Raw genomic sequence first — 57671 nt, forward strand, 5'->3', positions numbered from 1 at the left:
GTTTATTATAACTGGGAAAGACCACACCAGGGAATTAATGGTAAAAAACCGGCGGAAATGGCAAATATAAATAACAAAAAATAACTCTAGTTCATTACCGAATTACTAAACCTTTACAGCAATGACGGACCCGTTATTTTAGATCTCACAAGTTTTAAAAACCTGCGAGGTCTGAAATTTATCTATTGAATATTTACTTTCTGTTTCTCTACATTCCAGCCGTAAACTTCAACAGCTAAATTGCTTTGTTTACCCGTATATTCTACCATTACTGTTTTACTCTCGCCCGGTAAGATGCTAACGTAATTATCATCATAAAAGCTAGGTAATACCCGCTCGTTGGTATTGCCATTTATTAAAGCTACGCGGTTAAAAAATGCAACAGGGTTTCCGGCAGCATTACTTAAAGTTACCGCTACTTTTCCGTTTTTCTGATCAACAGCAGCAACTTTTAAAGGCGTCTTTTTGATATTTTTCAAGCCAGAATATTCGCCGTCTTTTCCGGCCAGCCAGTAGATATTCTCACTTAAAATATTTTGTTTCTGGTCTAAAATCCTTAAAGCTACAAACACACCTTCTTTTTTATCGAGTTTGGTCAAAAACTCGTTCATAGGAAAAAGCCTTCTAACTGATGATGGGCCAACTGAATTAAAGGCCTGCGAATAGAAATAATCTTTGCCATCCATATCATAAGCCTTTGCCTGCACCATTAAATTGTTCCTGGTGGTAAATCCGTTGTTTACAATCGTAACCATGCTATCTAAAGGATTCATCATCACATGCAGCGGCTCACTACCTTTCCTTAAACCATACAAACAGGCATTAGGATCGAGGTAATAATCGTACATCTGTCCACGCATGGCCGTCCATGGGTTTTGGGTTTTCCAGATGATGGAACCGGTGTACCAATCCCACATTTTGTTAGAAAAACCCTCCATTAAGGCCCTATATTGATCGTAATTGGCCAATTGAGCTTTCATGGCAAAATCCTCAGCACTTTTTGGCTTGCCATAAGGATTTAGGTATTGCTCGTACGAAATGTATTTATGATAATCCCATACCGAATCGGGTTTGGCTTTATACTGCGGTGCAACCAGGTTTTCTTTCGGGATAAAACGAAGCAGCGAAGCATAATCGCCTACTCCTACCGAGCCAACTTCCGAATTGTAGGGAAAGGTTCTGGTGCCCCAAAAAGTTTTGATATCCTGTATCCCGTAAGGCCCGTCGCCATTGCCACCAATAGAATTGAACGACATTTCATCACTGTTAGAGAAGTCGAAAAGCTTTCTGGTGCCATCCAAACGTGGAAGGATCTCATTTTTTAAGGGTTCCAAAATATCTTCTGGAGGCGTAATTTCGTTTCCACCACACCAGAATGCCAGTGAAGCATGGTTTCTGATCATTTTGATCTGATCTTCGATAGCTGTTAACGTTAAATTATGGTCATCAGGATAATTCCTTCTTATCCACTGATCTTCTTTTTTCATCGGATCTACCCAACGTCCGTTACAATCGCCACTGAACCAGAAATCCTGAAAAACCAACAATCCATATTTATCACAGGCATTGTAAAACTCAGGTCTTTCGAGGATCGCTCCACCCCAGATCCTGATCAGATTGAGGTTCATATCCTTGTGGTAACGGATTTCGGCATCATAGCGGGCATCACTAAAACGCAGCATTGCATCAGAAATGATCCAGTTTCCACCTTTAATGAAAATCTTTTGTCCGTTTACAAAGGCGCCCATACTTTTGGTGTGCTCATTCCAGATGTTATCGATCTGGCGTACACCCACTTTCAACTGCTCCTGATCCAATACCTGGTTGGCTGCCAAAAATTCGATTTTTACATCATATAAATTTTGTGCACCGTAGCCGCTTGGCCACCATAATTTTGGATTTTCGAGTAATAAATCAGGCAGTTTAACGGTTGTGGTTTTATTTGCCGCAATGGTTGCTGGCTGTTTAACCAACTTACCTGCAATCTGATATTGTAAAATACCAGAAACGGGCTGATTGGTAGGATTTTCTACTTCAACTGAAACTTTAACCGTAGCCGGATTTTGTTTGCCTTCTGGTAAACGTTTGCCTGGCACCAAAGTAATTACCTGAGGATTCTGGATATTGATGCTTTTTGTTTTCTCGATGGTTACTTTATCCCAGATTCCGGTGTTGCGATCGCGGGTGGGTTGAATCCAATCCCAACCTGCAGTATATTGTGTGGTTAAGCCTTTCGCAATGGTTCCGTCGCCCCCCTGGCCACCATTTGGATTACCCGGAAAATCTGGTGGATAAACGACAACAGCAAGCCTGTTTTTACCGCTGGCAGCTAATAGTTTTGTAATATTATATTGAGCCCGAAGGTGCATGCCCACCTGGGTTTTCGGATTTACTTTTTTCCCGTTCAGGTAAATCTCGGCTTTGTAATTTATTCCCCTAAACTGCAGCCAAACCTGTTCGTTACCTATCGCCCGTTCTTCAAAATCTTTTACAAACCAATAGGTGTAATAATCGTTGCCGGTTTTATATACATCAGGAATTTTTTCATTATTCATCCCATAAAATGGATCGGGTACTTTTTTATTGTTCAATAAAGTAGTTAAAACCGTTCCAGGCACTGTTGCAGGCATCCAGTTATTGGTAGAAAAACCTGCTTTTGAGATTTCTAAGCCCGAAGCATTGGCATTTTTGATATTGGTGCATACCCAGCCCGAGTTTAATTCGTAACGCTGTTGTGCATTTACGAAAAGGGTAGAACAAAGTAAAAGGAATAGAAATGTTTTCTTCATATATTATTGAATGGGAGAAGGATTGAATTATTGATTGAATGAATGATTAAATGACTGAATTATTGAATTACTTTTTGTCGTACATCTTACCATTCAATCATTTTTACATTCTATCATTATTTATTGGATACCGGTCTGTCTTCTGGTTTTACACCCCAGGTTTCGGATGGTTTATTGCCCATGTAAATCTGAATATTTCCGCCAGCTACAATGGTTTTGTGGAGGATATATGATTTAGTGTAAGGTTTCCCGTTCAGAACAATTTTTTGGATGTATTTATTCTCTGCACTGTTACCGGTTACTTTAATGTTGAATTTTTTATTCCTGGCCAGGGTAATGGTTGCATCGTTGAGCAAAGGCGTTCCGAAAACGTAAGCGCCGTTTGCCGGATTAACGGGATAAAAACCCATGGCTGTGAAAACGTACCAGGCACTCATCTGGCCTACATCTTCGTTACCACATAAGCCATCGGGTTTTGAAGAATAAAAATCGTGGTCGATTTTACGGATCAGATCGGCTGTTTTCCATGGCTGACCGGCATAAGTATACAAATAAGTAATATGGTGACCAGGCTCATTTCCCTGTGCATAATTTCCGATCAAACCGGAAATATCAGGAGAACTGTTTTCGCCCAGCTCAGCTTTTACCGAAAATAAAGAATCCAGTTTATTTACGAATGGTTTGTCGCCACCAAATAATCTGATCAGTCCTTCCACATCCTGTGGCACCAGCCAGGTATATTGCCATGCATTTCCTTCGGTATAATCATCTTCGCGGTGTTTAGAAGCTACCGGACTAAAAGGCGTTCTCCAGGTACCATCAGCTAATTTTCCCCTCATAAACTGCACATCTTTATCGAAGTACTCTTTGTATAGCTGTGCTCTTTTGCTGAAATACTGATAATCTTTGGTTTTATTTAATGCTTTGGCAAACATGGCAATGCAATAATCATCAATGGCATATTCTAAAGCCTTGGCAACAGATTCATTCACTTTATCTGCCGGAATATATTTAAGCTGCTGGATATAATCGATACCATCAGTTTTTTGCATGGCTGATTGTTTTACAGCTTCGAAAGCCAGGTTTACATCAAAACCCCTGTACCCTTTCAAATAAGCATCAACAATAACGGGAACGGCATGATAACCCACCATGGTATTGGTTTCGCTGCCCATTAAATGCCAAACAGGTAATTTTCCCTGTTGTTTATAAATGGCCAGCATGGTATTAACCACATCGCTCACTTTATCCTGGTGTAAAATGGTGTATAATGGGTTGGCAGCACGATAAGTATCCCATAGCGAAAAAGTAGTGAGGTTATTAAAGTTTGCTTTTTTATATACTTTTTTGTCTGTTCCGCGATAATCTTTGTTCACATCGTTAAACAATGACGGAGCAATCATGGTATGGTATAATGCGGTGTAAAATACCTTTTTGGTGGTATTGGATGCGCTGATATTAACTTTCGACAGTTCTTTTTCCCATTTAGCATCGCTATTTTTAACGGTAGCGGCAAAATCCCAGCCTGGCAGCTCCGTTTTTAAGTTCAAAATCGCATTTTCGGTACTTACCGGAGATAAAGCTACTTTAATCTGCAATTTTTCATTGTTAATGGCATTGAAATTCACCACCGCCTTTAACTTTTTGCCTGATAATTCGTTACCGTTTTTCACCACCGTACTATCATATAATACGAGATTCTTAATAGGCTGAGATAATTTGATTACGAAATAAAGGCGCTGATCGGTAGACCAGCCTTTCGAATTCCGGTGCCCCATGATGGTGGTCGCGTCTAGTTGTTTTAATGATGCTGAAACCGGTGCATCCCAGCCAATGCCTTCGATTAAATCGATAATAATATGTGGATTTTCAGCACCTTTTTTAAAGGTATATTGGTGAAAACCTACCCTTTCGGTAGCGGTTAACTCTGCTTTAATATCGTATTTATCGAGCAACACGCTATAGTAACCTGCTTTTGCTACTTCATTTTTATGCGAAAATTTAGACAAGTAGCCGTTTTCATCATCGGCAGTTTTACCTTTTTCTAACAACAATTTACCTGTTGCGGGCATGATTGAAATATCGCCCAGATCTCCGATACCTGTACCACTTAAATGGGTATGTGCAAAACCGGTGATGGTATTACTCACATAATTATAGCCACTGCACCAGTCCCAGCCCTCAAAAATGTTGTTTGGCCCGAGTTGTACCGCCCCAAAAGGAACATTGGCACCCACAAAAACGTGCCCGTGTTTTGCCGACCCGATTATGGGATCTACATATTGGGTAAGTTTGGTTTTCTGCTGCGTAAAGGCATTAAATGTAAATAGAGAGGTTAGAAATAGAATCGATGAGGTTTTTCTGAACTGCATGTGTGCTTATAATTTCCTGCTATAGATTTAAAAATCTAAAAGTAAAACGTTTTACGTTTATTTTCTCATAAAAGAAAGAAAGATTGTATAGAAATTAAGTAAAAACAGGGATTTAGCTAGCTATCGGGAGATAATGGATTGTTGAACGCGGGAGATCGTCATTGCGAGAAGGCTTTTTTCAGCCGACGAAGCAATCTTAATGCGCACGCTGTTAGCGATAGTTGTAAGATTGCTTCGTGCCTCGCAATGACGACTCTTTTATTGAAATTCGAAAGATCCTTCGCTATGGCCAGGATGACAATATAAAGAATTCCTTACCCAATCTCCAAAACAATTACCTGATCGGGTTCGGTAGGATTTGCTGCTGCAGTAATGGTTAACTTCGATTTTTTGAGCGTAAAGTTTACCGCACTTTTATCTTTTAACAAATATGCTTTTTTAATCGTCTTCAACGGAACGTTTTCTAAATCAAGCGTAGTGGTTTTTCCATCTAAAATGTGGATATAAACTTTCTTGTCGCTTTGGGTAATGCTTCCCCAGGCCTGAGGTTTAATAAATCCGGCTTTTGTACTATAAATACTTTCGCCATATACTTTAAGCCAATCGCCCAAACCCGCCAGGCGGTCCTGAAACTCGGGCTGGATTTTTCCACTCGGCATCGGCCCGATGTTCAATAAAAGATTAGAACCTAAACTTGCGGCTTTAACCAGCATGTGCACCAGTTCTTTATTCGATTTATAATAGGTATCACTTAAGTTATATCCCCATGAATTTGAAATCGTTTCGCAGGTTTCGAGCGGCAATTGTTCTGATGCTTTCTGAAAACTTAGGCCTGATTTATTTTCGCCTGGCAGATCGCGTTCAAACATCTGGAAATCTTCGCCTGCAAATGGGGTTAAGTGGTGGTTGTTCCCGATCATGCACTGCGGCTGCAATTTGTGGATTAAACCATAAATTTCATTGTATTTCCAGTCGATACGCGAGGTTCTGTCTTTTGATCCTTCCGGCTCGGTCTGGTCCCAATGGCCGTCAAACCAAATCCCTCCTATTTCGCCATAATTGGTCAATAATTCGGTTAGCTGGTTTTTCATAAACTGTAAGTAACTGGCGTAATCGCCTTTGCCTGTGCGACCAGAGCTTTGCCCTGTACGACCGGTTTCGTGCGGATAATCTTCCCTGCGCCAGTCTAAAAGCGAATAATATAGGTATAACTGTATGCCTTGCTTGTGGCATTCGTCGGCCATCATTTTTACAATATCCTTTTTGTAAGGCGTATTCATGATGTTGAAATCAGAATATTTGGTATCCCACATGCTAAAACCATCGTGGTGCCTGGTGATGAGCGTAATGTATTTCATACCAGCATTTTTGGCCATGCTTACCCATTGTGCTGCATTAAACTCAACAGGATTGAAAAAATCTTTAAGATTGGTATAATTATGAACAGTGAGTTTCCGCTCATTCATTACCCATTCACCACTTCCGGGGATGCTGAAAGGCCCCCAATGAATAAACAAGCCAAACCGGGCATCGGCAAACCAGACGCGTTGCTTTAAATTTGATGCAGCGGGTACATAATCCTGCGCTTTTAATTGCATGCTAAACAACAGGACTAAGCCTATTATCACTATTTTTTTCATAAGGTAAGTGGTATATTTGGTTAGGTGTTCTTAATCTATCGAGGCTGTGGCTTTTGTGGGTTTACCGATCACTTTGTAATTCCCATCGCCTTTTAAAATGGCCAGAATCTGCGATTGATTGGTAAACAGGTTTTTCGCCGCAGCCAGTTCTTTATCATATTGGAAACTCTGCTCAATTCTTCCTTTTTCGTAAAAATAACGGCTTACGATCTGTGTTTCCAAAACCCTTTTAATTTCGGCTTTATGGCTTACCAGATCCGTTTTTTTAGAAGAGGTGAGTTTATATTTCAGGTTTTCGAGATCGGTTTTTACTTCTGCTGATTTATTTTCTTTTTCGGCCTCTGCACGTAAATCAGACAATAATCTTTCGGTACGGCTCAAATAAGTTAAATCTTTATCGGCAAGGCTGTTGGCAAAAATGGTATAATCGGCATCTGATAACTGGAAAGTCTTAGCGGACGCTAATGCTGGTTTTTCTTTTTTATACAGGTTTGCGTAATTGAAGAAAAGGCTTTTATTAAGCATCGAAATGGTAATCGGGCTTAATTTTTCGGCATTAACCACGATATCCGGATAAACACCATTGCCACTGTACACATTCCGGCCTGCTTTGGTCTGGTACATCACCATGGTAGAATCGGCAAAACGCTCGGCCATACCTTCTGCATTTTTATGTGCATAATCGAGTTTTTGGATGCACCTGCCCGATGGGGTATAATATTTTGCAACGGTTACTTTAACCAGACTGTTATAAGGCAGGTTGAAAGTTTGCTGAACCAGGCCTTTACCATAACTTCGTTGTCCGATTACGATGGCGCGGTCTAAATCCTGCAGGGAACCGGCAACAATTTCGGACGCTGAAGCCGAATTTCCATTAACCAGCACCACTAAAGGAACCGAAGTAGAAATTGGCGTATTAAGGGTTTTATAGGTAATGGTTTTTTCTACATTTTTTCCTTTTTGCGTAACAACCAATTGGTCTTTATTGATAAAAAGGTTTACAATTTTAACGGCTTCCTGCAGAATACCGCCTCCATTATTTCTTAAATCCAATACCACACCTTTAGGATTTTCTTTTTGAATGGCTAACAGCGCATCTTTAACCTCCTGACCAGAGTTTTCGAGGAATTTATCGAGTTTGATATACCCAACACCATCGCCAACCATACCTGAGTAAGATACATTTGGCTGTTTGATTTCTTCACGAACGATTTTTTTAGTAATCTCCTTTCCGTCTCTGATTAATGACAAATCAACCGCAGTTCCTTTTGGTCCGCGCAATAACTGGCTCACTTCGGGGCGGTCTTTTCCCTTAACGGCAATACCATTAATGCTTACCACCTGATCGCCGGCTTTAATGTCGCTTTTATTTGCAGGGTAACCTTCGCTTACCTCGTTAATAAACAGTTTACCATCAATAAAAACGGTACCTGCACCAATACCGCCGTATTGGGTACTTACATATTTCAGTTTATAATCTTCAATTTCCGATTCGGGAACATATTCGGTGTAAGGATCTAAGCTATCCAACATGGCATCAATACCTGTTTTCATCAACTTAGGCGCGTTGGTATCATCAACATAATTGATGTTGATTTCTTTATAAAGGGAAGCAAAAATATCGAGGTTTTTAGAAACCAGGAACAAATCTTCTTTGAAAGAAAAAGATAAAACAGCAACACCAAATCCAGCTGCTAAAAGGCCATATTTTAGTTTTTTCATTCCCATATTATTTTAACCCTAATGTGCTCATAAATAAAAGCTGCTTATCAGGATAATTATTTATCATTTTAGTAGAAACGTAAATGTACAAAAACCAATAAACATTAAAAACAGCTTATTTTAGTTACTTACTAATTAAGTATTAAAGCTGTTCAAATTATAATTACCCGGTAAAGCCAGATGCTTTTTTAAGTAAGAAGCAACGGGCAATCACCATCATAAAAATTCTTTATTTATGCTTGTTAAATAACCAAGCGGGTATTTGCGAAGTAAGCAATAGCGGAATGGTAATAAGATTATGGTCTAACTTGTTGTAGGTTGTAAACAACAAATTGGGATTGCCTTTCATTGCATGATACAAAAGCTCGCTTCCTTTGTAAGCATTTTCATCGTCGTGTAAACCATGAATTAACCAAACAGGCTTTTGCTTAACACCGTTTAAATTTAAAAAATCAGGAACAGCTGCAATAGAAACCATTGCCGCAAAGGTCTTCGGCGAAATGTTCATCAGGTTTTGAGCGGTAGATGCGCCCATAGAATAACCCACTAAATAAATGCGGTTAGTATCAATGCCTGGATATTTATTTTTTACCTCGCGGATCAGGTCCGGCAATAAATAAACATCTTCTGATGGTTTAGAGATCAGGCAATGCAGGATGGAATCCGGATAATAATTGGATGAACGTTTTTGAAATTGTGGAGCGATTACAAATGCGGGGTACTGTTGACGGATGACCGGGCGCAACCAGATTCTGGCCAATGGTTCTAATTGGCTTTCGTTGTCTGTGCCTATTCTGGTTGAGTTATGGAATGTAATAACCAGAGGATATTTTACAGAACTGCTGTAACCTTCAGGCAATAATAACCTATAGTTAAGCGATACACTTCCTTTAACAAAAGTTTGTTTTAAGTATTGATCTGCGGATAAATCGTTTAATTGTTTTCTCGTATGCGATGCCGTTAAGCTATCCGGAAAAGTATCGTTAAGTACCTGTTGTTGTGCGGATGCGGCAAATGTACTTAACCACAAAAAGGATGCAAATACATAAAGCTTATAATGCATAGCCAAAACAAAAAATATTGTGTTAAGAAAATACGGGCAGGAACACGAAATATTAAAGTCTGTTGCCTTTGGTATCGGCCAGTGCTTTTTGAATGGTAAATTCGATGTAGGTACGGTCGCGCTTAACCAGGCGCATTAAATCTTCGATCAACTGATCTTCTTTGCCAGGTGTAAACTCTAAAGGCTCGTTCGCTAAATCGCGGTATTTCCTTAAAAACTTAGTTTTTACTTTAAATGCAGTTTCTGAAGTAAGTTGAAAGTTAGCCATGGCATATTTTATTTGATGCAAAAGTAAAAAATATTTGTTCAGGTTAATACCTTTTTATGTGATCTGATAAAAAATTAAACATCATCCGGTAATTTTTGCACGATAATTGTGTTAAAAGCGCGTTATAAAACCAAATCCCAAAACTGCCAGGTATATTTTGAAAAAGAAACCTTAAGAACAAAAACACACGCGAAATCTACCAGAGCGCTGTTTGCGGTTTAATAACTTAAAAAACAAATTAATCAACATGAAAAAAATCATCTTCTCTATTGTTTTCCTAACCCTGGGTTGGGCAACATCAAAGGCACAAACGTTTAACCTGGGGGTTAAAGCAGGTGTAAATTTAGCCAAGTTAAATGCAGATTTTGCGAGTGAAGAAAACCGTTTAGGTTACCAGATCGGAGCCTGGGCACGTATTGGCGGTGCCAGTTTTTATGTACAGCCTGAGGCTTACATTGGCAGTAAAGGCAATAAATTTATCAGCATCCAGCAGGATAACGGCAATGAAGTATCGGCAGAAGGAAAAGTTAAATTTACTACCCTGGATGTTCCTGTTTTATTTGGAACAAAATTCGGGGCTAAAAACTTAAACTTCCGTGTAATGGCCGGCCCGGTAATTTCATTTATCCTGGATGAAAATTCTACTTTTAGCTCGGCATACCAACAGGCAACGGATTTTAGCAACTACAAAAATCAGGCATTGGGCGCACAGTTTGGTGCAGGTGTGGATGTAGGCAGTATTTCGGTTGATTTACGTTACGAAGCGGGTTTATCAAACATCAGTAAAAGCGAAAAATACAGTCAGAAACCAAACCTTTTTCAGTTGAGTTTAGGGTTTAAGATTTTGTAGTTTATTACACCACAATATAAAGAGCGGTCAAATGGCCGCTTTTTTTTATTTCAAGATGGTTAAACTTCCACTAAGCATTCCGCATTCAGTTTTAAGATCGATAACATAATAATATACCCCAACAGGAAGCGCCTGCCCTTTATAATTCCCATCAAATGCCTTTGTATATCCTTTAGCGTAAAATACCCTATTTCCCAACCGGGTATAAATGGAAAATTCGGCATTTGGATAATTATTTGATCCAGCGATCTTCCAAGTATCGTTTATGCCATCTCCATTGGGGGTTATAGAATTCGGGATTTCCAATGGTTTATTTTCAGCCTGGCTAAAATCAATAATTTCAGTATTCACTTTGCACCCAAATTTATCTGTTACCACAAGCTGGTATTTTCCGGTTTTTAATCCTTGAAAAAGCAGCTTGTTCGAGACCACATTCCCGTCTTTATCCATCCACTTATAATCAAATGGTTGAGTAATACCGTTAACCTCCACACCCGAAATGCTTAGGCTTTTACCATCGCAACTGATTAAAGCTTGCAACCTGCTTAAATCTATAAACGGTAAAATGGCTTCTTCAATGGTAAAAATGCCAGCAATAGCACTACAGGTTCCCCCATCGGAAACCGTTAAGGTATATGTACCTGGAAAAACATTTGCTAAGCTTTGTTCATTGCTCACAACATCTCCATTCTGATTGGTCCAGTTAAACAGTGCGGGTACATCAGTTTGATAATTGCCTATCGTTACTTTTCCATTTCTATTACCGCAACTGGCCGGAACAACTTCAAACTCCCCAACCTTAAAATTCTTAACAGTATTTTTAATAGTGTATGTGTCTGAAGTAACCTCACATGCCCCGCTACCCGCCTTAAAATAGTAACTGCCAGCTGATACATTTTCCAGATCGTTAGCAGTAGTCAGGAAGATGCCAGCGCTACTATACCATCTTTTGGGGAGATCGTTCACAACACCAATCTGTTTAATGCTTCCATTCGATGCACCACAAAGCTCATCAGTAATTATTTTTTTCCTATCATCTATCCCGTTGTCGCTTGCATCAATGGTATAAGATGCCGATGTAACATCACAGAGGCCCAGTTGGCCTGCTTTTAAATAATATGTTCCAGCAGCAACTCCTTCTAAATCTTTTGCAGTTCCAACCACTTCGCCTGCAGCATTATACCACCTGAAAACACTTGCATCATAAACTTTTATATTTTTTATTGCTGCCGTAGATAAACCACAATAAGTGCCAAATTTTTGAACGCCGCTATCATCAATGAAAGGTTTCGAAAAAGTACAAGTTGCTCCATCCTGATTGGTACCCATGCTAGTTATTTTGCCTGTTATTAAACCATTATACACCCAATCACCATTGTTATCTGTAGGAATTGTGGCAATCCATATTTTACCTTCACAATCGCCGCAATTGTCGGTATAAAATAATTCGATTTTCGAATTGGGCAGATAATTTCCGCTAGCACCAGAGGCACCAATTGTTGTGATCCGCGATTGGGTAATTACTTTACCTTCAGGAAGGTTTTTAAAAGTAACCGCTGCATCATTACAATAAATACTGTTCTTTAAAATAGAAATCGGATACGATATTTCTATTAATACCGCCGTTTTATTAAAGGCGATTGCATTTGCATCCGGATTATTGGTGCCACCGATCATTCCCGTCTGGGAAAAATTAATATGGATCCCGATTCCATTACCGTAATTTTCAGTTCCAAATATCCCTGTCCCAATCCTGTTATTAGCAATAATAAAGCCTCCATTTACATAATCCAATAAAATCCCTTTTGCCTGTCCGGCAATTGTATTATTAAAAATATTTGGGGTGCTGGTTGAACCGTTCATATAAATTCCGTTAGCAGCTGTTGAAGCCTTGAGCGCCAAGTTTTTATCCAGCCCAATAATATTGTTCGCTATTTTTATTGTTCCATCGGCACCACCAAGTGCAATACCGTTACGGGTGTTATTTGCAATCAGGTTACCTTCGCCCGGGGTATTGCCACCGATCAAACTGTTCTTCATAAAACTGATATCGATACCCGATTCGTTCGGTACGCTGTTCAGTCCATTTTCCCCCAACCCAAATATATTGGAGGAAATCTTAATACGCTGAACATCTGCACGAGGGATAACAAATGGAGAAAGGATACCTGCATAGTTCCCTCCGAAACAGTTTGGTTTATCTGGCGCACCTATAATAATGTCGGTAGCATCGTAAAGATAAATCCCACCTTTTTTTTCTTCGATCGGCCCTAAAGGGTCCGCCTTAAAATTACTAAAGCTAATGCCATATATTTCGACATGGTTTGCATGATCTAATCTTAAACCATTAAAGTAACCCGTAACAACCCTGATCAAAGAAATTTTGATCTTGGGGTTTGGCAATGCCAAAAAAGGTTGAGTTGATCCGTCGATAATAATATTCGAAGTAAGTATTGGAAGCTCACTTTCAAGGGCGATGGTTACATCCACAGCGGTACTGCCGGGCAGGTTAAAATAAATATAATCTGTAACTGAAGCGCCATTTGCGTTTGCAAGGGTAATAGCTTCGCGCAAGCTACCTGCGCCGCCATCTGCATTGGAAACAACAGTGAAGATGGTTGCATGTAGGTTTTTGCAAAAAAATATCACAAAGAAAATCAGTAGTAGTTTCCTCATTTAATTATAACTTCAAGATACAAAAAAACCAAGTCAAAAATTGACTTGGTTTGAAACAGAGACAGTTTTAGTTAATAAAATGTTGTATAAAAAGTTCCCGAGAATGGGTAAGTTGGATTCCCCGCTATCCCCCTCAAATACAGGGTGTAGGCCCTACCTTTTGAAAGTGTTATTGTAATGCCAGCTGTTATTAAAGGTATGCCAGTGGCTGCATCGTTAAAAAACACTTTAAAACTAGGGGCAACACCGTTACCCGGAGACGGGACAGCAACCCAATTTGATGCCGTTCCGTATGCTACATTCGAGATTACCTTTACACCTGTGGTTACCACATCTCCTTTAATTAAATCGATGTTTGGCCCACCATTATATAAATTAGCTATCCTTACAAAGATTTTCGAAGTATCTAATAACGGTTTTATGTCCTCAAGCAGCACTGAAGAGGCAATTTTCTTATTGGTTGCAGTATATTGGCCCGTGGTAAACAAGGTATAATATTTGCCCGCCATCGGCGATATCTGTGTATTAAAAACTTCCAGATTCGGATCGGCAGTGGCTGTTGGAATTACCTTGGCCGTTAGTTTATGTGTGCCTGGTGAAGTAACTGAATAACCTAGGTCAGGATAAACCTGGTTGTATGTGTAACCCGAATTCTCGACACCTAATGAAGATAAGTTACCTGAAAATTTTATATCATCCATGTAATAGGTCAGGACCGGACTACCCGGGGTCAAATTCAATATTTTTACATAGGCATATTTTGGATCGCCGGGGGCAATCTTTTCATAAACAGTATTTTCTACTAAAGCCTGCTTTTTACATGCGGAAAATAACATTGTAGAAACCGCAATTAAATATAGTATCTTTTTCATTTTCTTTTATTTATGATGCGTTACGGTTGAGAAAACCACATTTTAAATGTATGATAGTTAGGTTGGTCGCCACCTATTTTTTTAAGCGCTTCTAAATTCCAGATATACTCCGAATTGTAGCGTGGACGATAGCGTTGAATCGGTTTGCCCCCGTTATCCGCATAAAATGATGTTGGGAAAAAGAAAGTACCCAAATACGGATTGTTCCCTTTGGAATCGCCATCAAAGTAATTGTATTTACGCAGATCACTCCAGGTTTCTACAAAACCATAAGCATAAAGTGCTAAATATTTTTGCAGCATAATATCCTTTAATGTTAATGTTGCTGCCGTTTGTTTTACCGCTGCACTTGTTAAATAAGCTGTTTTATCCGCAGAAGTAATTGCCGTGCCCAATGCGCTAACAAAATCGATACTTGCCGAAATTCCTTTGGTATAGGCATCTAATGCCAGGGTTGTATTTCCGCTTCTGAAAGCAGCCTCAGCTTTAATAAACTGCATTTCTGAATAGGTCATGATCGGGAAACCTGCATTATCTTTAAAAAGGTATTTACCAAAGGTAGGCCCAGGGTTGGCAGAACCTAAAACACCCCAAGGATTTGGAATCTGGTTTTTGGCTGCTGCAGTTCCACCATCTGAAGTATTTGGAGCTGTACCCCTGAAAACACCATCTGCCGAAGCGGTGATCATATTATTTCTGCGTGGATCAATTACGGCACCTGGTGTTCCAACCAGATAAGTTCCATCCAATAAACCAACAATAATTCTGGTTTGGCGGTATGAAGCTAAATTTGCCCTTAACGGCCCAAAGAAATTACCGTTTGTGGCGGTAGTACCTAAATTTGGAACAATAAAGTTATCAGCATTGCTTGTTAAGGATTTATCTACATATTCAATCACTTTAGCAGGATCATAATTTGCTTTATTAATAAGATTGCTGGCATTTCTGGCCAAAATACCATAATTAAACCTGATCCATTTAGCATTATCTCCGGCATATATCAAATCAGCCGGGGCCAGTTTTCCAACCGTTCCTGTGCCATCTGTTCTGCTAAAATTAGCAATAGAAAGGTTTGCCAACCTTACCACTTCGGCGTATACATCAGGCTGTGAATCGTAATCAAACACATAACGGTTAGGTTCGTAAGCTTCTTTAAGGATAATATCTCCGTGGTAATCAGTTGTGATCTGCCAGCTCCATGCTTTAAGGGCCTGTGCTAAACCTACATAATTCCATTCAGTTTTAGCTGTTGATTTATCAATAATCAGGTTTAAATTAGCTCCTAAACCGTAATAATTCGTCCGCCAGATTTCACCGCCCGAATCACTCGACGGAATCCACCCATGAGATTCTCCAACATTTACAGCCCCACCAAAGTACTGAATAACACCTCCAAGGTATCTGGAATCGAATTGAACTCCTCTTTCCATCTGTGCAAATAACGGCGGTGTTAACGTCCTGCTTTCAGGATCCTGTGGTGTTGCCGGGTCGGTATTAATATCTAAATACTTTTTACAACCCGAGCTGATTATGATTGTTGCAGCGACAAATAACGTATATATCTTTTTCATTTTAATTTGAATTAAAAACCAAGTTTAAGACCAAAATTATAACCCCGTGGCTGACCTGCAGAGCCATAATCAATTCCCGAACCACCCAAGCCACCAGAAGATGCATTAAGCCCGTTTACTTGCGGATCTACCCCATTATAGTTTGTAATCAACAGCAAATCGGTGCCTGTAAAGAAAACACTGGCATTTTTAACTACCCTGCTTTTGGCGAACAAACTTTTAGGGAGGTTGTAACTTAAGGTAATGTCTTTTAATCTGATCCAATTCACATCTTTTTGAAGGAAATCGGCGGTATTAAAGTAGGTAGAGTAATAAGAGGTAGTAATATATGGAATAACCACAATATTATTTTTTGTAGGGTTCGCTGTATTTTCCAAACCATCTCTAAAAACACCCTCTATAATACGTGGTGTTTCACGATCTAAACTTAACTTGGATAGACCTCTTTGATAAAGATATTCTTCTGTGGCATTATAAATATCACCACCTTTCCTAATATCTAACAAGAACGACAGGTTGAAATTTTTATAGGTAAAGCTATTGGTAATACCTGCGCCAAAATCCGGTGCCCTATCGCCGATAGGTGTAAAGTTGGTATCCCTGATCGGCATTCCGTTAACAGGATTGATCAATATCTGACCAGCATTGTTACGGAGATAATTCTGACCGGCAAATGCCGAAATAGAAGATCCTACAGTATATTGCGCCCTAACATCATCCGTTAACCAGGTATCAGATAGATAGAATACATCCTGACCGGCTGGAAGAGAAAGGATGTAACCACGGTTACGTGAAATATTTGCAGAAATATCCCATGTAAAATCTTTAGTTTTAACTGGTGTTCCTTTAATAAGAAGTTCGAATCCTCTATTCCTGATCTTTCCGCTATTGATGTAGCCTAAAATCGCACCTGTTGCATAACTCAAACGCGGTGCGGTAATCTGTTTATCGGAAAGGTTCTCATATAAAGAAAAATCGAACGACAATCTATTATTAAAAAAGCCCAACTCCATACCAACCTCTTTAGAGGTAGTAAATTCTGCAACCAGATCAGGGTTTCCGGCAGTTACGTCTGTAGCGAAGCCACCACCGGTTGTGGTTTGCGCAATAAGCTTGGTTTTAGTAATGTAGGCTGTTCTGGCATCTTTACCAGACTGGCCCCATGATGCCCTTAATTTACCAAAGGATAACCAGTTTAATTTTTTTACGGCAGGCAGTTCTGAAAAGACAAAACTTAAAGATGTTGCAGGATAAAAGAAACTGTTATTTTTAACCGGAAGTGTTGATGAAACATCTTCGCGACCGGTTAAGGTTAAGTAAAGATATTCGTCATAACCTAATTCTGCCTGTGCAAAACCCCCAAACTTGCGCTTTAAAAAATCAGAATAAGCTACACGCTGGGTTGTTGGATCGGTATTATTGATACTATAATAATCCTGCTCAAAAAAACGTGTTCCGAACTGTGCATTAGTAGCATCATCATCGTCCGTTAAATCGGCCCCTATTCTTAAAATCGGTTTAAATTTTCCGAAATCTTTTCTAAACGTACCAACTAGTGAAGCGTTGAATAATTGTTTAACATCCTGGTAAGTATTAATACCACCACCAGAATACCCGGTTCCACTCACATTTGATGCATATGATTGAGGATGGTATGCCGATAGCCCTGTTTGTGTAAACATATCTGCACCAACCCTACCTGTTAACGAAAACCATTTAGCGGGTGTATAATCTAAACCTACATTGGTTAAAACGCGGTTTAACTTATCATAGTTAGGGTTTTTATTTACGCCCCAATAAGGATTATCTAACTCTGCGCCTAAACTTGTACCCAGAATTCTCCTTCCTCCTGTTTGTGGATCGATATAATTACGCATGTCATCTACCCTTGGCCATGACAATGAACTTAACATCGGGCTACCGGCACCTCTGTAAGTTTTATCAGTTTTGGATGAAATGAAATTTACCGATGCATTAAGGCTCAGCTTATCGCTGATTCTTGAAACACCACTTAGTTTGAAATTTAAGCTGTTATAACCAGTTCCCGGAATATACCCTTTTTGATCTGTGTAACCCAGGCTTGTCCTAACCGATAGTTTTTCTGATCCACCTTCTACAGATGCATTATGCTTTTGCGTAAAGCCCGTTTGGTAAAAATTCTGAAGGTTATTATAAGTTGGAAGTTTATCCGGATATTTTGCTCCAAAATAAGTCCGGGTTCTTACTTCTTCATCAAATATACCACCTGCGCCACCACCGTAAACCGTTTGATAATCAGGGAAACGATAGATATTCTCTACTCTGAACGAATTGCTATAAGTAGCTCTCGCAGTACCGGCTTTAGCTTTTTTTGTAGTAATAACAACAGCACCCGAAGCGCCTTCTGTTCCATATAAGGCGGCAGCTTCCGGCCCTTTTAAAATGGTTATCGATTCAATTTCTTCCGGATTAATATCCATTACACGGTTGCCATAATCATTAGTCCGGTTAAAACTACCTTGCCCAACCAGGCTGTAATCAGAAAATGTTTTATTTGAAATCGGTAAGCCATCCACTACAAACAATGGCTGGTTATCCCCATCTAATGAAACGCCACCGCGAATGATAATCTGAGAAGAAGATCCGGGTAATCCTGTTGTTGGGGTAATAATTGCACCTGCTACCCGGCCTTGTAGCGCATTAAGAAAATTGTCGCGCTGTGTATCTGCAATTTCGGCACCTTTAAGTATCTGAGCGGAATAGCCCAATGCTTTTTTATTACGGGTAATACCCTGACCCGTAACTACTACCTCTTCAAGGTTGCTGGCATCACTAGCCATTACAATATTGATTGAGGTGTTACCTCCAACAGCTTTCTCCTGTGTTTTAAAGCCAATGTAAGAGAAAACAAGTATATCAGCCTTTTGGGCTTTGATGGAATAATTTCCATCGGCATTGGTTTGTGCAACTATCGTGCTTCCTTTTACACGGATAGAAACACCAGGTATAGGCCCATCAGAAGATGTAACCTTACCGGTAATGGTTATTTGCTGCGCAATGGCATGAGCCAGCAACAAAAACGTACCAATAAAAATTAGTAGTAGTTTTTTTTTCATAAACTGCCAGTTTTGGAGGGGTGAAATGATTTGTTTAGTTGTTCAGTTAGTTACACAAAAACACGCACAATAACGCATTTTTATGCTAATATCATAAATTATTTGGAATAAAAAAGTATTTAACAAACTATTTACCAAGCAATAATAAAATTATATTGCAAAAACACGCAAAATCACGCAATATTTAAAAATCTAAAAATCTTTTATACTTTCGTTTAACCAAACATCTACCTATGTTGAAAAAAGAACGCCATGATTTTATTATGCGGCAGATCAACCTACACAACCGTGTATTAACCTCTGATCTGGTGCAATTGCTTAATGTGTCAGAAGATACGATTAGAAGGGATTTACAGGAACTTGTTGATGAAAACCTGCTTTACAAGGTGCATGGAGGTGCTTTATCCAAATCGTACCACAGCTCTTTTGATGACAGTACGGTTTATGCCCGGGATAGTAAAATCGCGATCGGTAGAAAGGCCGTCCAGCTGATAAAAGATGGCATGGTGGTTTTAACAGGCGGCGGAACCACAATTTTGGAATTCGTTAAACTGCTTCCGCAGGGAATTACGGCTACATTTTTTACCATTAGTCCGCTGGTAGCCGTAGAATTGGCCAAATACAATAATATTGAAGTAATTTTGATCGGCGGGTTATTCTCTAAAAATTCGCAGGTTACTTATGGCGGTCAGGTAATTACACAATTATCAGAAATTAAGGCCGATTTGTGTTTGATGGGTACCAGCGCCATCCACCATGATGAGGGTTTAACCGATACTTATTGGGAAATTAACCAGCTTAAAAAAGCGATGCTGGCCTGTGCAAAAAGAACAGCGGTACTCTGCATCTCCGAAAAACTCGATATTGCGTTAAGGTTGAGGGTTTGCCCGATAGAAAGCATCAGCTACCTGATTACGGAGCTGGATATAGAAAATGAATCGCTTTCGCGCTACCGCGAGAAAGAGCTGAATATTTTATAGCAAAAAGGCTGTATTATCCATATAGAATGATCAGCCTGAGGAATAATTAGTGCATAAGTCAATATTTTTTACAGAAAGCTTCTATCTCTAACGTCCCTAAGCTATCGTCATTTCGAGCGGAGTGCAACGGAGTCAAAAACCACGGAATGCCCAGCGAAGCTACATTTATCTCGAGGTAGATTTCTCCGCTTCACTTTGCTCCGGTCGAGATGACAAATTTTCTATCAGTGTCTGTCAATGTTAGATTTTCGAAGAACCTGTCAAAACACCATTTAAGGCATTTTGACAGATTCAACGCGACAATTTTTAAAGAGACTGGTTTGATCATACAACCTTTTTACCGACCTCCTAAAAAGTTGGATCGGCAGGGGTATTGGTATTGTTATCGCGCTCCTGGAATGGATAAGGAAAAAAATTCCGTTTACGATCTGCCAGCGGCTGATTAAACCTTCTCATGTCTTCAATTTTTAATCCTGAGGCATACAGTTCAATTGAACGGTGTTTATAGATCAGATCCAATAATTGTTGTTGGGTATAAGGGCCAACCAATGGCGGCAATGCTGCAGCCACTCCAAAAAGATCTGAGGTTTTGGTTACCACCTTGTTTAACTCAATTAACGAATTGGTGAGGTCCGGCTGGCGGGCAAGTGCTTCGGCTTTGATTAAAATGATCTCGCCTGGTAAATAAATCGGGAAAGGACTTGCAGTTGCTGCAGCAAAACCATTCATGCGTAAAGTTGCCGGAGATCCTGCCATAAGGGTATAAAAAGGGATTCTTTTATCCGCAGCATCAGGAACATTTGCGCCTGTTAGACCTAAGTTTGCATTTAATGGCTGAAAAACATTATTGGAAGAAATAATGCTGAACAGGATATTCGGCGAAGTAGCATCAAATTTAAAAAATGAAGCTTTTGTTAAATCCACTGCATTGGCTTCTGTTAAGGCAAGCGTATAATTACCAGAAAATAGTGCATAACGTGCTTTTAAGGCATGTATGGTATTTACAATATTTACATCTGTGGGTACATTACTTAAAAAGCTGGCCGAAATTGGATTGGCCGCAATAACTGTTAGGGCATTATCCAAAACGGCGATTGCTTTGTTAAAACCCGCAGCACGGGTAATGTAGGCTACGTTTTTACCTGTACCATCAGGAATTTTTTCCCAATATTGCGCCATATTGCCAATAGCCAAGGCTTTAAATATGCTCGAATAAGCAATTAAACCTGCAGCATAGCCTTTATCACCCAAATTATTGGCGTTGGTAATTACCAGATCGGCATCGTACACAATTTTATTGGCACTGGCCCAAAGGTTAAACAGGATGGTATTGGTTCCATCCACTGCACTGCCACCGGTGCTTAACTGCAATTCGGGAATATTTCCTGAATTGAGCAACCTTAGCTCGTTGGTTACAAAGCCATTTGCAGCTACAGAACTGAACATTACGCCCGTTCTGCTTAAAGTATATACCCGTTGCAAACCAATGGCCACAGCAGTTAAGCCCTGTTGCGAACCTAAGGCTACGTCCGTTTTTGCCCTTGATGGATCCTGATATTCTTTAGTGCAAGAGGCTAAGCACAATGCTAACGAAAGCGTTAAACAGGTTATTTTTGTCGAAATATTATTTTTTAAAATTTTCATAAAAATTTCTTTAACGATTATAATTTAACTGACAGACCTAAACTAAAAGTGCGCGGAATTGGCACCGAACCAAAATCTATATTCCGTAATATGGTCGATTGTCCGCCAGAATTTAACTCCGGATCATAACCTTTGTAATTATCCCACGAAATCAGGTTTCTGCCGCTCACCGTTACAGTAAGGTCCCTTAAAAATTTCAGTTTCCCCACATTATAGCTTAATGAAATCTCCCTTAACTTTACAAAAGAGCCATCATCAATCCGCCACTCTTCAATGGCATAAACACCGGCAACGTAACCTCTTGGCAATAAGCCCATTTGTTCCTGCTTGGCTACCTTACCGTTTCCTACACCCTGGCGGGTTCTCCAGTCGGCATTCCACACATTTCCTCCCTGTACAGCATCGAACTGCACATGTAAATTCAGCTTTTTATAGGTAAAATCATTCACAAACGACATGTTATAATCAGGGTTCGGATTCCCGATTACTTTACGTAAAGTGGTTCCCATAGGCATGCCGTTGGCATCACGCTGAGGGGTAAATGTGGTAGCGGAATTTTGAATCCCTTTTTCAATCTGCGGAATACCAGCGGCATTGGTTAACAGACTGCCATCTGGATTACGTGCAAAAAAAGTTCCGTAGAAAACACCGATTGCTTCACCATTTATAATCGCCACAGGAGCACCCGGATTTGTACTGAATAACCTTAAACCGCCCACATCAAGCGCTGTATTCCTGTTTCTGTTAAATACAACCGATGTATTCCATTTGAAATCTTTAGCCGAAACAGGCGTTCCGTTCAGCACCAGTTCAATACCCTTGTTCCTTAACGAACCAATGTTATCCAGCAAGCTTGAAAACCCTGTTGAAGGTGCCTGTACGCTTGCAATTAACAAATCGCTCACTTTTTTATTATACCAGTTAAACTGTAAGCCTAACCTGTTTTTAAAGAAAGACAGGTCGGTTCCCAATTCCAGTTCGCGCTGACGTTCGGGCTTAACATTTTCGTTTGCGAGGGTTGCACTGGAGAAAAGTGAAGCCCGGCCTAAAAACGATTGAGTAGAATATGCATTAATCCGGTCATAAGCACCAATACCGGTTAAGTTGCCCGATTCGCCATAAGCGGCCCTGATTTTAAAAGCATCCCACCAATCGGAAACACCAAAGCTTTTCCAGTAATCGGCCGAAGAAAGCACATAACTTAAACTTCCTTTTAAATATTCCTGTGTGCGGTTGGCTGAACCAAAAACAGATGACTGATCTACCCGTAAGGCACCGGTAACAAATAAATGATCTTTATATTTAAAGTTTTGCTGAACATAACCGCCACTTACTGAGAGCTCAGTACGGCCATCAACACTGGGCAATTGGGTTGCCGCGGCATTTACCGTTTCGATTAATGGTGCCAAACCCCGACCGTTTACCAGCTGATACCTGGTTTTTTCATACTGGAAGGAATAACCCACCTGTGTTGTTGATGAAATCAGATCGGATAATTTAGCCTGATAAGTAGCATTAAACTCGTTATTAAACTGAAAAGCATTATTGGTTGCCGCACTGGCATAGCCATTTAATGTACCATCTAAAGCAGCGCCTCCACCATAAAAATCTGGATTTACGTTATATGCAAAAGGTGGAATATAAGTTGAGCCGCTCTGACCCGAATTATCAACACCCAATGTAAAATCCAACGTCAGATTTTTTACCGGGTACAATTTTAAATTGGCATTGGCAATAATGCGGTTGGTTTCCTGGCGCTGTTTAATATCTTCTATTACCGAAACCGGGTTTACCCTGCCCCGTTCGCCCACTGCAAGTAAATTGCCGTTTGCATCTCTTGCAAAAATATCATGGAAGTTACCAATAATGGTGACCGAGTTCATGGGCGAGAAAAATGAATTTCCATCGGGTTTCTCGTTGGCAGAACTGCGGATATAATTTAAACCTGCACTCAGTTTTGCCCATTCGGTGATTTTCTGATCGATGTTTGCCCTGAAATTATAACGGGTAAAATCGGTATTTTTAATAATTCCTTGGTTGCTGAAATATGCCGCCGAAGTATAATACTTTGTGTTCTCATTCCCTCCTGAAACAGATATGGTATTATCGGTACCGGTAGCTGATTGGAAAATATAGTCCTGATAATTGTAACGGGTTACCGGTGTGGTATTGGTGAGCAGAACAGCCGGATCGCCAACTGTCTGGATCACATCCTGCGTAAAGGAATTAACCGAACCGCCAAACTTTACCGGCGATTGGTTTACCTCAATTTCCTTGCGTAAGTGGCTCAGCGTTAAACTGGTGCTAAAATTAACCTGTGCTGCTCCGCTTACTCCTTTTTTGGTAAAAATCTGGATCACCCCCGAATTTGCCCGCGAACCGTAAATGGCCGCAGCAGCAGCTCCGTTTAAAACCTCTATACGCTCAATGTCTGCCGGGTTAATATCAACCATCCTGTTCTGACCGATACTGCCTACAAAGTTTCCGCCATCGTAATTGCTTGATGTGTTGGTAACCCTGGTGGTCGAATTGTTTACAATTACCCCATCAATAATGTAAAGTGGTTCGGATGATGAATTAACAGAGCTAATTCCCCTCAAACGGACAGATAAGCCGCCTGCAGGATCACCTGAATTCTGACTAATCTGCGCACCCGCAGTTTTTCCCTGTAGTGATGAAAGTACGTTTCCGCTGGGTGCCTTATTAAGGTCATCTCCTTTAACGGTACTTACATAACTTCCCAGTTCTTTTCTGGTGGTTCCCTGCGATGTTCCAGTTACAATTACTTCATCCAAACCAACAGCATCGGCACCTAAGGCAGCATTTAACTGAACCTGATCGTTGCCGCCAAGGTCGACCGACTGAATTTTGCTCTTGTAACCCACATAAGAAAACTGGACCTGGTATTTACCGGGAGCTAAATCTACCGCAAAAGTATAGCCACCGTTGGCATTGGTACTGGTTGCCAAATTTGTATTGAGGATTTTAACCACAACGCCCGGGATGGCTTCGTTATTTGAGGCATCGGTCACTTTACCATTAATGGTATAGCGCTTGTTCTGTGCCTGAGCCATCTCTGTAAACAGAAGCAGCAGAAATGGGATCAACAAAATTGCAAAAAATCCTGTTGACCATTTTAGGTAACTTTTTTCCATAAAATTTGGTTTGTGTTAGAAGATTAGTGTTAAAACAAATTTAACAAAATACCGCACAAAGAATGTTGAAAGGTTAGGATGTTGAAAAGTTTGAAGTTGTAAGGTTGGAATATGGGAATGTTTGAAGGTTGAAATGTTAAAGGTTAATGGACGCTATGGACTCCACTTTACTCCGGGAGGCTAATTTTCCCCATACAAACCGAAGGTACCCCTTTCCTGTCGCCAAAATTGATCGGTTTACCGCAAAGGGTTTCGTTTGCCAGCACAGCAAATAAAACGGCTTCCTTAGCATCAGGATTGATATTTAAATCATCAGTAGTTAAAAAATTACAGGACGGCAATATTGCCTGAAGCTGTTTTACCAGCAATGGATTATGCATTCCGCCGCCGCTCATAAACACCTGTGCGCGGGCATTTTCCCCAAAACAGCGTTTTATCGCATTGGCAATGGTTTCGGCAGAAAAGTGGCATAATGTAGCCATTACATCCTCTTTACTAATGTCGATTGTGGAAGATATTTCCTGAGCTTTTGTTACATATTCGAGGTTAAACAGTTCCGGCCCGGTGGTTTTAGGAAAATCCAGGTCAAAAAAACCACAATCGAGCAAAGCAGACAAAAGCTGATTATTTACCTCACCACTCAGGGCTACAGCCGCATTTTTATCGTAAAACCGGTTAAAATGTTTTTGCATGTACTGATCCATCAGCGTATTCCCCGGACCAACATCTGTAGAAAAAACCGCACCGGCATCCATACTTCCCGGCAGGTACGTAAAATTAGCGATCCCGCCAATATTGAGCATTACGCGGTCTTCTCCGGCTTTCGAAAACATCAGGTAATCACCATAAACTGCTAAAGGTGCGCCTTCGCCGCCTGCAGCTAAATGTTTCTGCCTGAAATCAGAAAGGGTAATAATCCCGGTTTTTATGGCAATGTGGTCGCCATCTCCAATCTGCAGCGTACCATTTGGATAATCGGCCAGTTGATGCAAAGATTTTGGCGCATGGAAAATCGTTTGTCCGTGGCTCGCTATAAAATCAACCTCTTCCTTTTCTACCCCCCATTCTTCCAAAGCTTCGTTAATCAGTGTTGCATGTGTATTGGCAATATGCTCATTCATCAGACAAACCAATTGCAGGTCGACTTCTTTTTTAGAAAAAACAGCTTTAATTTTCGCCCTGAAATCATCAGTATAATCGCCGGTTTTAAATTTCAGCAAACGGATATCCGAATCTGGTCCACTTCCTTGAACTGAACAGAGTGCAATATCCAGTCCATCCATAGAAGTTCCGCTCATTAAGCCGATAATAAAACGTTCTGTTTTTGCTGCTTTGCTGTACAACTTTTGAATCTGTGCGTTCATATTGATTTTATCTTAAAAAGATCAAACGTTTGTCTGCCCCCTAAATCGAATTTTATGTAAATACTTCCAATAAAAGTAAATATCCTTTGTTACAAATCGGGCATAACTGCCTATATTTACTGCTCCGTACATTAAAATCCATATAAAAAAAATGGCTAGATTAAATCTACTGGAGGAGACACGTTTCGAGAAGTTACCCGTAAGCGTGTTCGAGAATCCAAAAATTGCTTCCGTTAATGTAGCACACCGCATTGCGGCACTCATTAAATCAAAACAAGCAAACAACGCACCTGCAGTACTGGGCTTAGCAACAGGTGTTACCCCAATTGCCGTTTATGCCGAACTGGTTAGACTGCACAAAGAAGAGGGTTTAAGTTTTAAAAACGTAATTACTTTCAACCTGGATGAATACTATCCAATGGCGCCAACTGCCGTACAGAGTTACGTTACCTTTATGAACGAAAACCTTTTCGATCATATCGATATCGACAGGAACAATGTTCACATTCCGGACGGTACATTAGCACTGGAGGATATTCCGGCATTTTGTTTGGAATATGAAAAGAAAATCGGTGATCTTGGCGGATTGGATATCCAGATTTTGGGTATTGGCCGTACTGGTCACATCGGGTTTAACGAGCCGGGCTCTGCACCGAACTCCGGTACCCGTTTAGTTACTTTAGATGACCTTACCCGCCGTGATGCTGCACGCGATTTCGGTGGAAAAAGCTTTGTACCAACCAAAGCCATTACCATGGGTATTGGTACCATTTTTAAAGCAAGGGAAATTATTTTAATGGCATGGAGCCGTAAAAAAGCTTCGATTATTAAAAAAGCGGTAGAAGGCGAAATTTCTGGCGATGTACCGGCAACCTACCTGCAGCTTTCTGAAAATGTAGAGTTTATCCTTGATGCACCAGCGGCTTCTGAACTAACCCGTTTTGATACACCATGGCTGGTTAAAGATTGCGTTTGGACCGATGCTTTGATCCGTAAAGCGGTGATTTGGTTAGCCAACACCCTTAAAAAACCGATCTTAAAATTAACGGAAGACGATTATAATAATAATGGTATGGCACAACTGGCTACCGAAAAAGGGCCGGTTTACAACATCAACATTCATATTTTTAATAAACTACAGCACACCATTACCGGTTGGCCGGGCGGTAAACCGAATGCTGATGATTCTCAACGTCCAGAAAGAGCTGAACCGGCTAAAAAACGGGTAATTATTTTTTCTCCACATCCTGATGATGATGTAATCTCAATGGGCGGTACTTTTATCCGTTTGGTTGATCAGAAACATGATGTACACGTAGCTTACCAAACTTCTGGAAATACTGCGGTTTGGGACGACGATGCACTGCGTTTTGTAGAATTCAACGTAGATTTTACCGAAAAAATGGGCATGGATAATACGCATTTAAAGGATCTTTATAACAAGATGAGGACTTTTATTGAGCAGAAAAAACCAAACCAGGTTGATACGCCAGAGATCCAAACGGTTAAAGGATTAATCAGAAAAGGTGAAGCCATTGCTGGTGCACGTTACTGCGGTTTAGAGGATGATCATATTCATTTTCAGGCCCTTCCATTTTACGAAAGCGGTAAGGTGCAGAAAAACCCGGTAACTGATGCCGATATCGAGCTTACAATAGAATTACTGCAGAAAGTTAAACCACACCAGGTTTACGCCGCAGGCGATTTTGAGGATCCACATGGTACACACATTGTTTGTTTCAACATTATACTTGCCGCACTAAAACGCTTACGCAAAACCGAAGCCTGGGCACAGGATTGCTGGTTATGGATGTACCGTGGCGCCTGGTATGAGTTTGAAACGCATGAAATCGAAATGGCTGTTCCAATTTCTCCAAAAGAACTTGAGCGCAAAAAATATGCGATTTTTAAACACCAGAGTCAAAAAGACAGGGCCGTTTTCCCTGGTGATGATGCAAGGGAGTTCTGGCAACGTGCTGAAGACCGCAACCGCGATACCGCAAAAGCTTACGATGAACTTGGCCTTGCAGAGTACGAAGCAATGGAAGCTTTTGTACGCTGGAAGTTTGAAGATTAATTTAAAATGAATATCAATCCTGCTTTGTTAACGCAAAGCAGGATTTTTTTTTGCCATACACCTACACTGTCATGCTGAGCGCAGCGAAGCATCTTTAAAGAAATCTGTAATGAAAACGATCGTCATCTCGACTGAAGCGCAGCGGAACGCCTGCCCGTACAGGCGGGGAGAGATCTACCTCGAGATAGATTTAGCTTCGCTGAGCACTTAGGTGGTTCTCGACTGCGTTGCACTCCGCTCGAAATGACGATACTGCTGAAGTAAAACCTTAAAAGACAACTTGCCCTCCCTCTTCACCCTCCCAAACTTCTTATTTATTTCTCTTTCTAAAAACAATACTCTAAATTAGTTAGCTCAATCCAAACCAACTGATCATGACCGAACCTAAACAACGATTGCTATCTCTTGATTTTTTCAGGGGACTAACAGTAGCTGCAATGATTTTAGTGAATAATCCGGGCAGTTGGGGCCACATTTACGCACCTTTAGAACATGCAGAATGGAACGGCTGCACCCCTACAGACCTGATTTTCCCATTCTTTTTATGGATTGTGGGCGTATCAATTGCTTTTGCCATGAGCAGCAGCAAAGCAGATCCGGCTACACATCAAAAAACAATCATTAAAGCCATTAAACGAGGTGTAATACTTTATCTGCTCGGTTTTTTCCTGGCCATTTTCGGGAAAATCATCAGCGCCATTATCGATGATAAATCCATTTGGGAAGCCTTCCAAACCGTGAGGTTATTAGGAGTTTTGCAAAGAATAGGCATTGTTTTTATCATCAGTAGTATTATTTTCATTAAAGCCTCAACCAAAACCATTTTCAGAACTTTCATTGTAATACTCGCTATTTATTGGGCATTGATGACTTTTATCCCCGTTCCGGGCGTGGGTTATCCCAACCTGGAAAAAGAAACCAATTTAGCCGCCTGGATCGATCGTGGCATCTTAACCGAAGCGCATACCTGGGCATCTTCAAAAACATGGGATCCGGAAGGTATTTTAAGTACCTTACCCGCAATCGGCACCTGCCTTTTTGGTATTCTGGTTGGCGTTTGGATGCGCAGAAAAGATGTAGATAATCCAACAAAAGTAGCCTGGCTTTTTACTACCGGTATTACAGCGGTTGTTTTAGGCCTGTTGTGGGATTTACAGTTCCCGATCAATAAAGCGCTGTGGACAAGCTCATATGTACTTTACGCCGGTGGACTGGCTTCTATCGGATTAGCGCTTTGTTACTGGATTATTGACGTTCAGGGTTATAAAAAATTTACCACTCCTTTCGTGGTTTATGGCGTAAATGCCATCACGGTATTTTTTCTTGCGGGGTTAGCCCCCAGAGTGCTCAACCTCATTCAGCTCACCAAACCCGATGGCACCAAAACGGGCTTACTTGTGAGGTTTTACGAAACCTGCTATACCCCGTTTTTTAGTCCGATAAATGCTTCACTGGTTTGGGCCATTACTTACGTACTCGGGTTTTATGTTTTACTATATTTCATGTATAAAAAGAACATTATTATTAAGGTTTAGTAATTTCGCCCATTGTTTTGATGATTTACCTGACCAATTGAAAAAGAAAACCACTATATACGATATCGCCAATGCGCTTAACATTACGGTATCAACCGTTTCGAGGGCATTAAGCGGCTTCCCTGCCATCAGCGATACCACAAGGAAAGCTGTAGTAGATATGGCCAAAAAGCTGAACTATAGCCCTAATAAGCTTGCTTCGGCCTTAAAATCAGGCAAAACCTATATTATCGGGGTAATTGTACCCAGTGTGGAGGCTCATTTTTTCGCTTCAATTATTCATTGCATAGAAGATGGCCTGAAAGACAGTGGGTACAGGGTCATTATTTATCAATCGAACGAAACTGTAGAAAACGAAATTAACGGGGTAAAAACATTGCTCGAAGCGCAGGTAGACGGCATTATGGCCTCTTTATCTTTAGAAACCAAAGACGTTTCCCATTTCGCCGAAATTATTGAACAGAATAAACCGCTTATCCTTTTCGACCGGGTAAATACCGGTTTAAATGTACCTACCATCACACTTGATGATTTTAAGGCAGGGTATATGGCCACTAAACATTTAATTGATAAGGGCTATAAAAAAATTGCATTCGTAACTACTGCCCATCAGGTTAAAATCTTTACCGATCGTTTAGAAGGATACAAGGCAGCACTTGCAGACCAAAAACTACCCGTTATAACAGATCATATGATTTTGGGCGGCTTGTCCATAAAAGACGGCCATTTTGGTGCAGGCGAATTAATGCGCAACCATAAACCTGATGCCATTATTGCAGGCGACGATTTTACAGCCCTGGGGTTAATCCAAAAACTCAAGGAAATTGGTGCAACTCCACCTGAAATTGGGGTGATCGGCTTTGCTAACGAGGCTTTTTCTGCCTACATCACACCCAGTTTATCAACCATTGATCAGCATGCTTCGCAAATGGGTAAGGAATGCGCCAATATGTTTCTTAAAATGATCGGACAAAAAAATCCTTATTCCAAAATTGAGCATGTTATACTTAACCCCAGCATTATTGAAAGGGAATCGACTGACCCTTCGACAAGCTCAATTCAGTTATAACCGTCACCCTGAATTCATTTCAGGGTCTATCCAGCAGAAAAAGATGCTGAAATAAGTTCTGCCTGACAGCTTCAATAAAGTGCCGTCATCCGGGATGAACCTAAACTTTGACAATCTTATAGGCAAAATGCCAAAAGATTGTCAAAGTAAATGTTTCAGTTATGGCCGTCACCCTGAATTCATTTCAGGGTCCTACATACTAAAAAAGCTCTCGAATCAACAAAGCCAAAAAAAAGTCGTCATTGCGAGGAGGAACGACGAAGCAATCTTACAACGATCGCTATAATCCATATTTTAAAGATTGCTTCGTCGGCTGAAAAAGCCTTCTCGCAATGTAAATCCGTGACTTCTATTCCTTCGCCAAAGGCACTTCTACACCAACAGGTCCGCCAGGTTCACTTTCATTTTTTAAACGATCAAGCGCAGTTACCAGGTAGCTATACCGTTTTCCGCTTTCTACACTGGTATCAATAAATGAAAGGTAATCTTCGAAACTTATTTTGATGATATTTTTAGGGTCGAGCACCGAAATCTTTTCGCCTTCGCTAAACCTGTAAATTACAAAACCTGAAGCCGTTTCTCCATCTTTAGCTTTTAATGGAAGTTGCCATTTTAAATGCACGCCATCTTTGAGTGCATCAGCAGTTAACGCCATCGGTTCATTTGGCGGTACTTCATCCAGCCATGGCATTTGTGGTGGCAAAGCCGGATATTTATAAAAATCGTTCTTTAACGAATCACCAACTGCTTTTGCAACGGTACTTAATGATTTGGAACTAAAAAATACGCTTCCCTGAATCCTGTTATTTTCCCTCAGGTACCTGATCTGGTTCGGGATTTCGTTCAGATTCTTCCAGGCGGCTTCTGCCCTCGAATTAACCAGATAAGCCCCCTGGCCAATGTACACATGCCTGCCATAGGTATTATTGCTCCACCAATCAACCAACACACCATAAGGCGCTACCCTTCTGGTAAACGTAAAATAAATCTGCGGATTGATATAATCTACCCATCCTTCTCTTACCCATTTCCGGCTATCGGCAAAAAGCTCCGCATAATTGGATAATCCACTCGTAGCAGAACCTTCGGGATCCTCATACTTATTTTTCCAGATACCAAACGGACTAATTCCGAATTTTACCCATTTTTTATAATGATGAATACTATCATCCAGTTGTTTAATCAACAGATCTACGTTATTCCTGCGCCAATCTTTAATGTCTGAGAAATTATTAGGGTATTTATAAAAAGTATTGCCATCGTTAATGGTCTGTCCTTCTACCTTATAAGGATAAAAATAATCGTCGAAATGGATGCCATCTACATCATATCCTTTCACTACATCCAAAATTACCTGCACAATATACTCCCTCACTTCCGGAATACCCGGATCGAACTGCTTTTTGCCTCCATAGGTAAAAAACCAATCAGGATGTTTGCGGTAAGCATGGTCTTCGCTCAATACGGCAGAGCTGCTCATGCTTGCCCGGTATGGGTTAAACCAGGCATGCAGTTCCATCCCCCTGAAATGGGCTTCTTTAATGGCAAAAGCTAGCGGATCGTAGCCTGGTGCCGGTGCTAAACCCTGCTTTCCCATTAGCCACTGGCTCCAGGGCTCGCGCGATTTTGCATAAAAAGCATCAGCAGCAGGCCTTACCTGCAAAATAATGGCATTCATGCCCTGGCTTTTATGTCGTTCTAAAATCCCGATCAGTTCTTGTTTTTGCTGATCAATGTTTAAACCCGGTCTGGATGGCCAGTCGATATTGGTAACAGTAGCCACCCATACACCTCTAAACTCCCTTTTTGGTGCAATTTTTGATAAAGGTTGTGCATTTAATATATAAGGTATTACAGTTAAAGATAAAAGTGCGTATAGGAAGTTTTTAAGCATTATTTCTGTCTTATTTTTTATTCAGGTTGTGTGTTTGTGTTAATTTGAATACAAATGAACATTAGCAAGTAAACGATTTTTTTTAAAAACTCTTATAAGTTTATTAAAAATTTTAATTTGCACCCTGCTAACTTAATTGTGTACCCCCATTTACCTATGGAAGAACAAAAGTATATTAATTTAAAGAAGATACAGCGTTATTAGAATGGAACCACAAAAGATTAATAAGGGTGACAGAAACAAAATTTACTTCCTCGTTATCGTTATAGCAGCTTTAATCGGCACAAATGCTTACCTGTTTTTTAAAGACCGAAAGCAGAGCGAAAGATCTGTAAGCATCAGTGCAGAAAAGGATAAGCTGCGGCTCGAAGTAGAAAAGATTGAGGTTGAGCTAGATAAGGTAAATGCTTTAAACCTCGACCTGAACGATAAGCTTGTTGATGAACAGAAACTGGCGCGTGTTAAAATTGAAGAACTTAAGGCCGCTTTAGAAAAAGGCCAGCTTACACAAGTTGAACTCGACAAAGCCAATGCACAGATTAATGAGCTGAAAACATTTGTAAGAAAATACAACGAGCAAATTATCCAGCTGCAAAAAGACAATATCTTTCTAAAAAATAGTAGAGATAGTTTACAAAACACCCTGAGGAACATCAGCAATAAGGCGTCGAACCTGGAAAACGAAAACTCCAGCCTCAACGCAAAGGTTAAAACCGCAGCAGCATTAAAGCTTCAAAATGCCGGGATTGTTGCTTTCAGAACAAAATCGAGCGGCAAAAAAGTTGAAGTAACCAAATCGTCTACCGCCGAAAAACTGAGTGTCCGCTTTACCATCATCCCCAACCAGCTTGCAGAAAAAGGCCATCACAACATCTACTTAAGGGTATTTGATCCTGCAGGGAATTTACTGGCCGATGAGGGCAACCGTTTTGAAGCCGATGGGCAGGACATGCAGTACAGCCATTCTATCTTTATCAATTACAATAACGATGACAGCACCTATGTTATCGATTGGGCAAACCCAAAGCCTTTTATCAAAGGCATCTATACCGTAATTTTATATGCTGATGGTAATACCATGGGCAAGGCTCAGGTAGAGCTGAGGTAAAATTAAACGATCTTAATTAAACTGTAACCACAAATTTATTTTTAGGCCAAAGGGAAACTTAAATAGAAAGTAGTTCCAAAGCCATTTATTGAGGTAAATTTAACCGTTCCACCTGCATTTTCTACGGCCTGTTTTACAAAGGCAAGGCCCAAGCCGGTTCCGGATGTTTTTGTTGTAAAGTTAGGTACAAAGATCTTATCGTGCAGCGATGGCGGAATCCCCTTCCCGTTGTCTTTAATTTCGATGTAGGCATTCTGAGGATCCACATAAACGACAATGGTGATGCAGCATAACGACTCCTCATCAATGGCTTCTATAGCATTTTTAAGCAGGTTATTGAAAGTTCTTAATAACTGATCGTGATCAGCCATAATTTCGATATCGCCGGTACTTTTGTTGATGATATCAATTGTTACATTCTCTGTGCTTTTAAAAACTTCCCTCGCCCGCTCAATAACGGGAAGCAATGCAAGACGCTCCAGATTAGTATCGGGCATTTTAGCAAAATTGGAGAACTCAGAAGCAATTTTCGATAAACTATCAATCTGCTCGATAAACGATTTGCTGAATTTGTTAAATTTCAGTTCGAAGTTCGGATCTTTCTCTCTCCATGATTTTTCCAGCAACTGAACCCCAAGTTTTAAAGGCGTTAAAGGATTTTTAATTTCATGGGCAACCTGCTTGGCCATTTCGCGCCAGGCACTTTCACGTTCCGACCGTGCCAGTTTTAGCGCACTGGCCTCTAAAGCCGAAATCATATTATTGTACTCTTTAATCAAAGAGCCGATTTCATCGTGCCTGCGCCATACAATCGGTGCATTTTTTTGCCCTATTTTAGTTTTGCTGATGCTCTCCTGAATAAAGGTTAACGGACTGGTAATCTGATTGGCTAAAAACACAGCCAGCACGCCAATTGCCACAAAAACAAGTGCATAAATATTGATCAGGTTACTTACAAAAAGGGCAATCTTATCAGTATATTCTTCTTCATTTGAGTAGTTTGGCAGGCCGATATAGGCAATTGTTTTATTCTGGGCATTCCTGATGGGCGCATATGCGGCAGCATAGGTTAAATTGCCGATTCTTTCTTTAGGGTTTATATACTCTGACCGGTGAAGGCTATTTAAGGATACGTAGGCCAGCGGGGGCATTTTCTTACCTATAATTTTATAATTATAAAGTTTAGGGTAAGTGGTCATCATCAGGTTTCCGCTTAAATCATATAAATTCAGGTCGGCATTGTTAATATCTGCAAAATTGTTAAAATCAGCCAATGCGTTTTCATCATTCGAAATAATTCCGTTGCTGAATACCTGTTTTTCAAAATTCTGCTGCACCTTTCTAATTTTATCTTTCAGTATTGCATCTTGCTGTCCCCGGTATTCAAGGTTCATGTAATAATAGGTTACCCAGCCAACAATTACCAGCGTAGCGACCACAGAGAGCACAATTGAAACCTGAATCCTTGTTTTATATAAGATTTTATTGGCATTAATCATCAATGAACGGTTGATGCTAAACCAACCCACCTTATCGTCATCGAGGTTTTTGATCAGCCAGATTAAGCCGTACAGTACTAAAGAGAAGATTATAAATACCAGAAAAAAGAAAGATAACGCGGCTAAACGTTCTACATAATCAACCTTCGCCTTACTGATAATAACCATTTTACTGCCAGATGGCTTATAAATCATGTGGCTGTAATGCAGTTTATCGTCGTTGTCAATTACAAAATCGTCCTTTTTGCCTTTAAATACACTGCCATCAAGCGGATAAGTATAGTTTCCTGATTGGTTTAGCAGCTTATTGTTGCTGTAAAAAGCAATGGAATAACCTTTAAAATCTTCATCTTTTGCCAGTTTCTGATCGCCTAATAGATCGGGCAGGCGGTTATTATAATTGTAGGGTTTCGACCGCAACTCGATAATGAGTGTACCGAGCAGATTACCCTGGTCTACCACTGAAATAATTCCAAAATAATCCTGATAACCAAAAGTATTGTTAACCTGATAGAAAAAGTTAGATCCGTCTATTTTTACCGAACCTGCTTCTACGAGGTTTTTATATTTATTGATCGGTGGACTATCTGAATTTCCCATAATCATCCCTGATCTATCGTAAGGATAAATCTGGTAGTCGTATCTGCTTAAATAACCGTCCAGATAATCTTTCAGGTGGTTTTTAAGGACCGCATAGTTTGCTGTTTTATTTTGTTTAAAATATCTCGACAGAAAATCATCTTTAACGATTTCATTCCCTAAGGTACCCAGGGCAATAATGGCATTTAAATCTTCTGATGATTGTATTTTACGCGCCAATGGTTCGCGCAGGCTACGCTCTTTAATATCTTTATACCTTGTGTACTTAATAGAAGTATTAAAGGCCAGGCAGAAAAAAACAATGGCAAACAAACCGATAGAAAAGTGCTTTTCTTTGAGGTACACGGCCCTTGCAACGATAAATAATACCATTGCAAAAACAATAAAGAATGCATTAAAATCTACAAAAAGCTTATAGGTAAAAACAGCCGCAAAACCAATCAGGAAGATAATAAGTCTTTCTTTGTTGGTTACATTGAGCTGACGGCTTACCGTGGCCGAAATTACTGTAATGAGGTAAATCTGAAACCAGGCGAGGCACAAAATTACAATTCCCACCCAACTGGTTCCGCTCAGTTTCAGGATGTTTACAATGTCGAAATTAATCTTGGAGTTGAAAATCAGTCCGAAAAAAATGTCGTCGGTATCCCACACAATCTGACCGATAAGCACCATTAAGGCCGCCTGAATAATTAAGCCTACAAACTTATTGCGCTTAATCCACTCTGGAAATTTGTATTGCTCCTTATGGTTGTACATAAAAAGCAGCAACCAGGTGAGCACGATAACATTCAACAGAAAATCGCCCAATGAGGGCATCAGAAAACTATCTGCATATATTTTTGGATCAAAAAGATCAAGGGTAAACCGGTGATTAAACCATCCATAATATAAATCGGATAAGCGGAAGGCCAGAAAGAAAAAGAGCAGAAGGAATGTTCCCCAGGCAATATGCCCCCGGCGGGCAATGAGCGAGCTGAGGGAATTAAAAAACATACAAATACACAGTATCCCTGCTATAAACAACCACAATTGAGTACCCGAATAGTAAGTTTCTGCGTATCCTTGTTTAACCTTAAGCCCGAATAAAAACTTATTATCAAGGCTTTTTATTACATATACATCCTTATCGGTAAAAGAAGCAAAGGTTAATAATTTAGTGGCTGATAAAATCGGGTCGATATCATTTTTAAAGTATTGTGTTTCCTTAAAAGGATATTGTGATTGAATGGAAATCAGGAAAATAAGACTAAAATTGCCCTGAGTGCTCTTAATCACCTCGTACCAGCCATTGGCAAAAAATAATACCGAACTACCCTCTTTAATGGTATTGGGGTCTATATCAGAAACCTTAATGGTGCTCCAGTACTTAAGCTCACTATTTTCGAAGGTTAAAAGATTAACGCCGTTAATGTCGCGATAACGATTGATGAAATCGATCCCGTTTTTAGGATTGAGGTGAAACTGCTTCGCTTTAGCTACTTCTTTTTTATTGTTTAAAAAAGCTTGTACCAACCGTTCTTTAGCCAAAAGGTTCTGCTGAATCTGTTCAGCATCGTGCTCCAGCAATTCGTCTTTAGTGGTAAAACGGCTCAACGAAACAGACGTTACCATAAGGCAACAGCCCAAAACGAGCAATAGAAACCTAATTTTTACACCAAAGCTCATTTTCATCTCCTGATAAAGATATTAAATATTGATAAAAAGCAACGCCATAAACTTTGGGCTTATGGCGCTGGCATTGTTATATTTTATTGCATTAAATTAAGCTATAGCAGCGCTGCTGGTTTGCACTTCGCGGCTTACTTTTTTAACCAGGCCCTGTAATACATTGCCCGGACCCACTTCAACAAATTCAGTTGCGCCATCTGCAAGCATATTGCCTACAGTTTGTGTCCAACGTACCGCACCCGTTAATTGTTTTATTAAATTTGCTTTAATCTCAGCCGGATCGGTGTAAGGTTTTGCATCAACATTCTGATAAACCGGGCAAATTGGGGCAGAAATATTGGTTGCCTCAATAGCGGCCTGTAATTCGATTTTAGCAGGCTCCATTAAAGGCGAGTGGAATGCACCACCTACATTTAATTTTAAAGCCCTTTTTGCTCCTGCTTCGGTTAATTTGGCACAAGCCAGGTCAATACCTTCAATGCTTCCTGAAATTACCAGTTGCCCCGGGCAGTTGTAATTGGCCGGTACTACTACTGCATCAATTTCGGCACAGATTTTTTCTACAACATCATCAGCTAAACCTAAAATAGCCGCCATTGTTGATGGCTCTGCCTCGCAGGCTTTTTGCATGGCATTTGCACGGGCAATAACCAACCTTAATCCATCTTCAAAGCTTAAGGCATTTGCCGCCACCAGGGCAGAAAATTCGCCTAAAGAGTGACCAGCCACCATATCAGGTTTAAAATCATCACCTAAAACCTTTGCTAAAATAACCGAATGCAAAAAGATAGCAGGCTGGGTTACATTGGTTTGTTTAAGTTCTTCATCTGTTCCTCCAAACATGATATCGCTGATGCGGAAACCGATAATTTCGTTTGCCTGTTCAAATAATGCTGCGGCTTTGGGGTTTTCGTAAAGATCTTTACCCATGCCTACAAACTGTGCTCCCTGTCCGGGAAAAATATATGCTTTCATACCCTTAATCCCCTAAAGGGGAAATTAAATATTTAGTTAAATTGTTATTGTTAAATCCACACCCCCTCAAGGGGGCCAGGCGGCTAGTCTAAACTCGCTGTAATTAACCTTAAAAACTCGGCTCTTGTTTTATCATTGCTTAAAAAAGTTCCGGTAAAGGCCGATGTTGTGGTCACCGAGTTTTGTTTCTGTACACCGCGCATAGACATGCATAAGTGCCTGCACTCCATTACCACGGCTACACCCATTGGGTTAAGCGTATTCTGAATACAATCCCTGATTTCGTTGGTTAAACGCTCCTGCACCTGTAAACGGCGGGCAAAAGCATCAACAACACGAGGGATTTTACTTAAACCAACAATGTGTCCGTTAGGAATATATGCAATATGTGCCTTACCAAAAAACGGCAGCATGTGGTGTTCGCACATCGAATATACTTCGATGTCTTTTACCACCACCATCTGGCTGTAATCTTCCTGAAACATGGCCGATTTAAGGATTTCATCCGGTTTTATATCATAACCATGTGTTAAATACTGCAAAGCCTTGGCTACGCGCTCCGGGGTTTTCAATAAACCTTCGCGTTCAGGGTTTTCGCCCAGTTGCCCTAATATATCTTTATAATGTGTTGCTACAGCTTCAATTTTTTCATCGTTGTAACGGTCTACTTTTACGTAACCGCTCACTGGTTCGTCGTTAAATGCGTCGTTATTGCTCATTAATTCAGGTTTTTAACCAAAGTATTCAACAAAATTATTTTCGGTTTCGTAGATTTTTACGCAATGTAAAATGGCTCCGCTTTCTGCAATCGGGGCTTCCAGCTGTTTCCAGATTTCGATGGCCAGGTTTTCGGTAGATGCCAGTTTACCTTTCATAAAATCAACATCAAGGTTTAAGTTTTTATGATCAACTTTATCTACCACATAATCGTTCATCACATCTTTAAGCCATTTTAAGTCAACAAGAAAGCCTGTTTCCGGATTAACCTCGCCTTTTACTGTAACATACAGCCAATAGTTATGGCCATGCCAGTTGGGATTGGCACATTTACCATAAACTTCATTATTTTTATCATCATCCCAATCGGTACGCGCCAGTTTGTGCGCCGCATTAAATGATGCTTTTCTCGTTATGTAAATCATTACTATTAAATAAAATGCAAATATACGGATAAAGGTTTAAGCTTAAAGACTAAAGACCAAAGCTTAAAGAAAATCTAAAATATAATCTACTAACTTTACAGTATGAAAACTTTAGTTGTTGCCGCTACAAAAGCCGAACTCACCTTTTTTTACCAGCATTTTAACCTGCCGGAGGGCGATTTCATAGAAAGTAAAAATTTCGACCTGCTAATTACCGGGGTTGGAATGGTAGCAACGGCCTTTGCACTGGGGAAACACCTTTCGCATAAATATGATCTGGTGGTTAATTTTGGGATTGCCGGTGCTTTCGACCGGAATATCGCACTGGGCACGGTACTCAACATTTCTGAAGATACTTTTGCAGAGCTTGGGGCAGAAAATGGCGACGAATTTCTGACTATAACCGATTTAGGTTTCGGGGAGAATCATTATACGGCTAAAACCCAACGCAAAGTAGGTTTACCACTGGCAAAAGGCATAACCATGAATTGCGTAACGGGAAGCGAAAAAAGCATTCAAAACCTGATAGAAAGGTTAAATCCAACTACCGAAAGCATGGAAGGCGCAGCTGTTTTTTATGCCGCGAAACAATTGAATATAGATTGTTTACAGATTAGAAGTGTGTCCAATTATGTAGAACCCAGAAATAAGGATAATTGGAAAATAGGCCCCGCCATTAAAAACCTGAACGATTGGGCCATATCTTTTATTGGAGAAATGAACTGATTATGACCGATTACTGTGGCACAGTAGTTAATTTTGATTGATGAACCCGACACAATTAAAATAATTATTTAATTATCAAAGGTTCCATCTAACAACTGAAAACAAAAAATAAATAGATGAAACTTACACTTGGATTTTCACCCTGCCCTAACGATACTTTTATTTTTGACGCGCTGATTCATCATAAGATTGATACTGAAGGATTAGAATTTGAAGTTTTTTACGATGATGTAGAAACCCTGAATCAAAAGGCGATGAAGGGCGAACTCGATATTACTAAATTAAGTTTTCATGCTTTTGCCTATGTAGCCAACCAATATGCATTGTTAGATGCCGGTAGCGCGCTTGGTTTTGGCGTTGGCCCGTTGCTGATTAGTAAAACCCATTTCGACGAATCCAGACTCCAAACCCCCAACTCCGAACTCAAAATTGGCATCCCGGGAAAATACACTACTGCAAATTTTTTACTGGGCATTGCCTACCCACATTTGCAGAACAAACAGGAACTGGTTTTCTCGGAAATTGAATCTGCTTTATTAAACGATCAGATTGATTTGGGCTTGATTATCCACGAGAACAGGTTTACTTATCAGGATAAGGGATTAAATAAAATTGTTGATCTGGGCGATTACTGGGAGAAATTAACCGGCTGTGCCATTCCGTTAGGAGGAATTGTAATTAACCGCAATTTAGACCGCGAAGTACAGTTAAAAGTAAACCGTTTAATCCGCCAATCGGTTGAGTTTGCTTTTGCACATCCAAAATCGGGTATCGATTTTATCCGTCAGCATGCACAGGCCATGGAAGAAAGCGTGATGTACAAACACATTGAGCTTTACGTAAATAAATACAGCATTAACCTTGGTGAAGAAGGCCGCAAAGCGGTTGATACTTTATTCAAGCTTGCACAGGAAAGGAATATTATTCCGGCGATTCAGGAGAATCTTTATATTTAAAGTGGTTGAAATGTTTGAAGGTTAATAGGGTTGAAAAGTTAGAAAGTTAAAGGTTGGAAGGTTGGTTTGATACCCGGAACATTGCAACGTTAAAACATTCCAACCTTAAAACATATTTCAATCGTCCCGTCATAAATAGATTTCCCGACTGCGTTGCACTCCGCTCGAAATGACGTTAAAAGGGTTGGAAGGCTAGTTTGGTGCCTGGAACATTGCAACGTTAAAACATTCTAACCTTAAAACATATTTCAATCATCCCGTCATAATAGATTTCCCGACTGCGTTGCACTCCGCTCGAAATGACGTTAATAGGGTTGAAAAGCTGCAAGATTGGTTTGGTGCCCGGAACATTGCAACGTTAAAACATTCCAACCTTAAAACATATTTCAATCGTCCCGTCATAAATAGATTTCTCGACTGCGTTGCACTCCGCTCGAAATGACGATAATGCGGAACATTCCAACCTTAAAAACCTTAGCCCACCAACAACTTATATCCCTTCCCGTGTACATTGATAATTTCCACTGCCGGATCGGCACGCAGGTACTTACGTAGTTTACTTAAAAACACGTCCATACTTCTTCCGTTAAAGTAATTATCATCATGCCAGATGCTTAACAAAGCTTCTTCGCGGGTTAAAACCGTATTCTTTTTTAAACACAGCAAACGCAATAACTCTGCTTCTTTTGTAGAAAGTTTCTGCTGCTGCTCGTCGCTGGTTATAATCTGGGTAGTATAATCGAAATGATATTTACCGATAGAAAACTGTGTTTCTGCAGCTTCGTCATCGTTACCGGTTTTGCTGGCAACGCGCTTAAACATCGCATTAATGCGCAATAAAAGTTCCTCTATACGAAAAGGTTTGGTAATGTAATCGTCACCACCTAAATCGTAAGCAGCAGATTTATCTTCGAGCATGGTTTTAGCCGTTGCAAAAATGATCGGAACCTGTGTATTTACCTTTCTAATGTCTTTACCAAGGGTAAAACCATCTTTTTTCGGCATCATTACATCCAAAATACAAAGATCGAAGTTCTGCTTATTAAACGTTTTTAATCCGTCTTCACCATCGGTACATAACACCACATCAAACTTGCCTTTAAGCTGCAAATAGTCTTGTAATAATAAACCTAAATTTGGGTCGTCTTCTACCAGAAGTATTTTTTTCATTTTCTTAATTTTATTCACATATGTAGCATTACCTACAGTGAAAGTTTGATTCTGAGTATGCATAACGGTTTAATTTATATTGTAGATTAAATTAATACACTACTATATTAGGCAAATTAAACCTGTTGTATTTAAATGTATCGATAAAGCAAGCTTTTGTGCCGACGGTTATCCGGTATATAAAGGTAAAGATATTTCGAACGTGGTTCCTCTATCTTTTTCGCTACTTACCTTAACTGTTCCATTCAGTTTTTTAATAATATCCTGAACGTAGTTTAAGCCCAGGCCAAAACCTTTAACATCATGCAGGTTACCCGTAGGCACCCTGTAAAACTGATCGAAAATCCGCTTAGATTGCTCCTTCGTCATCCCGATGCCTTTATCTGCAATTTCGATGATGATATTTTTATGGGTATTACGCGTAGTAATGGTAATTTCCGGCGTTTCGGTACTGTATTTATTGGCGTTATCAATAAGGTTATAAATTACGTTCGACAGGTGCAGCTCGTCACCAAAAACCACTGCATTTTCGGCATCGGTATTAACATGGATCACCGCATTTCTTTTTTGTAATTGTAACTCCATACTATCCAGCACAATCACAATCAGATCATTTACATCTACCTCGGTATTCTCAAGTTTAAGCTCCCCTTTTTCTAAACGTGCAATACTTAACACGCGCTCAATATGACTACCTAAACGCACATTTTCATCATAAATAATACCCGCCAAACGCTTTAAACGCGCCTTATCTTCTGTTACTTCGGGATCTTTTAAAGCTTCGCTGGCAATCATAATGGTGGCCACCGGTGTTTTAAACTCATGCGTCATGTTATTGATGAAATCAGTTTTCATTTCCGACAGTTTTTTTTGCTTTAAAATGGCATAAAGGGTGTAGGAAAAGATAAAAACAAGTACCAGCAATAAAGCGACAGATGAAGCCAGCGTAACACTCAGATTGGCAACAATAGCCGAATTTTTATCCGGGAAACTCACAAAAAGCATTCCCGGATCGCGGAACAGGTCATTCCCGAACAGCGGTGTTTTATAGGTATTCTCAGGCAGAAACTCTCCTTTCACATTGGAGGCCGTCATAAAAATAGTCGAATCTTTTTGGGCCAGAGAGATACGGTAAGCAGGCTCCAGGGAAATATTATGCGCCAAAAGCTCCTCTTTTAGCAAATTACCAAGGGCATCGAAATTAATGCGTTTATAGATCGGTATTTTGGTTTCCTGGAGTTCTTTTGATACATCTTCAACCACACTTAACCTGGTGTAAGAAAAAGTATCTTTGCCCAGCGCTGCAATTTTTAGTTCTAACTGCTTTTTAGCAATCTCATCTTCCCTTTTAAACTTTTTCTGTAAGTCGCTTGGTATCTTTGGAACATTGGCAAAACCCGGGCTACCATCCCTCGGATCGAAAACCAGGTACCTTAAAGTATCAGGCAAACTTTGCAAACTTTTAAATTCGAATGCTTTTGGCGGCGTAGAAAATGGCTTGGTACGCATGCTGTAACCTTTTATAATCAGGCTTTTCATGTCCACAAAAGCATCCATCTGCAGATCGAGTTTATCACCGTTTTTCGAGGTTAAAGAACTGTACTCCTTTTCCGAAATTACATCGGGTGCACGGTAAGCGTTACGGATAATACTATCCTGCTGGTTCAGGTAATTTTCGATCTGGTTTTCGCGCTCCACCTGGCGAAGTTCAGCTTCCTGAACATATTGCTGTCTTAAATCCTTAATATCAAGTGCACGCTGCCTCGAATCCTGAAGCTGTTTTAGCTTGTTTTCTGCGTCTTTCCTGTTAAGGTGATCGGCTACATTTCTACGCTGGATTTTATTTACAACGGTGGTTAAAGTCTGGTTTACCTGTTCGTCAAAAAGCTGTGATTTTAGCTTATAGGATTCCCTGATGTAATACAACTGCATTACAAAAACACCCAGCAAAGCCACGGTCATCAAAACAGTAATTAACCAAAAACTCTTTTTCTTCATAAACCAGAATGGTTTTAAGATTAAAAAAACCGGAACACCATCTTTTTAAATCTAAACAGGTATCAAAAATACTGAATAGCAAAGCTAACTGTTTGTTTTTAACATATTTTAACAGCGACTGAAAGACTTCGGAAGTTAGCGCAGGCCGTTCCTCTGGTAAAACTTCGGAAGTTTAGCGAAAGGGCAAAAAAAATGCCGGAGCAAAAGCCCCGGCATGGTTCAAAATTGTTTGCTTAAAAAAGATTCTTTATTTAAAAAGGCAAATCATCATCTTCACCTGGTGCATTGCTTACATCAACCGGAGCTGCATAAGCTGGTGCTGCTGCAGGAGCGCCTGCTGCAATGGCATTGATACGCCAGATTACCAAACTGTTAAAATATGATGTTTTACCTTGTTTATCTGTCCAGGGGCGACCACGTAAATTAAAGAACACCTCAACTTCATCACCTGCTTTAAAAGTATCTAATAATGCAGTTTTATCTTGTAAAGCCTCAAAACGGATATATTCTGGGTATGTTGGATTTTCTGCGTATTCTATTATTAAATCACGCTTTTTAAACGTTTCACTTACTTGTTGTGTGGCACCTACTTCGTGCACCTTTCCTTTAATTTCCATATCTAATACTACTTAATGTACTATAAACATCAAATCTCTATAATTTTATTGATAACTTCGCATATATTATGATGCAAGTTTTCCACAATAAAAGCAAGGTAATTATTACCTGCAACAAGCGCCTTTCTCCTTATCTTCAAGATGAAGTTACGGCTTTAGGCTATACCATAGTCCGGGCTTTCGCCACCGGTGTTGAGCTCAATATTACCCTTACAGAGTGTATTAAGCTCAATTTAAACCTGCGTTGTGCCAGTCAGATCCTGTATTCAATTAAAAGTTTTAAGGCCGTTACGCCTGACGACCTATATAAAGAAATTTCGGCCATTGAGTGGGAAGAACTGATCGATTTTTCGGGCTATTTTTCGGTTACCTCAAATGTGGATAACCCAAATATAACCACCCCGCTTTTTGCCAATTTAAAAGTTAAAGATGCAATTGTTGACCGCATGAAAGAGAAAAAAGGCATCCGCCCCAACTCCGGATCAGATGCCAACAAAGCGGTGGTACATTTATACTGGAAGGATGCCGATGCCGATGTTTTTATGGATACCTCGGGCGAAACCCTTGCCAAACACGGTTATCGTAAAATTCCGGGAAAAGCACCTATGTTGGAAGCTTTAGCTTCAAGCGTAATCCTGGCCTCTAACTGGGACAGAAAATCGCCGTTCATTAACCCCATGTGCGGTTCAGGAACATTGGCTATAGAAGCGGCACTTATTGCCACTAACCGTGCGCCCGGCCTGTACCGCATGAATTATGGTTTTATGCATATTTTAGGTTACAATGAGGAAGATTTTTTTGCAGAGCGCAGAATTTTAAAAGATCAGGTAATTAAAAATGTTGACCTTAAAATTATAGCTTCCGATCTTTCTGAGGATGCCGTAGAAGTAACCCGCAGAAATGCGAAAACAGCAGGTGTAGATACACTGATTGAGTTTAAAGTATGCGATTTTGAATTAACTCCTGTTCCGGAAGATGGAAAAGGCGTTGTGGTTTTTAATCCTGAATATGGTGAGCGTTTAGGCGTACACAGCAAGCTTGAACTGACCTATAAAAGGATGGGCGATTTTATGAAAACCAAATGCAAAGGTTATTCTGGTTATATTTTCACCGGAAATCCTGATCTTGCAAAGAAAATTGGTTTAAAAGCATCTAAGAAAATTGAATTTTATAATGGTAAATTAGATTGTCGTTTATTGGAATACGAATTATATGACGGCTCGCGCAGGGCACCATTAATTGAGGCATAGTTTTTCATTGAAAATTAATATATTACGCTCTCTTACGTACCATAACGTAGAAAATTTTGAAGAATATGGAATTTGATGACATGGATCACATGCCCGAATGGGAGCATTTTAGCCGTTTTGGCCGCGATGATGAGGATGAAGAAAATTTATCGAGTGATGACGCGGAAAAGGTTAGGCTAAAGGCAACCAGGGCAAAAAGCCTTTATAACCAGGCAAGGGCTGTGTATAAATATGCTGCCCTGTTCTGCGAAACGCTTGAAGGAGAAATGGCCGAAATGACTGCTAACTTAATTATGCAGAATGCACTGATGCTATGTCCAAAAATTGTTGGGGCAGAAGGTGCCGATATGTATATTTTAAGGATGGAGAACGCTTCCATTATCCGCACCAATTGCCGCGAACTCGAAACCCAGGTAAGGGCTGCAGATATGTTCGAAATCTGTACACCAGAATATAAAGACATTGTTTTAGACGAAATGGAGAAATTCCGTTTACTGTTTATCGAATGGGTTAAATATTTCGAAAAAGACGAATTTGAAGATGACTGGGGATTATATTAATTCCCGGCATCTGTTTGTCCATAATTTTCGCTTAACATTACCAGATTATATTCATCAATCTGCCTTATAAAAACATAATTCCCATCGCAGTTCACTACACCTCGGGTTAATACGCCTACGCGAAATTCAGCCGGATTTAAAAAACAAGTCATAACCTTTTTGGGTACATACTAAAGCTGATAATGAGGCCATAAAAAGCAGTTAAATAAACATTTAACCTGTTTTCTTGTTACTTGATAAGTTCTGTGCAATACCTGCTTAATTCCTAATAGTGCTAAAAATTTGCACATTGGAAATCTGCCCGACTGAAAGTTTCGTACATAGCAAAAGAACATTTAAAAAATTTATCCCTTTTTTATGGAAGATGTATTGGCGCTAAAGACGAAGAATGTTGCCGGGAATATTAGAAAAATTAGAGAATACAGAGATTATACTCAAGATTACCTGGCAGCGAAGTTAAAAATATCCCAAAATGCTTACAGCAAAATTGAGCTTGGATATAGTAAATTAACTATCGACCGGTTATTTCAGATTGCAGCAATTTTAGAGGTTGAGGTATCACATTTATTAACCCTTAATCACAGCGATTTAATTAAAATTATTGCTGATGACGAGAACAGAGCAGCGGCGGCCATCTAGCCGGCGCTGTTGATATCATTTTTTCATACCTGCATATAATTCCGATACCTTTGAAAAAAATTCAGAGTTATGCAGTCTACCATTCAGAAAACCATTGATTTTGTTAAAAAAGCCTTAGCGCATGCTGAGGCCGGACATGATTGGTTCCACATTGAGCGTGTTTTTAAAACTGCTCAAACCATTAACCGGCAAGAAAATGGCGACGAACTTGTAGTGGCCTTTGCTGCATTACTGCATGATATTGCTGATCCTAAATTTAATAACGGCGATGAAGAATTAGGCCCCAATATGGCTGCATCGTTCTTATCATCTATTGCTGTTGATGCAGAAACCATCAAACATGTTAAGCTGATTATTCAGCACATGTCGTTTAAAAATAGCTTTGACGGTGCCGCTTTTTCTTCTAAAGAAATGCAGATTGTTCAGGATGCCGACCGTTTAGATGCCATCGGGGCAATTGGTATTGCACGGGCATTTACTTATGGCGGCTTCAAAAACCGCGTACTTTACGATCCTGCTATCGCACCGGAGGAGCACCTGAACAAAGAAAGTTATAAAAACACCACAGCCCCTACCATTAACCACTTTTACGAAAAATTACTGCTGTTAAAAGATATGATGAATACCGAAGCTGGCAAAAAAATAGCAATAGAAAGACACAATTTTATGCTAACCTACCTGGAGCAGTTTTATAAAGAATGGGAAGGTAAATAACCTGCAAACGGTCTGTTAAAAATTACTCATTTATCAGTATTCTTTCGCAATGTTTAAGCATTAACTTTATCACGGTTAAACAATTATTCCTTAAACGAATAGATTAAACAAATCTTTTTACTAATATTTTTAGTTATTTAAACTATATTTGTTAGTAAATAATTTACCTATGTCTGATCGAATTCGTGAAAAGCTTAATATTCTTGCTGACGCCGCTAAATACGATGTTTCTTGTTCATCAAGCGGCGGCACAAGAAAAAATACCAATAAAGGCCTGGGTGATAGCCATACATCCGGCATTTGCCACACCTATACCGAAGATGGCCGATGCGTTTCGCTTTTAAAAATCCTTTTAACAAACCATTGTATATACGATTGCCTGTTTTGTGTATCGCGGAAAAGTAACGACATAAAACGTGCAGCCTTTACGGTAGATGAAGTGGTAGACCTTACCATGAATTTTTACCGCCGAAATTATATTGAAGGCCTGTTTTTGAGTTCAGGGATTTTTAAAAATGCCGATTTTACGATGGAACGCTTGCTGCTTGTGGTAAAAAAACTGCGGTTAGAGCAAAATTACAATGGTTATATCCACCTGAAAACCATTCCGGGTGCCAGCGATGAACTGATTAAAGAAGCAGGCCTTTATGCCGACCGCATGAGTATCAATTTAGAAATGCCAACTGAAGCAGGCTTAAAACTTTTAGCGCCCGAAAAAAGCCATGCAGACGTAATTAAGCCTCTTGGATTTGTTCAGCAACAAATTACACAGTTTAGCGCAGATAAAAAGCTGATTAAACATGTGCCCAAATTTGTACCTGCCGGCCAAAGTACACAAATGGTAATTGGTGCTACACCAGAGAGTGACAAGGATATTATGTACACGGCGAATGCCTTTTACAAAAATTTCGCTTTAAAGAGGGTTTATTATTCGGGTTATGTGCCCATTAGTAACGATACCAGGATGCCTGTTTTGGGTACTCAACCACCTTTGTTAAGAGAAAACCGCCTGTACCAAACCGATTGGCTGATGCGCTTTTACGGTTTTAAGGTGCAGGAAATTTTAAACGATGCCAACCCCAACCTGGACGTCGATATCGACCCTAAATTGAGCTGGGCCATCCGCAATATGCAGCATTTTCCGGTTGATATTAATACTGCCGATTATAAAATGATCCTCCGCATTCCGGGTATTGGGGTAATGTCTGCTCAGAAAATTGTACAGGCCCGCAAATTTGGTAAATTAAGGATCGACCAGTTAAAAAAAATCGGCGTGGCTTATAACCGCGCCAAACATTTTATTACCTGTTTAGATACGCCGTACCAACTGAAAGATTATCAGGGAACACAGATAAAAGCTTTTATTCTGGCTGAAAGTCAGAGTAAATATTTAAAAACAGATAGTAACCAGATGATTTTGTTTTAAATCCCCCGCGATCGTCATTTCGAGCGGAGTGTAGCGCAGTCGAGAAATCTACTATAGATCTCTCCCAGCCTGTACGGGCAGGCATTCCGCTGCGCTTCAGTCGAGATGACGATCTAACAAACAAACCCATGACCTACATTTTCGATGGCTCCCTGCAAGGCCTTTTAACAGCTGTTTTTGAGTGGTTTGAGCGCAAGCCGGGAAAAGTTGTGCTAAAATCGATCGAAATTTTCCAGCCCGAAGCTTTTGTAGAAAGTTTTACCGTTACCACCGACGGAGATAAGGCCGATCGGGTTTGGACGGGTTTGGAAAAAAAAATTAAAAAAGATTGGCTCCGCAAGTTCTATTGCAGTTACCTATCAGAAATTCCGGAAGCTTACAACCATCTTTTTCAGTTTAGCCTTTATATTTTCCAAAATCCGGCAGGTGCCGAAAGCAATTATGGCAATGAACATGTAATTGCGCTTGCTAAATATGCCAAAAGCGTAGAGCGCGAAAAACACCGCATGGAAGCCTTTATCCGTTTTCAGAAAACTGGCGATGGGATTTTCTATGCGGGCATTGATCCCGATTTTAATGTATTGCCCCTAATTTCCAATCACTTTAAAAACCGGTATGCCGATCAGCAATGGGTAATTTACGACCTAAAAAGAAAATACGGACTGCACTATAATTTAAATACGGTTGAAGAAATCACCATCAGTTTTAGCAATGGCGTAAATAAGCAAAATCCTGCTCCGGTTTTAATGGATGAAGGTGAAGCTTTATATGCCACCCTTTGGAAAGATTATTTTAAAAGTGCCAATATTGTAGCACGGAAAAATACCAAACTGCATTTGCAGCATGTACCAAAAAGGTACTGGAAGTATTTAACGGAAAAGGCGGTATAGAGCAACCGTCATTGCTAGGAGGAACGACGAATCAATCTTAAAACAATCGCTATAACCCATAGCATTAAGATTGCTTCGTCGGCTGAAAAAGCCTTCTCGCAATGACGAGTAAGAGATAAATCTGGCTCAAAATTTAAAAACTTACTGCCATGCTGACACCTACATTCTAAATTAGGGTAAAAAGATTGACAGTTTGGTGAAAATTTGTCCCTCCAAACCACTTGGCACAAAAAGTGTTAAATGTATGCGTAGTTAAAAAACTTAAAATCAAAATAAAAAATAATAAAAGTTATGGCGTTAAACCTTAAACCAATTGCTGGCAGTTCGAACAGAGTAATAGTTGAACCGGCTGCGGCAGAAGAAAAAACTGCATCGGGTTTGTATATCCCTGATACTGCTAAAGAAAAACCATCTAAAGGAACTGTGGTTTCTGTTTCTGAAGAAGATTCTGAAGGTAAAAAAGCGAGTGTAAAAGTTGGCGATGTTGTAATTTATGGTAAATACGGCGGTACCGAATTCCCTTACGAAGGTAAAGATTACCTGATTATGCGTGAAACTGATATTTACGCTGTTGTAGGGTAAATAATTAAGATTGAATGACTGAGTTTCGAAAGAGTAAATTCAGCATCAATCAACAAATAAATAATATTGTTAGAATGATAAATACAAATTCAATCATTCTTCCATACAATCATTCAAAATTTAAAAAGTAATGTCAAAACAAGTAAAATATAACGTAGAAGCACGCGATGCCCTGAAAAGAGGTGTTGATATTCTTGCAAATGCAGTAAAAGTAACTTTAGGCCCAAAAGGCCGTAACGTAATCATCGATAAAAAATTCGGTTCACCAGCAATTACCAAAGATGGTGTTACTGTGGCTAAAGAAATCGAATTAAAAGATGCAGTTGAGAACATGGGTGCTCAGATGGTTAAAGAAGTAGCTTCAAAAACAGCTGATATTGCTGGTGATGGTACGACTACCGCTACTGTATTGGCTCAGGCGATTATTACAACCGGTATTAAAAACGTTGCTGCAGGTGCAAACCCGATGGATTTAAAACGCGGTATTGATAAAGCGGTTGCTGCTGTTGTAGAAAACTTAAAAGCACAATCACAAACCGTTGGTGAAGATAACAACAAAATTAAACAGGTTGCATCTATCTCAGCTAATAACGATGAAGTAATTGGTGCTTTAATTGCTGAGGCAATGGGCAAAGTAGGTAAAGATGGTGTAATTACTGTTGAAGAAGCAAAAGGTACTGAAACTGAAGTAAAAACAGTAGAAGGTATGCAGTTTGACAGGGGTTATTTATCTCCTTATTTTGTGACCAATGCAGATAAAATGGAAGCTGAATTAGATAATCCTTACATTTTAATCTACGACAAAAAAATCAGCAACATGAAAGAATTGTTGCCTGTTTTAGAAAAAACAGTTCAAACCGGCAAACCATTGGTAATCATTTCTGAAGATTTAGATGGCGAAGCTTTAGCTACCTTGGTAGTAAATAAAATCCGTGGTTCGTTAAAAGTGGTTGCTGTTAAAGCTCCGGGCTTTGGCGACAGAAGAAAAGCAATGTTAGAAGACATCGCAATCCTAACTGGTGGTATCGTTGTTTCAGAAGAAAGAGGTTACAAATTAGAAAATGCTGATTTAACTTATTTAGGTTCTGCTGAAAAGGTTGTTGTTGATAAAGACAATACAACTGTAATTAACGGTGCCGGTAATTCAGACGATATTAAATCACGCGTTAGCCAGATTAAATCTCAGATCGAAACGACTACATCTGATTACGATAAAGAAAAATTACAGGAGCGTTTGGCTAAATTAGCTGGCGGTGTTGCAGTTCTTTACGTAGGTGCAGCCAGTGAGGTTGAAATGAAAGAGAAAAAAGACCGTGTTGATGATGCTTTACATGCAACCCGTGCGGCTGTAGAAGAAGGTATTGTTGCTGGTGGTGGTGTTGCTTTTATCCGTGCAGTTGCTTCTATCGCTGATTTAAAAGGTGCTAACGAAGATGAAAACACTGGTATCCAGATCATCCGTCGTGCTATCGAAGAGCCATTACGTCAGATTTGCGAAAACGCAGGTATTGAAGGTTCTATCGTAGTGCAAAAAGTTAAAGAAGGTACAGCAGATTACGGTTACAATGCCCGTACAGGTGTTTACGAAAACTTAATTGGTGCCGGTGTTATCGATCCAACTAAAGTAAGTCGTGTAGCATTAGAAAACGCAGCTTCAATTGCAGCGATGTTATTAACTACAGAAGTTGTTTTAGCAGACGAACCTGAAGAAGGTGGTGCTCCAATGCCTCCAATGGGTGGCGGCGGTATGGGCGGTATGATGTAATATCACCTCCATAGCGAAACTATTTCGTGTAAAATATTCCCTCAGCGCTTAAGGCACTGAGGGTTTTTTTATGCCTTTTAACGCAAAAAAACGAAAATTTACTTCTTATAACCTGCTCATTTAGTTGGTATTGGTGTAAAATTTTATAAAATGTAATGTGAAAATTACGTTCTTTGTAATGAATATTTATTGACGCGTCTCAGGCCCGGTACTCATTTCTGAGTGACAGGTTAGAGCTGGTTCAAAACATCGCTTCCAGAACGCAATAAAAACATTCCCTAGTGTTAGAGATTTATGAAGATTCGTTGTAAAAGGAAATGGCTTTTTCTTGTCCTATTTTTTGGGGCATTTTTGTGCACGTCAAATGTTTTAGCCCAGGTTACCATAGGTACGGTAGATCCTGGTCCGTTTACGCCCGGCAGTACCATTGCAGTTCCCTTTACGGTGCCTGCAAGCTGTATATCGCAGGGAAATATATTTCAATTATACCTTTCTGATCAAAATGGAAATTTCGGCGCAGAGACCCTGATTGGTACCTATGCAGGCTTTTACAGCACTTACATCAATGGGATACTTCCTCCGGGCCTTACACCCGGCACAGGTTATCGGGTAAGGGTAAAAACAACTGCCCCAACTTCGGCTAGTGTCGCATCAACCCCCTTTGAAGTAAAAGCAGGGGCACCTGTTGAAGCAAAACTTACCTCAAATTACTTAAACAACAACAATAAAGAAACTTTTGGTACCTGTACGAGTAAGCCAGATAATAGTTTTTTAATCAGCAACGAATCTACAGCAAACAGTACGGTTACGGCCACAGTAACAGATGGAGGAAGCGGCGGAGGTACAACTAATCTTTCTTTCACCACTCCAATACAAAATTTTACTGCTCAGCAATCACATTATACCATATATACCAAAGCCGTAATGCCTGATGGTACCGTTGCTACCAAGGCTTATTTACTCATTAACAATAAAACGATAACCGCCTTCGCCAATACCGGAAATACCATAGTGTGTTTACCTTTAGGCGCTTTAACCTTTAATGTTGATGTAACTTCGGGCTCCGGCATCCAAAACAACTTTCCGGGCGATATTTATACCATTACCTGGGGCGACCAAACCACTACTACCTATACCCTTTGCGAGATCATTAATAATGGTGGTAGAGTGGCACATTCTTACATCAAATCTTCGTGTGGAAGTGTTTCTACCTCGAGCGCAGGCACAATTTATAATGCTTTTGATGTTTCCATAAATGTATCGAATACCTTTTGCGGCATAATCGGTACGCCTGTTTCTTCATCGGCAAAGGTTGTGGTTAAACCGGTAAATTCTTTCGCCTTCAACACGCCAGGTTGCACCAATACTGACATCACTTTTGTAAACACATCTACTCTGGGCGAAAACCCAAATACCAATACACTGGGCTGCTCACCTAATGAGGTAACTTATAACTGGTATGTTGACAATGTACCTGTTAAGGCAAATCAGCCGAGATCTTATAACCTGGTGTATAAATTCCCTACGCGTGGGGAGCATACCATCCGTTTAGAATCGAATAGTTCCGGCGCTTGTAACGCAGATCCCGTAGAGATGAAAATCTGTATCCAGGATCCTCCCAAGCCCGCTTTTAGTTTACCATCAACCACCGTTTGTGCCGGCACAACCTTAAAAGCTTCTGACCTTTCGGTTATCGATAACATCTGCAATGCAGCCAACAACTATTTTTGGTCGGTTACACCGGCAATAGGTTATGCTGGTGGTACAAGTGCTACCAGTAAAGAACCACAGTTCATTTTTACGAATCCGGGTAGTTATACCATTACGCTAAACATTTCTACGCCATCGTGCGGTCCGGCTACAAGTTTACCGCAAACTGTGGTAGTAAATTCAAGTCCTTTAGCTACCCTTTCGCCTGATATTACTCTTTGCAACCTTTCTACTTACGATTTTAACAATACTACAACAGGGCCAACCAAAACCACCATCAGCGGAACTTCGAAAGATTTACCGGATACTTACACCTGGACGGTAGTTCCATCGGGTTCCGGAACTTATAGTTTTGCAGGGGGAACAACGGCCAATTCCAAATATCCGTCGATAAAATTCGACAGCTACGACACTTACACTGTAACTATTATACATAAAAACAATTGCGGAACAGCTACAGATACCCAGGTTTTGACTTTCAGCACGGCCCCAGTGGTTAATGCAGGACCGGATCAGGCTATTTGCTTTAACGATCCTGGTTTTGCCTTACATGGAATGATAACAGGCACCACCTCAACACAAACATGGATTGGAGGATTGGGAAGCTTTACACCAAACAGAAACGATTTAAATGCTGTTTACACCCCTACCGCAGCCGAAAAAGCAGCTGGAACTGTTACGCTAAAATTAAGGGTAACCACAACGCTGGCTGCTCCGTGTAACCAGATAGATGATGATATTATCTTAACCATTAAGCCAGATATTAGCTTAACCAGCGCAGGCACAAAAGCCATCTGTACAGGCAATAGCGTCGCCTACACGCCAACCTCTGCAGTTACCGGCGTTACCTACACCTGGACGGCCACCGGAACGGCAACAGCAAACGGTTATACCATAAACGGAACCGGAAATATTAATGATATATTAACCAATACAGATCTTAGCGCTGATGCCACGGTAACCTATACCGTTATCCCCCATTCAGATGGCTGCGATGGTACACCATTTAATCTGGTGGTTACCATTAAACCAAACCCCATTGTAACAGCAACAGCAGCCAGCCTAACCATTTGCAATAAAACATCATCAGCCATTACCTTGTCGGCCAATTTACCAGCAGTAAATTATACTTATACCAGCGCTGTAACAGGTAACATCACCGGAAATACCAATAGAACTGTTGCATCGGCAGGCACCCAGATTAACGATATTTTAACCAATTCGGGCACCACAGCCGGCACAGTAACCTATACGATTACGCCTGTGTCTTCAAACGGCTGTCCGGGTGTGCCAGCAACTGTTACCATTACCGTATTGCCAGGCGCAACACTGGCCAATGCTGGTCCGGATGAAGCCATTTGCAATGCAAGCACTTATACCCTAAAAGGAAATCCGCCGGTAGTGGGTACGGGGAAGTGGGCCATTGTTTCGGCCCCTACTGCCATCACTTTTACCGATGATACACAACCTAACACTGATATAAGTGGATTAGTACCCGGTAACACTTACATTTTAAGATGGACAATTGCATACACCAACTGCTCCACATCAAGTGATGATGTACAGATTACCGTTAATCCGTTAAGTATTGGCGGAACCACTGCCGGAGATGTAGCGGTTTGTGCAGGAGCAAATGGCGGCAATATTACGTTAACCGGGCAGGTTGGAAATATTATCCGCTGGGAACGCTCTATTGACAATGGTGTAACCTGGTCTACTGTTACTTCAACAGCCAATCCTTTTGTTTTTTCTAACCTTGCCATTACCACCAAATACCGCGCTGTAGTGCAAAGTGGTAGCTGTGCCGAAGCCATCTCAACGGTAACCACCATCACGGTAAATCCCGGAACGGTAGCTGCGAATGCGGGCCCTGATCAAAATTTATGTAGCGGAAACGGCATTACCCTGAACGGAAATAATCCTGCCCCAAACAGTGGCACATGGACTTTAGTATCTGCACAAACCGGTGTTACCATTACCGATCCTACGTTATACAACACCACCGTTACGGGTTTAGCACCCGGACAAACTTATACGTTCAGGTGGACGATTTCCGGTTTTAATGGTTGTCCTCCTTCCATTGATGAGGTCATCGTGACCTATTATCCACCGGTTATCAATAACATCAATCCTGTAACGGCTCCTGTCTGTGCTGGCCAAAGCATTACCATCACTGGCGACACACCAACAGGTGGCACGGGCACATTTGCCTATCAGTGGCAAAGCAGTGCTGATGGAAATACCTGGGCCAATGTGCCATCGGCTACAAATAAAGATTTAACTTTAACTCTAAATTCTTCCACTTATTTCAGGCGATTGGTAAACAGCACCATCTGTACTTCGATCAGTAATTCGATACAGGTTACCGTTCTGCCGGGATTAACGAATAATACCATTTCTGTCGATCAAACTATTTGTTTGGGCACCCCTGCAGCTTCGCTTACCGGTTCAGTACCAAGCGGAGGAAGCGGTACTTATACTTATCAATGGCAATCGAGCATAAACGGAACAGTCTGGACTGATGTGCTGGGTGCAACGGGTATTAATTTTGTCCCTCCGGCTCCTACTGCAACCATATTTTACAGGCGATCGGTAACCAGCGGTGCTTGTAGCAACAATTTGAGCAATCAGGTAAAAATAACAGTGAATCCTCCGGCTAAGGCTGAGTTGGTTTTTAATACCGATAAAGGTTGTCCGCCTTTCGTTTTAACCGCCGCCAATATATCGGCTACCCCTTACACAGATCGCAATAATACTTACACCTGGTTTGCCAATGGCGTACAGATTGGCACTGGCATTACTTTTCCGGGCTACACTATTGCAAATGATAATGAAAATGTGGTGATTAAACTAGTGGTAACAAGCAGTTTGGGTTGTAATAGTGATGAAACCAGCCATACATTTAGTACCCTGCAAAATGTAACTGCGGCATACACACAAAGCGCAACATCGGGCTGCGGACCGTTAAATGTTGTTTTCACCAATACTTCGAATTCATTAACTGCAGCAACCTTTTACTGGGATTTCGGAAACGGGA

General features: G+C 40.3%; 39 protein-coding genes (1 of these 39 running past the window's edge). 17 read left to right on the forward strand and 22 right to left on the reverse strand.

Annotation, left to right across the window (positions count from 1 at the left end; genetic code table 11):
* Positions 1-182: 182 nt before the first annotated feature.
* From ABD769_RS20670 to ABD769_RS20695, 6 genes are all read right to left on the reverse strand, one after another.
* Positions 183-2789: a glycoside hydrolase family 2 protein gene (locus ABD769_RS20670; RefSeq protein WP_344853261.1), complete on the reverse strand. Its 2607-nt coding sequence runs from the start codon at positions 2787-2789 to the stop codon at positions 183-185.
* 116 nt (positions 2790-2905) lie between these two features.
* Positions 2906-5161, reverse strand: a complete 2256-nt coding sequence (locus tag ABD769_RS20675) for a GH92 family glycosyl hydrolase (RefSeq protein ID WP_344853262.1) — start codon at positions 5159-5161, stop codon at positions 2906-2908.
* A gap of 314 nt (positions 5162-5475) precedes the next feature.
* A complete protein-coding gene (locus tag ABD769_RS20680; RefSeq protein WP_344853263.1) occupies positions 5476-6801 on the reverse strand; it encodes an alpha-L-fucosidase in 1326 nt (441 codons plus the stop codon).
* A 30-nt stretch (positions 6802-6831) separates the two neighbouring features.
* A complete protein-coding gene (locus tag ABD769_RS20685; protein WP_344853264.1) occupies positions 6832-8523 on the reverse strand; it encodes a S41 family peptidase in 1692 nt (563 codons plus the stop codon).
* Between the two features lie 229 nt (positions 8524-8752).
* Complete coding sequence (locus ABD769_RS20690; RefSeq protein ID WP_344853265.1) at positions 8753-9586, reverse strand: carboxylesterase family protein; 834 nt, start codon at positions 9584-9586, stop codon at positions 8753-8755.
* Positions 9587-9638: 52 nt separating this feature from the next.
* Entirely contained in the window at positions 9639-9854 is a 216-nt protein-coding gene (locus tag ABD769_RS20695) for a hypothetical protein (RefSeq protein WP_025141830.1), read from the reverse strand.
* 247 nt (positions 9855-10101) lie between these two features.
* Between ABD769_RS20695 and ABD769_RS20700 the strand changes: the two genes are divergently transcribed.
* A complete protein-coding gene (locus ABD769_RS20700) occupies positions 10102-10704 on the forward strand; it encodes a porin family protein (protein ID WP_344853266.1) in 603 nt (200 codons plus the stop codon).
* A 45-nt stretch (positions 10705-10749) separates the two neighbouring features.
* Here ABD769_RS20700 and ABD769_RS20705 read toward each other — a convergent pair whose 3' ends face one another.
* From ABD769_RS20705 to ABD769_RS20720, 4 genes are all read right to left on the reverse strand, one after another.
* Positions 10750-13380 carry a T9SS type B sorting domain-containing protein gene (locus ABD769_RS20705; RefSeq protein ID WP_344853267.1) on the reverse strand — a complete coding sequence of 877 codons (2631 nt, stop codon included), beginning with the start codon at positions 13378-13380 and terminating at the stop codon, positions 10750-10752.
* Between the two features lie 71 nt (positions 13381-13451).
* Entirely contained in the window at positions 13452-14252 is an 801-nt protein-coding gene (locus tag ABD769_RS20710) for a DUF4397 domain-containing protein (RefSeq protein ID WP_344853268.1), read from the reverse strand.
* Positions 14253-14272: 20 nt separating this feature from the next.
* Positions 14273-15823, reverse strand: coding sequence for a SusD/RagB family nutrient-binding outer membrane lipoprotein (locus ABD769_RS20715; RefSeq protein WP_344853269.1), 1551 nt, complete (start codon positions 15821-15823; stop codon positions 14273-14275).
* An 11-nt stretch (positions 15824-15834) separates the two neighbouring features.
* Positions 15835-18918 (reverse strand): SusC/RagA family TonB-linked outer membrane protein, encoded by a 3084-nt coding sequence (locus ABD769_RS20720; protein WP_344853270.1) that lies wholly within the window; start codon positions 18916-18918, stop codon positions 15835-15837.
* A gap of 233 nt (positions 18919-19151) precedes the next feature.
* On the opposite strand from ABD769_RS20720, the gene ABD769_RS20725 reads away from it, so the two are divergent.
* Positions 19152-19898: a DeoR/GlpR family DNA-binding transcription regulator gene (locus ABD769_RS20725; protein ID WP_344853271.1), complete on the forward strand. Its 747-nt coding sequence runs from the start codon at positions 19152-19154 to the stop codon at positions 19896-19898.
* A gap of 348 nt (positions 19899-20246) precedes the next feature.
* Here ABD769_RS20725 and ABD769_RS20730 read toward each other — a convergent pair whose 3' ends face one another.
* The 3 genes from ABD769_RS20730 to ABD769_RS20740 all read right to left on the reverse strand — a co-directional run bounded on the left by ABD769_RS20730 (position 20247) and on the right by ABD769_RS20740 (position 26061).
* Positions 20247-21542 carry a RagB/SusD family nutrient uptake outer membrane protein gene (locus ABD769_RS20730; RefSeq protein ID WP_344853272.1) on the reverse strand — a complete coding sequence of 432 codons (1296 nt, stop codon included), beginning with the start codon at positions 21540-21542 and terminating at the stop codon, positions 20247-20249.
* Positions 21543-21559: 17 nt separating this feature from the next.
* Positions 21560-24697: a SusC/RagA family TonB-linked outer membrane protein gene (locus ABD769_RS20735; protein ID WP_344853273.1), complete on the reverse strand. Its 3138-nt coding sequence runs from the start codon at positions 24695-24697 to the stop codon at positions 21560-21562.
* 167 nt (positions 24698-24864) lie between these two features.
* Positions 24865-26061 carry an anhydro-N-acetylmuramic acid kinase gene (locus ABD769_RS20740; RefSeq protein ID WP_344853274.1) on the reverse strand — a complete coding sequence of 399 codons (1197 nt, stop codon included), beginning with the start codon at positions 26059-26061 and terminating at the stop codon, positions 24865-24867.
* A 151-nt stretch (positions 26062-26212) separates the two neighbouring features.
* On the opposite strand from ABD769_RS20740, the gene nagB reads away from it, so the two are divergent.
* The 3 genes from nagB (at position 26213) to ABD769_RS20755 (ending at position 30742) form a co-directional block, all read left to right on the forward strand.
* Positions 26213-28138, forward strand: coding sequence for a glucosamine-6-phosphate deaminase (gene nagB, locus ABD769_RS20745; protein WP_344853275.1), 1926 nt, complete (start codon positions 26213-26215; stop codon positions 28136-28138).
* Positions 28139-28512: 374 nt separating this feature from the next.
* Positions 28513-29673: an acyltransferase family protein gene (locus tag ABD769_RS20750; RefSeq protein ID WP_344853276.1), complete on the forward strand. Its 1161-nt coding sequence runs from the start codon at positions 28513-28515 to the stop codon at positions 29671-29673.
* A gap of 37 nt (positions 29674-29710) precedes the next feature.
* Positions 29711-30742, forward strand: a complete 1032-nt coding sequence (locus ABD769_RS20755) for a LacI family DNA-binding transcriptional regulator (protein ID WP_344853277.1) — start codon at positions 29711-29713, stop codon at positions 30740-30742.
* 349 nt (positions 30743-31091) lie between these two features.
* On the opposite strand, the gene ABD769_RS20760 is transcribed toward ABD769_RS20755, so the two are convergent.
* Complete coding sequence (locus tag ABD769_RS20760; protein WP_344853278.1) at positions 31092-32636, reverse strand: glycoside hydrolase family 10-like protein; 1545 nt, start codon at positions 32634-32636, stop codon at positions 31092-31094.
* 205 nt (positions 32637-32841) lie between these two features.
* Between ABD769_RS20760 and ABD769_RS20765 the strand changes: the two genes are divergently transcribed.
* Positions 32842-33744 carry a hypothetical protein gene (locus ABD769_RS20765; RefSeq protein ID WP_344853279.1) on the forward strand — a complete coding sequence of 301 codons (903 nt, stop codon included), beginning with the start codon at positions 32842-32844 and terminating at the stop codon, positions 33742-33744.
* Between the two features lie 41 nt (positions 33745-33785).
* Here ABD769_RS20765 and ABD769_RS20770 read toward each other — a convergent pair whose 3' ends face one another.
* The 4 genes from ABD769_RS20770 to ABD769_RS20785 form a co-directional block, all read right to left on the reverse strand.
* Positions 33786-37517, reverse strand: a complete 3732-nt coding sequence (locus tag ABD769_RS20770; RefSeq protein ID WP_344853280.1) for a sensor histidine kinase — start codon at positions 37515-37517, stop codon at positions 33786-33788.
* Between the two features lie 90 nt (positions 37518-37607).
* Positions 37608-38489, reverse strand: coding sequence for an ACP S-malonyltransferase (fabD, locus tag ABD769_RS20775; RefSeq protein WP_344853281.1), 882 nt, complete (start codon positions 38487-38489; stop codon positions 37608-37610).
* A gap of 83 nt (positions 38490-38572) precedes the next feature.
* Complete coding sequence (gene folE, locus ABD769_RS20780) at positions 38573-39208, reverse strand: GTP cyclohydrolase I FolE (RefSeq protein ID WP_344853282.1); 636 nt, start codon at positions 39206-39208, stop codon at positions 38573-38575.
* A gap of 12 nt (positions 39209-39220) precedes the next feature.
* On the reverse strand, positions 39221-39631 hold the full coding sequence (locus ABD769_RS20785; RefSeq protein ID WP_344853283.1) for a 6-pyruvoyl trahydropterin synthase family protein: 411 nt from the start codon (positions 39629-39631) through the stop codon (positions 39221-39223).
* A 102-nt stretch (positions 39632-39733) separates the two neighbouring features.
* Between ABD769_RS20785 and mqnB the strand changes: the two genes are divergently transcribed.
* Positions 39734-40357 carry a futalosine hydrolase gene (gene mqnB / locus ABD769_RS20790; RefSeq protein WP_344853284.1) on the forward strand — a complete coding sequence of 208 codons (624 nt, stop codon included), beginning with the start codon at positions 39734-39736 and terminating at the stop codon, positions 40355-40357.
* 116 nt (positions 40358-40473) lie between these two features.
* A complete protein-coding gene (locus ABD769_RS20795; protein ID WP_344853286.1) occupies positions 40474-41313 on the forward strand; it encodes a menaquinone biosynthesis family protein in 840 nt (279 codons plus the stop codon).
* Positions 41314-41787: 474 nt separating this feature from the next.
* On the opposite strand, the gene ABD769_RS20800 is transcribed toward ABD769_RS20795, so the two are convergent.
* The 3 genes from ABD769_RS20800 to ABD769_RS20810 all read right to left on the reverse strand — a co-directional run bounded on the left by ABD769_RS20800 (position 41788) and on the right by ABD769_RS20810 (position 45098).
* Positions 41788-42483, reverse strand: a complete 696-nt coding sequence (locus ABD769_RS20800; protein ID WP_344853287.1) for a response regulator transcription factor — start codon at positions 42481-42483, stop codon at positions 41788-41790.
* A gap of 168 nt (positions 42484-42651) precedes the next feature.
* The gene (locus tag ABD769_RS20805) at positions 42652-44481 is read right to left on the reverse strand and encodes a sensor histidine kinase (protein WP_344853288.1); all 1830 of its coding nucleotides are present in this window, start codon (positions 44479-44481) and stop codon (positions 42652-42654) included.
* 251 nt (positions 44482-44732) lie between these two features.
* Positions 44733-45098, reverse strand: coding sequence for a DUF3127 domain-containing protein (locus tag ABD769_RS20810; RefSeq protein WP_344853289.1), 366 nt, complete (start codon positions 45096-45098; stop codon positions 44733-44735).
* Between the two features lie 71 nt (positions 45099-45169).
* Here ABD769_RS20810 and ABD769_RS20815 point away from each other — a divergent pair, with 71 nt between their 5' ends.
* A complete protein-coding gene (locus ABD769_RS20815) occupies positions 45170-46348 on the forward strand; it encodes a THUMP domain-containing class I SAM-dependent RNA methyltransferase (RefSeq protein ID WP_344853396.1) in 1179 nt (392 codons plus the stop codon).
* Between the two features lie 65 nt (positions 46349-46413).
* Complete coding sequence (locus tag ABD769_RS20820; protein ID WP_025141803.1) at positions 46414-46908, forward strand: hypothetical protein; 495 nt, start codon at positions 46414-46416, stop codon at positions 46906-46908.
* Here the strand turns inward: ABD769_RS20820 and ABD769_RS20825 are convergent.
* Positions 46905-47060, reverse strand: coding sequence for a hypothetical protein (locus tag ABD769_RS20825; protein ID WP_344853290.1), 156 nt, complete (start codon positions 47058-47060; stop codon positions 46905-46907). The two genes, ABD769_RS20820 and ABD769_RS20825, sit on opposite strands and share 4 nt — an antisense overlap.
* 205 nt (positions 47061-47265) lie before the next feature.
* Here ABD769_RS20825 and ABD769_RS20830 point away from each other — a divergent pair, with 205 nt between their 5' ends.
* The 7 genes from ABD769_RS20830 to ABD769_RS20860 form a co-directional block, all read left to right on the forward strand.
* Complete coding sequence (locus tag ABD769_RS20830) at positions 47266-47547, forward strand: helix-turn-helix domain-containing protein (protein ID WP_025141802.1); 282 nt, start codon at positions 47266-47268, stop codon at positions 47545-47547.
* Positions 47548-47616: 69 nt separating this feature from the next.
* Positions 47617-48261: an HD domain-containing protein gene (locus tag ABD769_RS20835; RefSeq protein ID WP_344853291.1), complete on the forward strand. Its 645-nt coding sequence runs from the start codon at positions 47617-47619 to the stop codon at positions 48259-48261.
* Between the two features lie 169 nt (positions 48262-48430).
* Complete coding sequence (locus tag ABD769_RS20840; protein ID WP_344853292.1) at positions 48431-49687, forward strand: putative DNA modification/repair radical SAM protein; 1257 nt, start codon at positions 48431-48433, stop codon at positions 49685-49687.
* Between the two features lie 128 nt (positions 49688-49815).
* On the forward strand, positions 49816-50577 hold the full coding sequence (locus ABD769_RS20845; protein WP_344853293.1) for a TIGR03915 family putative DNA repair protein: 762 nt from the start codon (positions 49816-49818) through the stop codon (positions 50575-50577).
* Positions 50578-50868: 291 nt separating this feature from the next.
* A complete protein-coding gene (locus ABD769_RS20850) occupies positions 50869-51159 on the forward strand; it encodes a co-chaperone GroES (RefSeq protein WP_025141798.1) in 291 nt (96 codons plus the stop codon).
* A gap of 130 nt (positions 51160-51289) precedes the next feature.
* Entirely contained in the window at positions 51290-52924 is a 1635-nt protein-coding gene (gene groL, locus ABD769_RS20855) for a chaperonin GroEL (RefSeq protein WP_344853294.1), read from the forward strand.
* Between the two features lie 351 nt (positions 52925-53275).
* On the forward strand, positions 53276-57671 hold the 5' portion of the coding sequence (locus tag ABD769_RS20860) for a PKD domain-containing protein (RefSeq protein ID WP_344853296.1). Its footprint extends 1481 nt past the window's final position; the window shows 4396 of its 5877 coding nt (coding positions 1-4396); its start codon is at positions 53276-53278; its stop codon lies off the right edge, out of view.

Source organism: Pedobacter jeongneungensis, assembly GCF_039538295.1.
Lineage (GTDB): Bacteria > Bacteroidota > Bacteroidia > Sphingobacteriales > Sphingobacteriaceae > Pedobacter > Pedobacter jeongneungensis.

Excerpts from the sequence above, each read along its gene's own strand:
- ABD769_RS20670 (WP_344853261.1), bottom strand. The coding sequence starts at position 2,789 with ATGAAGAAAACATTTCTATTCCTTTTACTTTGTTCTACCCTTTTCGTA.
- ABD769_RS20675 (WP_344853262.1), bottom strand. The coding sequence starts at position 5,161 with ATGCAGTTCAGAAAAACCTCATCGATTCTATTTCTAACCTCTCTATTT.
- ABD769_RS20680 (WP_344853263.1), bottom strand. The coding sequence starts at position 6,801 with ATGAAAAAAATAGTGATAATAGGCTTAGTCCTGTTGTTTAGCATGCAA.
- ABD769_RS20685 (WP_344853264.1), bottom strand. The coding sequence starts at position 8,523 with ATGAAAAAACTAAAATATGGCCTTTTAGCAGCTGGATTTGGTGTTGCT.
- ABD769_RS20690 (WP_344853265.1), bottom strand. The coding sequence starts at position 9,586 with ATGCATTATAAGCTTTATGTATTTGCATCCTTTTTGTGGTTAAGTACA.
- ABD769_RS20695 (WP_025141830.1), bottom strand. The coding sequence starts at position 9,854 with ATGGCTAACTTTCAACTTACTTCAGAAACTGCATTTAAAGTAAAAACT.
- ABD769_RS20700 (WP_344853266.1), top strand. The coding sequence starts at position 10,102 with ATGAAAAAAATCATCTTCTCTATTGTTTTCCTAACCCTGGGTTGGGCA.
- ABD769_RS20705 (WP_344853267.1), bottom strand. The coding sequence starts at position 13,380 with ATGAGGAAACTACTACTGATTTTCTTTGTGATATTTTTTTGCAAAAAC.
- ABD769_RS20710 (WP_344853268.1), bottom strand. The coding sequence starts at position 14,252 with ATGAAAAAGATACTATATTTAATTGCGGTTTCTACAATGTTATTTTCC.
- ABD769_RS20715 (WP_344853269.1), bottom strand. The coding sequence starts at position 15,823 with ATGAAAAAGATATATACGTTATTTGTCGCTGCAACAATCATAATCAGC.
- ABD769_RS20720 (WP_344853270.1), bottom strand. The coding sequence starts at position 18,918 with ATGAAAAAAAAACTACTACTAATTTTTATTGGTACGTTTTTGTTGCTG.
- ABD769_RS20725 (WP_344853271.1), top strand. The coding sequence starts at position 19,152 with ATGTTGAAAAAAGAACGCCATGATTTTATTATGCGGCAGATCAACCTA.
- ABD769_RS20730 (WP_344853272.1), bottom strand. The coding sequence starts at position 21,542 with ATGAAAATTTTAAAAAATAATATTTCGACAAAAATAACCTGTTTAACG.
- ABD769_RS20735 (WP_344853273.1), bottom strand. The coding sequence starts at position 24,697 with ATGGAAAAAAGTTACCTAAAATGGTCAACAGGATTTTTTGCAATTTTG.
- ABD769_RS20740 (WP_344853274.1), bottom strand. The coding sequence starts at position 26,061 with ATGAACGCACAGATTCAAAAGTTGTACAGCAAAGCAGCAAAAACAGAA.
- nagB (WP_344853275.1), top strand. The coding sequence starts at position 26,213 with ATGGCTAGATTAAATCTACTGGAGGAGACACGTTTCGAGAAGTTACCC.
- ABD769_RS20750 (WP_344853276.1), top strand. The coding sequence starts at position 28,513 with ATGACCGAACCTAAACAACGATTGCTATCTCTTGATTTTTTCAGGGGA.
- ABD769_RS20760 (WP_344853278.1), bottom strand. The coding sequence starts at position 32,636 with ATGCTTAAAAACTTCCTATACGCACTTTTATCTTTAACTGTAATACCT.
- ABD769_RS20765 (WP_344853279.1), top strand. The coding sequence starts at position 32,842 with ATGGAACCACAAAAGATTAATAAGGGTGACAGAAACAAAATTTACTTC.
- ABD769_RS20770 (WP_344853280.1), bottom strand. The coding sequence starts at position 37,517 with ATGAAAATGAGCTTTGGTGTAAAAATTAGGTTTCTATTGCTCGTTTTG.
- fabD (WP_344853281.1), bottom strand. The coding sequence starts at position 38,489 with ATGAAAGCATATATTTTTCCCGGACAGGGAGCACAGTTTGTAGGCATG.
- folE (WP_344853282.1), bottom strand. The coding sequence starts at position 39,208 with ATGAGCAATAACGACGCATTTAACGACGAACCAGTGAGCGGTTACGTA.
- ABD769_RS20785 (WP_344853283.1), bottom strand. The coding sequence starts at position 39,631 with ATGATTTACATAACGAGAAAAGCATCATTTAATGCGGCGCACAAACTG.
- mqnB (WP_344853284.1), top strand. The coding sequence starts at position 39,734 with ATGAAAACTTTAGTTGTTGCCGCTACAAAAGCCGAACTCACCTTTTTT.
- ABD769_RS20795 (WP_344853286.1), top strand. The coding sequence starts at position 40,474 with ATGAAACTTACACTTGGATTTTCACCCTGCCCTAACGATACTTTTATT.
- ABD769_RS20800 (WP_344853287.1), bottom strand. The coding sequence starts at position 42,483 with ATGAAAAAAATACTTCTGGTAGAAGACGACCCAAATTTAGGTTTATTA.
- ABD769_RS20805 (WP_344853288.1), bottom strand. The coding sequence starts at position 44,481 with ATGAAGAAAAAGAGTTTTTGGTTAATTACTGTTTTGATGACCGTGGCT.
- ABD769_RS20810 (WP_344853289.1), bottom strand. The coding sequence starts at position 45,098 with ATGGAAATTAAAGGAAAGGTGCACGAAGTAGGTGCCACACAACAAGTA.
- ABD769_RS20815 (WP_344853396.1), top strand. The coding sequence starts at position 45,170 with ATGCAAGTTTTCCACAATAAAAGCAAGGTAATTATTACCTGCAACAAG.
- ABD769_RS20820 (WP_025141803.1), top strand. The coding sequence starts at position 46,414 with ATGGAATTTGATGACATGGATCACATGCCCGAATGGGAGCATTTTAGC.
- ABD769_RS20825 (WP_344853290.1), bottom strand. The coding sequence starts at position 47,060 with ATGACTTGTTTTTTAAATCCGGCTGAATTTCGCGTAGGCGTATTAACC.
- ABD769_RS20830 (WP_025141802.1), top strand. The coding sequence starts at position 47,266 with ATGGAAGATGTATTGGCGCTAAAGACGAAGAATGTTGCCGGGAATATT.
- ABD769_RS20835 (WP_344853291.1), top strand. The coding sequence starts at position 47,617 with ATGCAGTCTACCATTCAGAAAACCATTGATTTTGTTAAAAAAGCCTTA.
- ABD769_RS20840 (WP_344853292.1), top strand. The coding sequence starts at position 48,431 with ATGTCTGATCGAATTCGTGAAAAGCTTAATATTCTTGCTGACGCCGCT.
- ABD769_RS20845 (WP_344853293.1), top strand. The coding sequence starts at position 49,816 with ATGACCTACATTTTCGATGGCTCCCTGCAAGGCCTTTTAACAGCTGTT.
- ABD769_RS20850 (WP_025141798.1), top strand. The coding sequence starts at position 50,869 with ATGGCGTTAAACCTTAAACCAATTGCTGGCAGTTCGAACAGAGTAATA.
- groL (WP_344853294.1), top strand. The coding sequence starts at position 51,290 with ATGTCAAAACAAGTAAAATATAACGTAGAAGCACGCGATGCCCTGAAA.